46 protein-coding genes (2 of these 46 only partly in view) are annotated in these 57,671 nt (G+C 51.5%); 29 read left to right on the forward strand and 17 right to left on the reverse strand.

Annotation, left to right across the window (positions count from 1 at the left end; all coding sequences use genetic code 11):
• Both B5D63_RS04415 and B5D63_RS04420 read right to left on the reverse strand, forming a co-directional pair.
• Window positions 1–3,406 carry the 5' portion of a CusA/CzcA family heavy metal efflux RND transporter gene (locus B5D63_RS04415; protein ID WP_078667533.1) on the reverse strand. The gene continues 959 nt to the left of window position 1, outside the view, so 3,406 of the gene's 4,365 nt are visible here — the first part of the coding sequence; its start codon is at window positions 3,404–3,406; its stop codon lies beyond the left edge, outside the window.
• Window positions 3,407–3,588: 182 nt separating this feature from the next.
• Window positions 3,589–3,987 (reverse strand): hypothetical protein, encoded by a 399-nt coding sequence (locus B5D63_RS04420; protein ID WP_143312760.1) that lies wholly within the window; start codon window positions 3,985–3,987, stop codon window positions 3,589–3,591.
• Between the two features lie 238 nt (window positions 3,988–4,225).
• On the opposite strand from B5D63_RS04420, the gene B5D63_RS04425 reads away from it, so the two are divergent.
• Window positions 4,226–4,915: a VIT1/CCC1 transporter family protein gene (locus B5D63_RS04425; RefSeq protein ID WP_078667535.1), complete on the forward strand. Its 690-nt coding sequence runs from the start codon at window positions 4,226–4,228 to the stop codon at window positions 4,913–4,915.
• 2 nt (window positions 4,916–4,917) lie between these two features.
• Here B5D63_RS04425 and B5D63_RS04430 read toward each other — a convergent pair whose 3' ends face one another.
• Window positions 4,918–6,423: an ADP-ribosylglycohydrolase family protein gene (locus tag B5D63_RS04430; protein WP_078667536.1), complete on the reverse strand. Its 1,506-nt coding sequence runs from the start codon at window positions 6,421–6,423 to the stop codon at window positions 4,918–4,920.
• A 158-nt stretch (window positions 6,424–6,581) separates the two neighbouring features.
• Between B5D63_RS04430 and zwf the strand changes: the two genes are divergently transcribed.
• A complete protein-coding gene (zwf, locus tag B5D63_RS04435) occupies window positions 6,582–8,102 on the forward strand; it encodes a glucose-6-phosphate dehydrogenase (protein ID WP_078668539.1) in 1,521 nt (506 codons plus the stop codon).
• Window positions 8,103–8,104: 2 nt separating this feature from the next.
• Here zwf and B5D63_RS04440 read toward each other — a convergent pair whose 3' ends face one another.
• Window positions 8,105–9,160, reverse strand: a complete 1,056-nt coding sequence (locus tag B5D63_RS04440) for a serine hydrolase domain-containing protein (protein WP_159455882.1) — start codon at window positions 9,158–9,160, stop codon at window positions 8,105–8,107.
• A gap of 246 nt (window positions 9,161–9,406) precedes the next feature.
• On the opposite strand from B5D63_RS04440, the gene B5D63_RS04445 reads away from it, so the two are divergent.
• From B5D63_RS04445 to B5D63_RS04455, 3 genes are all read left to right on the forward strand, one after another.
• Window positions 9,407–11,551 carry an Ig-like domain-containing protein gene (locus tag B5D63_RS04445; RefSeq protein WP_078667538.1) on the forward strand — a complete coding sequence of 715 codons (2,145 nt, stop codon included), beginning with the start codon at window positions 9,407–9,409 and terminating at the stop codon, window positions 11,549–11,551.
• Between the two features lie 144 nt (window positions 11,552–11,695).
• Window positions 11,696–14,224 (forward strand): excinuclease ABC subunit UvrA, encoded by a 2,529-nt coding sequence (uvrA, locus tag B5D63_RS04450; RefSeq protein ID WP_078667539.1) that lies wholly within the window; start codon window positions 11,696–11,698, stop codon window positions 14,222–14,224.
• Between the two features lie 58 nt (window positions 14,225–14,282).
• A complete protein-coding gene (locus tag B5D63_RS04455; protein WP_078667540.1) occupies window positions 14,283–15,596 on the forward strand; it encodes a sulfatase-like hydrolase/transferase in 1,314 nt (437 codons plus the stop codon).
• A 194-nt stretch (window positions 15,597–15,790) separates the two neighbouring features.
• Here the strand turns inward: B5D63_RS04455 and B5D63_RS04460 are convergent, their stop codons facing one another.
• The gene (locus B5D63_RS04460) at window positions 15,791–16,453 is read right to left on the reverse strand and encodes a Crp/Fnr family transcriptional regulator (protein WP_159455883.1); all 663 of its coding nucleotides are present in this window, start codon (window positions 16,451–16,453) and stop codon (window positions 15,791–15,793) included.
• A 55-nt stretch (window positions 16,454–16,508) separates the two neighbouring features.
• Between B5D63_RS04460 and B5D63_RS04465 the strand changes: the two genes are divergently transcribed.
• From B5D63_RS04465 to B5D63_RS04485, 5 genes are all read left to right on the forward strand, one after another.
• Entirely contained in the window at window positions 16,509–17,201 is a 693-nt protein-coding gene (locus tag B5D63_RS04465) for an HAD family hydrolase (protein WP_078668540.1), read from the forward strand.
• The gene (locus B5D63_RS04470; protein WP_078667542.1) at window positions 17,198–17,821 is read left to right on the forward strand and encodes a chloramphenicol acetyltransferase; all 624 of its coding nucleotides are present in this window, start codon (window positions 17,198–17,200) and stop codon (window positions 17,819–17,821) included. Before B5D63_RS04465 ends, B5D63_RS04470 begins: the two co-directional genes overlap by 4 nt.
• 128 nt (window positions 17,822–17,949) lie before the next feature.
• Window positions 17,950–18,738, forward strand: a complete 789-nt coding sequence (locus B5D63_RS04475) for a LytTR family DNA-binding domain-containing protein (protein ID WP_200816912.1) — start codon at window positions 17,950–17,952, stop codon at window positions 18,736–18,738.
• 206 nt (window positions 18,739–18,944) lie between these two features.
• On the forward strand, window positions 18,945–19,457 hold the full coding sequence (locus B5D63_RS04480; RefSeq protein WP_200816913.1) for a dioxygenase family protein: 513 nt from the start codon (window positions 18,945–18,947) through the stop codon (window positions 19,455–19,457).
• 190 nt (window positions 19,458–19,647) lie between these two features.
• Window positions 19,648–22,617: an endopygalactorunase gene (locus B5D63_RS04485; RefSeq protein WP_078667544.1), complete on the forward strand. Its 2,970-nt coding sequence runs from the start codon at window positions 19,648–19,650 to the stop codon at window positions 22,615–22,617.
• Window positions 22,618–22,622: 5 nt separating this feature from the next.
• Here the strand turns inward: B5D63_RS04485 and B5D63_RS04490 are convergent, their stop codons facing one another.
• Complete coding sequence (locus tag B5D63_RS04490; RefSeq protein ID WP_078667545.1) at window positions 22,623–23,006, reverse strand: hypothetical protein; 384 nt, start codon at window positions 23,004–23,006, stop codon at window positions 22,623–22,625.
• Between the two features lie 129 nt (window positions 23,007–23,135).
• On the opposite strand from B5D63_RS04490, the gene B5D63_RS04495 reads away from it, so the two are divergent.
• Window positions 23,136–24,911 (forward strand): ATP-binding response regulator, encoded by a 1,776-nt coding sequence (locus tag B5D63_RS04495; RefSeq protein WP_078667546.1) that lies wholly within the window; start codon window positions 23,136–23,138, stop codon window positions 24,909–24,911.
• On the opposite strand, the gene B5D63_RS04500 is transcribed toward B5D63_RS04495, so the two are convergent.
• A complete protein-coding gene (locus B5D63_RS04500) occupies window positions 24,886–25,881 on the reverse strand; it encodes a terpene synthase family protein (protein ID WP_078667547.1) in 996 nt (331 codons plus the stop codon). The two genes, B5D63_RS04495 and B5D63_RS04500, sit on opposite strands and share 26 nt — an antisense overlap.
• Window positions 25,882–26,286: 405 nt before the next feature.
• Here B5D63_RS04500 and B5D63_RS04505 point away from each other — a divergent pair, with 405 nt between their 5' ends.
• From B5D63_RS04505 to B5D63_RS04515, 3 genes are all read left to right on the forward strand, one after another.
• On the forward strand, window positions 26,287–27,087 hold the full coding sequence (locus B5D63_RS04505) for a CRISPR-associated endoribonuclease Cas6 (RefSeq protein WP_159455884.1): 801 nt from the start codon (window positions 26,287–26,289) through the stop codon (window positions 27,085–27,087).
• A gap of 71 nt (window positions 27,088–27,158) precedes the next feature.
• Entirely contained in the window at window positions 27,159–27,629 is a 471-nt protein-coding gene (locus B5D63_RS35385; RefSeq protein ID WP_235021459.1) for a hypothetical protein, read from the forward strand.
• Window positions 27,630–27,633: 4 nt separating this feature from the next.
• Entirely contained in the window at window positions 27,634–27,816 is a 183-nt protein-coding gene (locus B5D63_RS04515) for a hypothetical protein (protein ID WP_078667550.1), read from the forward strand.
• 138 nt (window positions 27,817–27,954) lie between these two features.
• On the opposite strand, the gene B5D63_RS04520 is transcribed toward B5D63_RS04515, so the two are convergent.
• Window positions 27,955–30,771, reverse strand: coding sequence for an FAD-binding and (Fe-S)-binding domain-containing protein (locus B5D63_RS04520; RefSeq protein ID WP_078667551.1), 2,817 nt, complete (start codon window positions 30,769–30,771; stop codon window positions 27,955–27,957).
• Between the two features lie 117 nt (window positions 30,772–30,888).
• Here B5D63_RS04520 and B5D63_RS04525 point away from each other — a divergent pair, with 117 nt between their 5' ends.
• The 8 genes from B5D63_RS04525 (at window position 30,889) to B5D63_RS04560 (ending at window position 40,335) form a co-directional block, all read left to right on the forward strand.
• Window positions 30,889–33,111, forward strand: coding sequence for an outer membrane beta-barrel protein (locus B5D63_RS04525; protein WP_078667552.1), 2,223 nt, complete (start codon window positions 30,889–30,891; stop codon window positions 33,109–33,111).
• Between the two features lie 332 nt (window positions 33,112–33,443).
• Window positions 33,444–34,055 (forward strand): TetR/AcrR family transcriptional regulator, encoded by a 612-nt coding sequence (locus B5D63_RS04530; RefSeq protein WP_078667553.1) that lies wholly within the window; start codon window positions 33,444–33,446, stop codon window positions 34,053–34,055.
• A 137-nt stretch (window positions 34,056–34,192) separates the two neighbouring features.
• Complete coding sequence (locus tag B5D63_RS04535) at window positions 34,193–35,464, forward strand: TolC family protein (RefSeq protein WP_235021460.1); 1,272 nt, start codon at window positions 34,193–34,195, stop codon at window positions 35,462–35,464.
• A 15-nt stretch (window positions 35,465–35,479) separates the two neighbouring features.
• On the forward strand, window positions 35,480–36,424 hold the full coding sequence (locus B5D63_RS04540) for an HlyD family secretion protein (RefSeq protein WP_078667554.1): 945 nt from the start codon (window positions 35,480–35,482) through the stop codon (window positions 36,422–36,424).
• A gap of 4 nt (window positions 36,425–36,428) precedes the next feature.
• Window positions 36,429–37,358: an ABC transporter ATP-binding protein gene (locus B5D63_RS04545; RefSeq protein ID WP_078667555.1), complete on the forward strand. Its 930-nt coding sequence runs from the start codon at window positions 36,429–36,431 to the stop codon at window positions 37,356–37,358.
• 2 nt (window positions 37,359–37,360) lie between these two features.
• On the forward strand, window positions 37,361–38,104 hold the full coding sequence (locus tag B5D63_RS04550; RefSeq protein ID WP_078667556.1) for an ABC transporter ATP-binding protein: 744 nt from the start codon (window positions 37,361–37,363) through the stop codon (window positions 38,102–38,104).
• A gap of 9 nt (window positions 38,105–38,113) precedes the next feature.
• Window positions 38,114–39,220 carry an ABC transporter permease gene (locus tag B5D63_RS04555; RefSeq protein ID WP_078667557.1) on the forward strand — a complete coding sequence of 369 codons (1,107 nt, stop codon included), beginning with the start codon at window positions 38,114–38,116 and terminating at the stop codon, window positions 39,218–39,220.
• Window positions 39,217–40,335 (forward strand): ABC transporter permease, encoded by a 1,119-nt coding sequence (locus B5D63_RS04560; protein WP_078667558.1) that lies wholly within the window; start codon window positions 39,217–39,219, stop codon window positions 40,333–40,335. The genes B5D63_RS04555 and B5D63_RS04560 overlap by 4 nt, the downstream gene beginning before the upstream one ends.
• Here B5D63_RS04560 and B5D63_RS04565 read toward each other — a convergent pair.
• Complete coding sequence (locus tag B5D63_RS04565; RefSeq protein WP_078667559.1) at window positions 40,332–40,592, reverse strand: Ada metal-binding domain-containing protein; 261 nt, start codon at window positions 40,590–40,592, stop codon at window positions 40,332–40,334. The two genes, B5D63_RS04560 and B5D63_RS04565, sit on opposite strands and share 4 nt — an antisense overlap.
• A gap of 6 nt (window positions 40,593–40,598) precedes the next feature.
• The gene (locus B5D63_RS04570) at window positions 40,599–41,312 is read right to left on the reverse strand and encodes a 2OG-Fe(II) oxygenase (protein WP_078667560.1); all 714 of its coding nucleotides are present in this window, start codon (window positions 41,310–41,312) and stop codon (window positions 40,599–40,601) included.
• Between the two features lie 185 nt (window positions 41,313–41,497).
• Between B5D63_RS04570 and B5D63_RS04575 the strand changes: the two genes are divergently transcribed.
• The 3 genes from B5D63_RS04575 to B5D63_RS04585 are packed head-to-tail and all read left to right on the forward strand — an operon-like array spanning window position 41,498 to window position 43,878.
• Window positions 41,498–42,493 carry a c-type cytochrome gene (locus B5D63_RS04575; protein WP_078667561.1) on the forward strand — a complete coding sequence of 332 codons (996 nt, stop codon included), beginning with the start codon at window positions 41,498–41,500 and terminating at the stop codon, window positions 42,491–42,493.
• A 9-nt stretch (window positions 42,494–42,502) separates the two neighbouring features.
• On the forward strand, window positions 42,503–42,964 hold the full coding sequence (locus B5D63_RS04580) for a DsrE family protein (RefSeq protein ID WP_078667562.1): 462 nt from the start codon (window positions 42,503–42,505) through the stop codon (window positions 42,962–42,964).
• 5 nt (window positions 42,965–42,969) lie between these two features.
• The gene (locus B5D63_RS04585) at window positions 42,970–43,878 is read left to right on the forward strand and encodes a molybdate ABC transporter substrate-binding protein (RefSeq protein WP_078667563.1); all 909 of its coding nucleotides are present in this window, start codon (window positions 42,970–42,972) and stop codon (window positions 43,876–43,878) included.
• Between the two features lie 112 nt (window positions 43,879–43,990).
• On the opposite strand, the gene B5D63_RS04590 is transcribed toward B5D63_RS04585, so the two are convergent.
• On the reverse strand, window positions 43,991–44,749 hold the full coding sequence (locus B5D63_RS04590; RefSeq protein WP_078667564.1) for a class I SAM-dependent methyltransferase: 759 nt from the start codon (window positions 44,747–44,749) through the stop codon (window positions 43,991–43,993).
• 60 nt (window positions 44,750–44,809) lie between these two features.
• Entirely contained in the window at window positions 44,810–45,685 is an 876-nt protein-coding gene (locus B5D63_RS04595) for an NAD(P)-dependent oxidoreductase (RefSeq protein ID WP_078667565.1), read from the reverse strand.
• Between the two features lie 344 nt (window positions 45,686–46,029).
• Between B5D63_RS04595 and B5D63_RS04600 the strand changes: the two genes are divergently transcribed.
• From B5D63_RS04600 to B5D63_RS04610, 3 genes are read left to right on the forward strand one after another with little or no spacing between them, the layout of a single operon-like run.
• The gene (locus B5D63_RS04600) at window positions 46,030–48,399 is read left to right on the forward strand and encodes a TonB-dependent receptor (RefSeq protein WP_078667566.1); all 2,370 of its coding nucleotides are present in this window, start codon (window positions 46,030–46,032) and stop codon (window positions 48,397–48,399) included.
• 26 nt (window positions 48,400–48,425) lie between these two features.
• Window positions 48,426–49,667, forward strand: a complete 1,242-nt coding sequence (locus tag B5D63_RS04605; RefSeq protein ID WP_078667567.1) for a DUF4374 domain-containing protein — start codon at window positions 48,426–48,428, stop codon at window positions 49,665–49,667.
• 9 nt (window positions 49,668–49,676) lie between these two features.
• Entirely contained in the window at window positions 49,677–50,882 is a 1,206-nt protein-coding gene (locus B5D63_RS04610) for a PepSY-associated TM helix domain-containing protein (RefSeq protein ID WP_078667568.1), read from the forward strand.
• A 152-nt stretch (window positions 50,883–51,034) separates the two neighbouring features.
• Here the strand turns inward: B5D63_RS04610 and B5D63_RS04615 are convergent, their stop codons facing one another.
• Window positions 51,035–52,126 carry a LamG domain-containing protein gene (locus B5D63_RS04615; protein ID WP_078667569.1) on the reverse strand — a complete coding sequence of 364 codons (1,092 nt, stop codon included), beginning with the start codon at window positions 52,124–52,126 and terminating at the stop codon, window positions 51,035–51,037.
• Window positions 52,127–52,251: 125 nt separating this feature from the next.
• Here B5D63_RS04615 and B5D63_RS04620 point away from each other — a divergent pair, with 125 nt between their 5' ends.
• Window positions 52,252–53,604 carry a hypothetical protein gene (locus B5D63_RS04620; protein WP_078667570.1) on the forward strand — a complete coding sequence of 451 codons (1,353 nt, stop codon included), beginning with the start codon at window positions 52,252–52,254 and terminating at the stop codon, window positions 53,602–53,604.
• Window positions 53,605–53,701: 97 nt separating this feature from the next.
• Here B5D63_RS04620 and B5D63_RS04625 read toward each other — a convergent pair whose 3' ends face one another.
• The 4 genes in view from B5D63_RS04625 to B5D63_RS04640 are tightly spaced (at most 31 nt apart) and all read right to left on the reverse strand, a layout consistent with a single transcriptional unit that may run on beyond the window.
• On the reverse strand, window positions 53,702–54,832 hold the full coding sequence (locus B5D63_RS04625) for a DUF4855 domain-containing protein (RefSeq protein WP_078667571.1): 1,131 nt from the start codon (window positions 54,830–54,832) through the stop codon (window positions 53,702–53,704).
• Window positions 54,833–54,862: 30 nt separating this feature from the next.
• A complete protein-coding gene (locus B5D63_RS04630; protein WP_078667572.1) occupies window positions 54,863–55,540 on the reverse strand; it encodes a DUF4998 domain-containing protein in 678 nt (225 codons plus the stop codon).
• Between the two features lie 18 nt (window positions 55,541–55,558).
• A complete protein-coding gene (locus tag B5D63_RS04635; protein WP_159455885.1) occupies window positions 55,559–56,764 on the reverse strand; it encodes a DUF5000 domain-containing lipoprotein in 1,206 nt (401 codons plus the stop codon).
• 31 nt (window positions 56,765–56,795) lie between these two features.
• Window positions 56,796–57,671, reverse strand: partial view of a RagB/SusD family nutrient uptake outer membrane protein gene (locus B5D63_RS04640; RefSeq protein WP_078667574.1) — the final stretch only. 1,050 nt of this gene lie beyond the right edge of the window; 876 of the gene's 1,926 nt are visible here — the last part of the coding sequence; its start codon lies off the right edge, out of view; its stop codon occupies window positions 56,796–56,798.

Here is a 57,671-nt window from a genome sequence, read left to right on the forward strand (position 1 = left end):
TGTAGACAGTGGGGAATGAGAAGCCTTGCGACAGGGTGAATTTATGATCGAAAGCGGCGCTGTTTACACTGCCAAACTCTGCTGCCAGTGAGGTTTTGGGCAGATCGGTGCTGCTGCGGGTGATGGCTTCGTAGTAGGCTGCCTGTTGGTGGTTGAGCTTCAGTTGCAGGTTTTGTTGCTGTGCGGTCTGAAGGGCCTGCTGTAACGTCAGCGGGCGGGCCGCCTGTGCCTTCAACAGGGATGGCGCGGCGATGAGCAGGAGTATCATCAGGGCGGCGGGCTTCGGTTTTTTCCATCCTTCTTCAAATAATAAAAAGAGTGCGGGAAGCACCACCAGTGTGAGCAGCGTAGCGGTGATCAGTCCGCCGATCACAACGGTGGCCAGCGGGCGTTGCACTTCAGCGCCGGCGCCGTTGCTCAGCGCCATGGGCAGGAATCCGAGAGAGGCCACGGTGGCGGTCATCAGTACGGGCCTTAACCGGTCGTGAGTAGCCTGTATGATGATTTGCCGGATGTTGGTCATACCACTGTTTTTTAACTGGTTCATTTCTCCGATTAACACGATCCCGTTTAATACTGCCACGCCGAACAGGGCGATAAAACCGATGCCGGCGGAGATGCTGAATGGCATGCCGCGCAGCCACAGCGTGAATACGCCGCCAATGGCCGACAAGGGAATGGCGGAGAATATCAGCAGGCAGTATTTCATTTTGCGGAAGGCGAAAAACAGCATGAGGAATATCAGCAGCAGGGCAACGGGCAGGGCTATACTGAGCCTTTTGGTAGCGTGCTGCAGGTTCTCATACTGTCCGCCGTAGGTGATATAATAACCGGCAGGCAGTTTGATCTGTTTGCCTACTTTGGCCTGCAGTTCTTTTACGATGCTCTGTACATCGCGGCCGCGTACGTTGAAGCCGACGGTGATCCTGCGGCGGGCGTCTTCGCGTTGTATCTGGTAAGGGCCGTCTTTTATGCTGATATCTGCGAGTACATGCAGGGGCACCTGTTCCCCGTTGGGCAGTCCTATCTGGAGATTGTTCATTTCGTCCAGGTCTTTTTTCTGTTCGTCGTTCATGCGTACCACCAGGTCGTAGCGCCGGTCGTTTTCGAATACCAGTCCCGCAGAGGCGCCGGCATAGGCGGCCTGGATGGTGTTGTTCACATCACTGACGGAGGCGCCGTAGCGTGCGATGGCTTCCCGGTTGTAGTTGACCACCAGTTGCGGGATACCGGTCACGGTTTCCACATAGAGGTCTTTCGCCCCTTTGACGGTGTTGATGACCGCCCCGATTTTATCTGCATAAGCCGCCAGGGAATCGAGGTCGTCACCGAATATTTTGCAGACCACGTCCTGGCGGGCGCCGGTCATCAGTTCGTTGAAGCGCATTTGTACGGGGAACTGGAAGCCGGTGGTGATACCTGGTATTTCTTCCAGGGCTTTGCTCATTTTGCCTGCCAGTTCCGGGAAGGACGATGCGCTGGTCCACTGGTGTTTGGGTTTGAGGATCACCATGAGGTCGGCCGCTTCCATCGGCATAGGGTCGGTGGGTATCTCGCCTGAGCCTATTTTAATCACGACTTTCTCCACTTCGGGAAAATTTCTGCGCAGCACCTGTGCCGCCTGGCTGGTGCCTTTGATGGTGGTCGTCAGTGAGGACCCTGTCAGCATCCGGGTGTCGACCGCAAAGTCTCCTTCTTCCAGCTGCGGGATAAATTCGCCGCCCATGCGGGAAAGGATAAACGCTGCCACGAGCAGCAGCAGTGCTGCTATGCCTACGACCAGTTTGGGAATGCCCAGCGCTTTTTGCAGCAGGGGATCGTACAGGCGTTTGATGCGTTCCATCATTTTGTCCGCGAAACTCTCTTTATGGCTGAGTTTTTTGTTAAGGAACAGGGCGCCCATCATGGGCACGTAGGTGAGTGACAGGATGCAGGCGCCGAGGATGGCGAAGGATACGGTTTCGGCCATGGGGCGGAACATTTTTCCTTCGATGCCCTGGAGGGATAGGATGGGCAGGTATACGATGAGGATGATCACCTGACCGAATGCCGCGCTGCTCATCATGGTTTTGGCGGAGGATTCCACTTCGTCGTCCATTTGTTCCTGCGTGAGTTGTCTGACGCCGCTGAGCGTGGCGCCCCGCGTGAGTTTATGCATCACCGCTTCGATGATGATGACGGCGCCGTCTACCAGCAGGCCGAAGTCCAGCGCCCCAAGGCTCATCAGGTTGCCGCTTACGCCGAACAGGTTCATCATAATGAGGGCGAACATCATGGACAGCGGTATGACGGAGGCTACGATCAGGCCTGCGCGGATATTGCCCATGAAGATGACCAGCACGAGGATCACGATGGCGGCGCCTTCCAGCAGGTTACGTTCCACCGTGGAGATGGCGTTGTCCACCATTTTGGTCCGGTCGAGGAAAGCTTCTATGGCTACGCCTTCCGGTAGTGTTTTTTCGATGGCTGCGATCTTCTCTTTGATATTGGAGATGACTTTATTGCTGTTTTCTCCTTTCAGCATCATGACCACCGCGCCGGCTACTTCGCTTTCGCCGTTGAGTACCACGGCGCCGTAGCGGATGGCGGTGCCGATTTTTACGGCGGCTACGTCGCGGACCAGGACAGGGATGCCATTGTCGATCCTTTTAACGGCGATGTTGCCGATGTCTTCCTGGTTCTGAACGAGGCCTTCGCTGCGGATAAACAACACGTTTGGCCCTTTTTCGATGTAGGCGCCGCCGGTGTTCTGGTTGTTTCCCTGCAGGGCGCGGAATACATCGGAGATGGTGATCTGATAGCTTTTCAGTTTGTCGGGGTTGACCGCCACTTCATATTGTTTGACAGTACCGCCGAAAGAGCTGACATCGGCCACGCCTTCGGTGCCCAGCAGCTGGCGTCTGACGGTCCAGTCCTGTATGTCACGCAGCGTGGTGAGGTCGTATTTGCCTTCATAACCGGGCTTAGGTTTTACCACATACTGGAATATCTCGCCCAGGCCGGTGGTCACAGGGCCCAGCTCCGGTTCCGTCATGCCCGGCGGTATTTGCTGGCGTACCTGTACCAGCCGCTCGCTTACCTGTTGCCTGGCCCAGTAAACATCTGTCCGGTCGTTGAAGACGATGGTTACCAGGCTTAGTCCGAAACGGGAGAAGCTGCGTTGTTCTATAATACCGGGGATATTACGGGTGGCCTGTTCGATAGGCACGGTAATAAATCGCTCTACGTCGGGCGCTCCCAGGCTGGGAGCGGAGGAAATGACCAGCACCTGGTTATTGGTGATGTCGGGCACCGCGTCGATGGGCAGCTGGGTAACGGAATAGCTTCCCCATCCAATCAGTGCCAGTATAAACAGGCCGATGATGAGCTTGTTTTTAATGGAAAAACGGATAATGCTGTTTAACAAAACGTACACTTTAAAGAATTGACGAATGCAGAATGATGCGCTTTTCCGCAACACCATTACAGTGCTGTACTCCCGGTTTTTAACCCGGGGAGGACAGAAAAGGTTCAGGCAGGAGGAAAAAAGGCGTTCCCGCAGCGCATAGCGCTGCAGCGGGGCCTGGTAGCCTGCATCATTCAGTTATATCAGGACAAGGACGCTGATAAGGATTTGGGAGGCTGGAAAACGTTGTCCGGCAGCCGGCAGGGAGGAGGTCCGTCATTAATGATCAGGTAATCCTCCCGGGGCAGTTCTATCACGGGAGTAAACAGGGTGACCGGCGTTGGAGGTATTACGGTATGAAGGGTCATGCAGATAATGTCCGGTGTTTTGAACGGCAGCTGCATGTCCTGCTGATAATCATCGTCAAAAGGCTGCTCATCCACATAGTGCAGTTTCAGGAACGTCAGCAGGGTCATCTGAACGTTCTCCTGCTTATGTTTTTTGAAATGCTCCACCAGCAAAGGGAACTTGAGTAACTGGCCGGCATCGGTACTGCCAAACAGGTACACCAACAAGAGGATTATTGCAGTGGCCTTTTTCATAAATGAGATATCGGGACCAAAGATAAACATATTTGGAAATTGATGCCGGATAAAAAATCAGGCGGCGGGGGATTGTCCCTGAACGACGGGATACTTTTAAGTGTAAGGCGTGTACAGATGGTATACAACGGAGGAAAGTACATGCCTGCATTTCAAATTTACTGTAAATAATTAGGGCGGACAATTTATTTTTGCGCTATATCTCCCTATTTACAGCACCTTCAAACAGCGTCATTTTATGACACATCAGGAAAAACATTTTACCGGCTCCGAGCTGTTACGTGATATTGTGATCGGCATGTCCGACGGCCTCACTGTACCCTTTGCCCTCGCGGCAGGTCTCAGCGGCACCGTAAAGGACGTGAACCTCATCGTGATCGCCGGACTGGCGGAAATAGCGGCGGGCTCCATCGCTATGGGGCTGGGAGGCTACCTGGCCGGAAAAACGGAGCAGGACCATTACAACAGTGAACTGAAACGGGAATACGAAGAAATAGAAACGGTGCCGGAGCGGGAGCGGGAAGAGGTGGAGACGTTCTTTGCGGAGCTGGGCCTGAGCCGGGAGCTACAGCAGAAGGCAGCTGCGGAGCTGATCACGGACAAAGACCGCTGGGCGGATTTTATGATGAAGTATGAGCTGGGGCTGGAAAAACCGGATGCCCGCAGGGCAACGAAAAGTGCGCTTAATATCGGCATTTCCTATATCATCGGCGGACTGATACCGCTGATGCCTTATTTCTTCGTAGACGACGGGATAGAAGGACTGAAGATATCTGCCATGATCACCATCGTGTGTCTCTTCGCCTTCGGCTATTTTAAAAGCCGCCTCACAGGGTTGAATCCTCTGCTCGGCGGCATTCGTGTAGCCGTTATCGGTACTATTGCCGCGGGGTGTGCGTTTGCCATCGCCCGGTTAATCGGCGGGTAAGTTTATTTTCTGCGGAAGGTAACGTAGTAGCCTGTACGTAGTTCATAATCGGGATGCGGATTGATGACCTGCACTTTGATCAGATGTTTGCCCGCCGGGAGGTCCAGCCGGTGGCAGATTTCGTCTTTGCGCACCAGGTAGTTGGTCGGCATCCTGATGGTGTCTGTCACCTGACCGTCAATGCTGACAGTGGCGATAATGACGTGATCGGCCACCTCCCTCTTTTTGGCTGCATGACCGCTCAGTACAAACCCGTTGCCTTCAAAAGAAAGGCTGATGTCGTTCCCGTTCACATAAAACTCTTTTTTATGAATCGGCAGGAGGCCCGGAAAACTCTCTTCAAAGGCCACCGGCTCCGGTATTTGCAGGGGGAGGACCACTTTATCGCCCTGCTCTCTCCCTCCATGCCGTTTGATGTTTTCCAGCGCATGGCGATAGCTGATGTCGTAGGCTTTGTTGAGGGAGATACTGGTATACTTAAAATTGATGTCTTCTGATCCTGCCAGTCCGTCTTTCCATTTTTGCGGAATTTTATCGTATCCCAGCATGGTGCCGAGGATACCGCCGGCGGTGGAAGGGTTGCAGTCAGCATCCTGGCCGGCGCGGGTGGAGATCTCCAGCGTTTTGGCATAGTCGCCGTTGCCATACAGCAGTCCCATGATCACGTAAGCACAGTTAATGGTGGCATCGATATTCAGCGGGTCGAAGACGGCGCTGGGGCAGCTGATATCCGACGACCATTTCTTCTGCAGTTCAAACCAGGTACGGTGCCAATCGTCCGGGAACTGCTGATGCCAGCGGATCACGTCGGTCATGCACCGATGGAATTGCGTATGGGCGGGAATCACACGCAGCGCATCGCGTACGATCCGTTGCATATCATTGGATACGAAGGCGAGTGAGTACATGGCGCCGACATACACGCCGCCATACCAGCCGTTGCCATAGTTCATGATGTGCCCGATTTTGTGGCTGATCTGTGATGCGGCATTAGGCATGCCGGGGCTCATCAGGCCGGCGTAATCAGCTTCTATCTGGTAGTCGATACAATCGGCGTGCATGTTGTGCTGCCAGTGGCCGGAAGCAGGCGGGCGGAGGCCGTTGAGGATGTTGTAACGGGCGGCCTGGTTGGCATGCCACAACACATAACCCGCATGGGCAAACGCCTGTGCAAAGGAGTCTGCCGGTGCGTCGAGGCCGTGGCGCTCCATGACGTCCACGAAGGTGAGGTCCATGTACAGGTCATCATACAGCCCGGGAAAACTGTCCATCACTTCTTTTACATATCCTTTATGCCATTCCAGCGGCTGATAGTCCTGGATGTAAGTGCCGTTGAACCGGAACTCATAGGGACCGCCAAAGGTTACCCCGATGGTTTGCCCGGCCCAGCCGCCTTTGATCTTGTCCTGTAATGTCTTTTTCGATAAGGTGGATGTGTTGGATGGCTGCGCTGTCAGGGCCAGACTGCCCAGCAGATATGCCATTAACAGAATAACGCGTGTTTTCATGAGCGGGAAAGTTGTTATGGACACATAAGATAGTGTTTAATTTTAAAATTATTTAATAAATAAGCTGTCAATTAGAATATTTTTTTATAAATAAAATGATAACCTGCCCGCTGTAAAACTGTTGCACCGGTTAACTGAAATTGGGTTATTTTCAGGATATGAAACCTAAAAAAGCATATCCAGCCGCGATAACGATTTTCGGTGCCCGGGGAGATCTTACCCGCCGTAAGCTGATACCCGCACTGTATAATCTGTTTATAGAAAACCACCTGCCCGCTTTATTCGAGATCTTCTGTGTCGACTTTCAGACGGTAGATGAAGCTGCATTTAAAAACGATCTGCTGTCCGGTGTGAATGAATTCAGCCGTAACGGCAAGGCGGAACCGTCAAAATGGGCCGGATTCGCCGCACGTATCAGTTATCTGCAAGGAGACTTTACCAAAAAGGAGACCTACATCTCCCTGAAAACAAAAGTGGAGGACTTTGAGAAGAGCAGTAAACAACGGGGCAACCGCATGTTTTATTTCGCTGTGGCGCCACGGTTCATAGAGGTGATCGCAGAAGCGCTGTCTACCCGCAAGTTGTGCAGCAACAAAACGCATGACCGTATTGTGGTGGAGAAACCTTTTGGCACTGATCTGGCCACCGCCAGGAAGCTGAACCACTTTCTCACCAAACGTTTTTCAGAGAAACAGGTATATCGTATTGATCATTACCTGGGTAAGGAAACGGTGCAGAACATCATGGCTTTCCGCTTTGCCAACTTCGTATTTGAACCATTGTGGAATAAAAACTACATCGATCATATACAAATCAGTGTAGCCGAACAGGTGAGTGTGGGCAAACGCGGCGGTTACTACGACGCCAGCGGCGCCCTGCGCGATATGATCCAGAACCACCTGCTGCAGTTGTTGTGCATTGTGGCCATGGAATGCCCCGGCGCCTATAAGGCAGAAGCCATCCGCGACGCCAAAACCAAAGTGCTGAAAAGTATCCGGCCGTTTACCACCCAACAGGTGTTTAAGAATGTGGTGAGAGCGCAGTATACGGCTGGTGAAGTAGATGATGTACAACGGATCGCTTACCGTCAGGAAGAACAGGTATCGCCTGAATCCAATACAGAAACATTCGTCGCCCTGAAGATGCTGATCGACAACCCGCGCTGGGAAGGTGTTCCCTTTTTCCTCCGTACCGGCAAATCCATGACGCGGCAGTCTTCCGTGATCGTAGTGCAGTTCAAAGACTCACCGCATAAAATCTTCAAAGACGATATCGTTCCCAACAGGCTGATCATCAGCATACAGCCGGAGCTGGAAATCAGCCTGTTGTTTGAAAGCAAGGTGCCCGGGCTGCAGATGAAACTGGTACCGGTAGAGATGGACTTCACTTACCAGGAAGCCTATACGGAATCCCTGCCGGAAGCTTACGAAGCACTGCTGCTGGACGTGTTGCACGGTGATGCCACCCTTTTCATGCGCGCCGACCAGGTGGAGGCAGCCTGGAAAGTGGTGATGCCTATTCTCGACGCCTGGAAAAAATCGCCCTCCAAACAATTACAGTTCTACGAATCCGGTACCTGGGGACCGGCAGCCGGTAGCAATCTGCTGAAGCCATACGCCAAAGAGTGGTACAGGCTACCCTCCCGTGAAACAGTCAAGAAACTGGCCGTTAACAAGTAATATCACGGCACAATACTTCTCACTGCGTTCCTCACTTTTAAACAGGTGGGGGCCGTCGTGAGATAACCTTCCTGTGCAATAAAGGTAAAAATGATGCCGGTAGTTTTTTTCGGGTAGTTGATCCACGGATGACTGCCGAAAGCGCCGGGGCTGCTGCTTTCGATGACCATGTCGCCGGCGCCGGTGTTGTCGCGCCAGTTGCCGATACCGTAAAAATCGGACGTGTTAAGCCATGCCAGCGGATAAGGCGTGTAGCCTACGGTTGTACCGCTTATCTGGCCCCCTTCCATCGCGGCAACTGCCGCTTCGCTGAGCACACGCGTGCCATTTGGCGTAACGCCCTTGTTGACCAGCATATCCAGAAATTTCATATAGTCATTCGGGGTGCTGCGGGCGCCGCCTGCAATAAGGGGATTTGCTGTGAGACCGAAATCCGTGCTGGTCATCCCGCAGGGGGTGAAAATTTTGTCGGCGGATATTTCCTTCCAGCTTTTACTACTGACTATTTCGCAGATACGTCCTGCTACCTGCATACTTACGCCACCATAATAAAACACTTTCCCCGGAGGATAAAGCAACGGAACATTCCGGCCGATGGCATCCACCGCCGCTTCCAGCGTCAGCAGCGGATTAGATTCATATCCCTGGCTGGAATTGCCGGGAAAGCCGGAAGTATGGGAAAACAGCTGCGCGATGGTGATGCTGCCTTTCCCGTTGGCCGTGAACACCGGCAGAAACTTACCTACGGTATCAGACAGTTTTAGTTTACCTTCATCTACAAGGCTCATCAACACGGCGCCAGACAACCATTTGGAACAGGAGGCGATCAATTGACGGGTATTACCGTCATAACCACCGTAACTTCTGTTGTACACTTCCCGTCCGTTAACATGAATGACCGCGTAACCTTTTCCATTGAAACGCACTGGAACGGAATCATCCAGTATTTTATCAATCACATTATAACCCGATGCATGTTGCATTCCGGTAGTTTCTTTTTTACAGGCCGCCGTAATGATGCATAACAGTGGCAGGATCAGCAGGGGATAAGCTCTCATGACAGTTTTTTGATGATAACACTGCAATATAAACAGGATAAGATCAATGTTTATTATATGAACATGTGATTTTTTTATGGTAAGCGTCATGTTTAAACCTCCTTTCCTTGCTGCACTGCGGTCTTATTTGTAGCCGGTGTGGGTATTTTCATTATTGGTAGGTACTGTTAAGCTAAAGCCCTGTTCTGATATATCCGTGAAAACGCGTTTATTCCTCTTTTTATAACCCTCTAACGTTTAACCATTATGCTATCCGAATTTTACACTTTTAAAAAACTATTGTACCTCAGCCTTTTCTTCATCTGCTTATTTGCTTATAGCGCCAGGGCGCAGACTTACGCCAACAGCCAGACCAATGGCGTGACCGGCTTGTGCCTGTTGTGTGGGGTCTCCAATCCGGACAATGCGGTGAACGGTAACCTGAACGATTATTCCACTTTCAACATCAGCGTGGGGTTGCTGGGCGTTTCTGTACACCAGACACTCAATTTCCCGGCTGGCGGTACTGCCGGCTGCGATTCACTGGTGATTGGCGTTGGCAGTGGTAATGGCATCCTGTCGTTAAACCTGGTAGGAGGTGTTACCGTTGCGACCCTGAATGGCGTCGTTCCCAATAACGACGGACATGTGGTGGACAGCAGCAATTTCAGGCCATGGGGCAACAATCGGGGGGAAATCATCTTAAAGCCTGCCGCGTCTTTCGACCGGGTAAAGGTCTCTTTGTCCAGCAGCCTCATAGGACTGCTGAATGCTTTCCAGGTGTATTATGCCTATCGTAAGCCTGCGCTACTGTCTCCGTTATTGCCCGACACTGTTAATCTCTGTAGCGGTGATACTGCATCCCTCGCGGCTGTGGCGCCGGCCGGAACGACAGTGCGATGGTATAATACGCCCGCGGGTGGGGCGCCGCTTTATACCGGCGCTACCTATAAAGTAAGTCCCGTTACAACGACAGACTACTATGCCGAAGCCGCGCTGAACGGATGTACCAGCACACGTAAAAAGGTAACCGTGATCGTACATCCGAAGCCTGCTAACCCGGTGTTCTCCGTAACGCCGAGTATTGTCTGCAATACAACAGGCGTAGGAATCGACAACTATACGCCGGATGTTTATTATAACGTACGTACCGTATATACGGGGATCGACGGGCTATTGCTGGATTCATCCTATACCGTGATGAATGGAGATACGGTGGTTGTCCGGGACCTGAACGCTTACCTGAATGTTACCGTCAACCTTTACATACAGGCTGTCAACAAAATCACAGGATGCCGGTCAGATACGGTGATGCAGACAATGATTCTGGGTGCGCACGGCACCTACGCGGATGCAGTACCGGTGAATGTGACTATTTGTAAAGGAGACAGCGTTACGCTCTATGCCTATGGCCATGGGCAGGAAACCAATCCCCTCCTGAATATACGATGGTATAGTGTGCCCACGGGCGGAGTGGAGTTGCACAGAGGAAAATATTTCAAGGTAGGGCCGCTGGACACGACTCATTATTATGTAGTGCCCGGCTACCATTGCGAATACCTGCAACGTACTAAAGTAACGGTGAATGTACGCAAGCTGCCGGACCCCGTTTACACCGTACCACAGGGCATGACCTGTGGCGCTACTAAATTAAAAGTACAGAATTATCAACCTGGGTACAGTTACCGGGTGAGGGTGAAGTTCAGGTATACCACGCAGCTGTTGCTGGATACTGCTTACTTTGTTCCGCACACGGACACCTTTTTTATTCCGGGATACCCGACACCTATACCCGCAGCAATAGATATATGGGTACAGGCAGTCGATTCCGTAACAGGATGCAGGTCTGATTCTGTTTACCGCCGTATGAATACAGACGGCTATGCTGCCCAGCCCAGGGTAACGACAGACACCGTGTTCGTTTGCAGTGGCGACAGCGTGGTACTGCATGCATTTGACCCGATTTATACACAGTCCCGTATCCGCTGGTATAACGTGCCTTCCGGCGGAAGCAGGTTGTATACCGGCAGCGATTATAAGGTGAGCCCGCAAACTACGACCGTGTATTATGCCGCGGGAGGTTATGGGTGTGAATACCCTGTACGTACGCCCGTGACCGTGATTGTGAACCAGTGTACGGAGCAGGCGCAGACGCTGCAGAAAACGCCGCTAAGACATACACTGGAATTATTCCCCAATCCCAGTGCTGGTATGGTAAGGTTAAATATTGACAAATTGCTTCCCGGAAGCGTGCTTATTCTCAGGAATGTTCATGGTGTGGAAGTGCAGCGGGAAGTATTGACGGGTAACAATTTTTCGATTTCTCCGCGGCTCTCTGACGGGATCTATTTTATTGAGATCAGAAACAATAGAAATGAAGTCCATACAGGGAGGGTAGTACTGAAGCGATAATGGTGTTTATTTAAAGAGAGGGCATCCCGGAACAGGGATGCCCTTTTTATGAGTGCTCTTGCGGGATATAAATATTTGAAATTTATTTAGTGTGTATTTTTTGTTGAATAGCAACGGCGGGCACAGTCTTTGTGCGCCGAAAGCATGCAAAAAACAACAGGGAACCCTGTCTCACCAGAACACAAAGGATTTTTGCGTGTGCGCGGGGCACGCGAGCATAACCTCAAAAATGTAGACCTTGATATTCCAAGAGATGCACTGGTAGTATTCACCGGCGTATCGGGATCCGGCAAATCGTCGCTGGCCTTTGGAACGCTTTACGCGGAAGCACAGCGCCGTTACCTGGAATCGGTATCACCCTATGCGCGCCGGCTGTTTCACCAGATGTCGGTACCGGAGGTAGACGAAATCACCGGGCTGCCGCCGGCGGTGGCGCTGCAGCAGCAACGGGGACTTCCTACCACACGGTCGTCCGTAGGGAGTGTGACCACATTGTCTAACCTGTTGCGTATGCTGTATTCCCGTGCGGGCCATTACCCCAAGGGGCAGCCTCACCTGGAAGCAGAGGCATTCTCGCCCAACACGCCGGCAGGAGCCTGTCCGCAATGCTACGGCCTGGGCAGGGTGTATGAGGTCACAGAGCGCTCTATGGTGCCGGACGATACGCTTACCATCCGGGAGCGTGCTATCGCCTCCTGGCCTACCGCCTGGTATGGCCAGAACCTGCGGGACATCCTCATCACCCTCGGCTACGACGTGGACAGGCCGTGGAAAGAGCTGCCTCAAAAAGACCGCGACTGGATACTGTTCACAGAAGAACAACCTGTGGTGCCGGTATATCCGGGTTTCACGCACGCGGAAGTAAAACAGGCTATCAAACAGAAAGTAGAACCTTCCTATATGGGCACCTTCTCCGGCGCCCGCCGCTATGTATTGCACACCTTTGCCAATACGGAAAGCGCTTCCATGAAGAAGCGGGTATCCCAATACATGGAAAGCGCGGAATGTCCTACCTGTCATGGTAAACGGCTGCAGCCCGCCTCTTTGTCGGTCACCTTTGCCGGCCTGGACATCGGCGAGATCGCCCGCCTGCCGCTCTCGCGCCTTACGGAGCTGATGCGGCCCTATGCAGAGGGAAAAGTGAATCACCATACAGACCATCCCGAAAGGGCGATCGTAGCCCGGCGTATTGCCGCCGACCTGGTAGGCCGGCTGGAAGTACTGCTGGACCTCGGGCTGGGATACCTGCTACTGGAGCGGAGCACACCTACCTTATCGCCTGGTGAGCTGCAGCGTCTGAGGCTGGCCACACAGGTACGTTCCAACCTGTTCGGCGTGGTGTATGTGCTGGACGAACCTTCTGCCGGTCTGCATCCGGCAGATACCGCAGCGCTGCTCCGCGCACTCGAAAGGCTGAAAGCTTCGGGCAACTCCCTCTTTGTAGTAGAGCATGACCTGGACGTGATCCGTCATGCCGACTGGATCGTGGACGTAGGACCCGCTGCCGGCGAGCACGGAGGGCATATCCTGTATAGCGGCCCCACCGCCGGCCTGGCGGCGGTAAAAGCTTCCCGCACCCGGGAGTTTCTCTTTGCGGAAGCACCCGTAAAACCCCGCCAGCCCCGTAAGCCCACCCGGTGGCTGCAACTGGAAGGGGTGACCCGGAACAATCTACATCAGCTCGATGCCACGTTTCCGCTGGGCTGTATGACAACGGTGACCGGCATTTCCGGCTCCGGTAAATCCAGTCTCGTCAGCCAGGTGCTGGTGGAACTGGTAGCGGCGCAACTGGGGATGGAGCTGCCCACCGAAGGGGAAGAGGGAGAAGGACTGGAACAGCCGGCCCCCGCCACGCTGGACGGCCGCATTACGGCCGGGATGGAACATATCAAAAGGCTGGTGCAGGTTGACCAGAAGCCGATAGGCCGTACCCCCCGCTCTAACCTCGCCACCTATACGGGATTGTTTGATCATGTACGGAAACTGTTTGCCGACACCAAAGCCGCCCGTGCCCGGAAATATGACGCCGGCCGGTTTTCTTTCAATGTCGCCAAAGGACGCTGTGAAACATGCCAGGGCGAAGGTTTTGTGATGGTGGAACTGTTATTCCTGCCCAGTGTATATGCCCCCTGTCCCACCTGTCATGGTGCGCGGTACAATGCCAAAACACTGGAGATCACCTATAAGGAGAAGAACATCGCGGAAGTGCTGGAGCTGACGGTGGATGCGGCTTACGGCTTCTTTGCAGATGATCCGAAAATACATCGCTCGCTGAGTGTGCTGCGGGAAGTGGGACTGGGCTATCTGCGGCTCGGCCAACCGGCCACGCAGCTGTCAGGAGGTGAAGCGCAGCGTATTAAACTGGCCACAGAGCTGCAGCGGATGGGGCGTGGCGATACCCTGTATGTGCTTGACGAGCCTACCACGGGGCTGCATCCATCGGATACGGAGAAACTGGTGGCCCAGCTGGAAGGACTGGTGGTCGCCGGCAATACTGTCATCGTGGTGGAGCATGAAATGCGGGTGGTCTCCGCCAGTGACTGGGTGATAGATATCGGTCCCGGCGCGGGCGAGGAGGGCGGTCATATTGTGGCTGCCGGCACGCCTGCTGCCGTGGCCAAAGCGAAAGGCAGCCGTACCGCGCCTTACCTGGCCAGTTTCCTCCGTGGATAATTTCTTCGAAAATTCCATCGTAAAATTTGTAATTCGCAGTACGAAACAGTCAACAACAATGAAGAAAAATCTTTTATGGCTGCTGCCTGCGTTGCTGTCCTTACAGCTCAGTGCGCAGCAGCGCAAGCCGAATGTGATCTTTATCCTCGCCGATGATATGGGGTATGGTGATCTCAGCTGCTACGGCAGCCCACAGATCCGTACCCCGCAGCTGGACCGCCTGGCGAAAGAAGGGTTCCACAGTACCGGATTCATGGTGTCTGCGCCTTCCTGTACGCCCAGCAGGGCGTCGCTGCTTACCGGCCGATATCCCGATAAAGTGAACATGCCCTATGCCGTGGCGCCCGGCGACCGTCACGCGCTGGCAGACAGTATTTTTACCCTCGCCAAAATGTTTAAGGCCAACCACTATCAGACGATGATGATCGGTAAATGGCATCTTGGTGACAAAGCCAATAGCCGGCCGCTGTCGCATGGCTTCGATCATTTCTTCGGAATGCTGTACAGCCACGATTATCAGTCGCCTTTTGTCAACACAGATACTACGCTGGCTGTCTTCCATGATAATACCCGTGTCATTGAAAAGCCGGACTACAGTAAGCTGATGGGCTGGTATACCGATAGCGCGCTGGCTTATATTCAACGCGCCAGCCGCAGCAATCAGCCGTTTTTCCTGTATCTGCCTTTCCCGATGCCGCATGCACCGCTGGCGGTTCCCCGGGAGTGGGCCGGCAAATCACGGGCTGGGTTATACGGAGATGTCATTGAACAGCAGGATGCCTGCATCGGAAAAATCATCGCTTTACTACGCACGCTGAAACTGGATAAAAACACCATTGTGATGTTCACCAGCGATAACGGACCATGGAATGCCATGCCCGACCGCATGTTGCAGCGTGATATTGTAAAACCGTGGGACCACGGTTCCACCGGGCCTTTCCGCGGGGGCAAGGCCAATACCTACGAAGGGGGGCACCGTATGCCGTTTATTGCCTGGGCGCCAGGCCGTATCCCTGCCGCTACCGAAGGAGACCAGCCTTTTATCATCAATGATATCTTACCGACGCTGGCTACCGCTACCGGCTATACGCAGCCGCTGCCGGCCAACCTCGAAGGCGTCAATTGCTGGGGACACATTACCGGCCGCCAGCCCCGGCTGCCAGAAAGGCCGCTGTTTTACCTGAGTGCGGTCGGGAAACTGGAAGGGGTGCGACAGGGTGATTGGAAACTGCGTATCGCCACTGTAGAAAAAGACAAAACACCGGAAGTGGAATTGTATAACCTGACACTGGACAACAGCGAAAAACATAACGTGGCAGGGAAGTATCCCGAAATAGTATCAACATTGAAACAGCTGATGGATAAATACTGACACCTTTGTTGGGATAGCCTTTCGCGGTTTTGCCGGACATGCCCTCCAGCACTTTCTGAAAACTGATATCCCGTTATAATCAGTGTTTCGCCCCGGGGAATACCCGGGGTTTTTTATGTTGGCTTCCCGGGCTTACACCCGGCGCTGCGGTGTCAGCGTCTGCCGGTATTTCAAGGCTGTTAAAGAAAGTTATGCTACTCCCCGTATTCCCGCATTAACCGCTCAAATACATCCCGGTCAATATACAGATCGAAACTATCGGGATGGACGATACTTCTTTCCCGCAGTTGCTTAAGGGAACGGTTAAAACTTCTCACCGATACCCCCAGGTAGTCTGCCAGGTCTTTCTTGGCAAAATTGGTTTGCTGTGTAGCGAGGACAGATAATAACTTCAGTATAGCGTACTCAGCAGGGTAGACCTGCTGATAGGAGGCCCGGGCGGAGGTCTGATTCAGCCGGTGCGCGAGGGACAGTAACAGGAGCCGGTTCAGCTCCGCGTTATGCGTGATGAGGTAAGCAAAATAATCCGTGGTGATACACCATGCGGTCACCTCCGTCAGGGCAGTCACCGTGGTCAGGTTAAGTGTCTTCTGAATGACTTCTATCTCTCCCAGCAGTTCCCCTTCGCCCAAAAACTGGACGATAAAATCTTTCCCGTTGTCTTCCGTGATATGCACTTTGGAAAGCCCCGTCTGTTGCACAAAGACATATTTATTCCCCTGCCCCTGTTTGAGCAGGTGGCCGCCCGCGGGCCAGGTCTGCAGAAATACCCGGTCCTTCTTTTCGGTTTCCGTCAGCTGGTTTTCAATGAATGTTAAAATAGCGCGATTGGTATGTATCATGGTGAGCTGGGACAAATGTCCCGTTTTTTCGCAGTTGAAGCTATTAATTTTACAGAAATTTTCAGAATTTATGAGAGGCATACAAACCATCGCCTTCGATGCGGATGATACATTATGGGTCAATGAACCCTATTTCAGGGAGGTAGAAAACAAATTCTGCGGTCTCCTGGAAGACTATTTGCCCCATCATACCGTGGCGCAGGAATTATTTAAAACAGAGATGCAGAACCTGCCGCTGTACGGTTACGGCGTAAAAGCGTTCATGCTGGCCATGATAGAAACTATTCTGCGAGTGACGGAAAACAACGCCAGTCCCGCGCTGATCGCCAAAGTGCTGGAATACGGCAAGGAGCAGCTGGCCAAAGACATCGAACTGCTGGACGGTGTAAAGGAAGTACTTGATACCCTCAAAGGCAAATACCGGCTGGTGGTCGCTACTAAAGGCGATCTGCTGGACCAGGAGCGGAAACTCAACAAGTCCGGCCTGGCTCACTATTTCCATCATATCGAAATTATGAGCGATAAACAGGAAAAAGACTACCGTAAACTGCTGCGGCATCTGGATTGCTCACCGGAAGCATTTCTCATGATCGGCAACTCCATCAAATCGGATATATTGCCGGTACTGGCGATTGGCGGCCACGCTATTCATATTCCTTATCATACCGTATGGGCGCATGAAGTGGTGGAAGGAGAGGTGAAAGACGAAAGATTTTATTCATTTGAAAACATTTCGGCGATCCTGCCGAGGCTATTGTCATGAAACAGCTGCTGGACATTAATACCTGGGCCAGAAAAGACCATTATCATTTTTTTAGCCAGTTCGAGGAGCCTTTTTTCGGCGTATGCGTAAATGTGGATTGTACCCGGGCTTACTACGTATCCAAGGCGCGTGGATATTCCTTTTTCTTATACTACCTGCATAAGGCCATGGTAGCGATGAACCTTACGGAACCTTTTCGTTACCGTATCATCGACAAACAGGTATGGGTATACGACCATATTGATCCTTCTCCGACCATCAACCGGCCGGACGGCACTTTTGGTTTTGCTTACTTCCCTTACCATGCGGATTTTGAAACCTTCGCAGCGACAGCGCGCGTGGAAACAGAGAAGGTGCAAAGCAGCAGCGGTCTTATACCCGCCGTATCCGGTGAAAACGTAGTGCATTGTTCTTCCATGCCCTGGATCAATTTTACCGGGTTGTCCCATGCCCGCAGCTTTACTTTCCCGGACAGCTGCCCGAAGATCTCCTTCGGTAAGATGACCGATAACGACGGTAAAATGACGATGCCGGTATCGCTACATGTGCATCATGCGCTGATGGATGGCTATCATGTGGGGCTGTTCCTGGAGGAGTTCCAGCGACAGCTGGATGTATAGTTACGCCAGGTAGTTGCTCACTTCAATCAGGTTCCCGTCCGGGTCCCGGAAGTAAATGGAGATAACCAAAATATCACACATTGACAATTCAATACGCATATCAGAATTTACGCAATAAACAGCGGTTAATGTTTGCCGTCTCCATCTGTACGTTGGGGATGATCGTCGCGAATGTGTTGTTGGACTATTGGTATTCCTGGTACCTGGAGCGTGCCTTTTACATGTCGGAATCGCTGTTGTTCAGCGTCTACTGGGTGATGTTTTTGCCTTTGTTGCCGGCGTTGTGGTGGCTGATAGAAAGAACGGAAAAGGTGGGATTGAAATTTGCCTTTACAGGCGGCGCCATTGCTTTTCACCTGTTGGCCTACCCGGCACTGGTGTGGGTACTGTCAAAAATGTTCTACTACCACACTTTTTCCTTTGGGCAGACTTTTCAATTCGGACTGTCTGCTTATTTCCTGAAATCGGTCATTGTCTATGGGTTTTTGCTGTTGATGTTAACGATACTACGTAAAAAAGTGGTTTCCCCGCCAACTGTCCGGGAGGCAGCCAGCAGCACAAGTTACCTTCATGCGCTTATCGTGGCGGACCATCATCATCAGAAACAGGTACTGGCGGTCAACGATATTTTTTGTTTTACGGCCTGTTCCCCTTATGTAACCATCCATCATTTATCCGGTAACTACCTGTATGCGGAAACACTGAAGTCCCTGGAAAGCCGGTTGGATGAAATACAGTTTGTGAGAATACATAAATCTCATATTGTTAACCTTCAGAAGATAACTTCCTATCAATCCCGGCAAAACGGAGATTATGATGTCTTCCTTTCCGATGGTGCTGTGGTAAGGGCAAGCCGCAATTATGCGAAGGCCTTTAAATCAAAGTTGGAAAGATGGACTCAGCATACGGTAAAATAAACTCAGCTTACCATATTAGGTTTGAAAATCAGAGGTTTGTCTGGTAATCTTTGTGAAAAAGTTCAAAGATGGAAAGATCCTTTTTTTGCAAAGTTACTTTGATTGGCTGCGCGCTCTTCATGAGTTGCAATGGGCAGACAAATGACCGGCCGGTACAAAAAATCGTCGGTGGGGGCTGTGATGGTTGTGAATTGATGTATATCGGCATGCCCCAAAAAATAAATGCTGTTGATACAAGCCCCGGTTGGAATGAAGAAGGGCAGCAGCTGATGGTGACCGGGACGGTCTTTCAGCAGGACGGAAGAACGCCGGCAAAAGATGTCGTTATCTACTATTGGCATACCGACAATGATGGATATTATTCTCCCGCTCCGGGAATGGATGAACGGGTGAAACGCCACGGGCATATCCGCGGATGGGTAAAAACCGGCCCGGATGGAAAATACGCTATCAAAACGATCCGGCCAGCCCCTTACCCGAAGGATATGTTGCCAGCGCATATTCATTTATCTGTCAAAGAGCCTGCTGTTGCTAATGAGTATTACACCGATGAAATTAATTTCGAAGGGGATACGTTGCTGGTAGCTCATTTCAGGAAATATCCTCCTGAAAACCGCGGTGGCAGTGGCGTCGTAAAGGTGCAGCTGAAAGACGGCCGGCAGGTAGCAGAACATAATATTGTTCTCGGTCTGAATATTCCGTATTATCCTAAAAAGTAGATGGCTGGGATTTCAGGACGATAATAGCAATCGCTTCACCGTTCAGGATAACGAAAGATAACCGGGGCCGTTGAGAGAGGGGCGTACCCGGTGTTGGAAACACGCTTCAGGGTTGGCCCAACAACAAATTTTTCACCGGACTATAATAATTTCAATCGATTGCGTAATTTAAGCCTTATTCCCTTCCGTTATGAAAAACATATTCATCCTGTTACTGGTCATCTTACTTGCAGGAACGGCGAAAGCGTTGCCCGCCGGGCTGCCGGTAAAAATTCCGGCTTCCGCCATGAGGGCCATTCCCTTACCGCTGCCGCGTGCGCAGGCCGGGCCGGCATCCCCGCATATCGCCTCCATCGTTGCAGACACGATCAAAGTAGTCACAGGCAGCACTGTTGCCTATACGGTAGATACCAAAGCAGATGAAGGCCTGGTCAGTACAGCCACCACGGTAGCGCACCTGTTGGCCGAACTGCAAACCAATGTAGCGGTGCAGCGCCGCCAGGTGACGACTGCAGACGGCAACCCCAAAGATACGGGCGTTATCCAGGCAGGGGATCGTCTTATCCTCACTAATCCAAGGGGTAGCACCATCTACTACCTGCTCCCGGAGCAACGCGCCCTCACGGGGAAACTGGAGCTGTTGCGACCGGTGGTCACGGCACAGGTGAAAAATACCATTACGCTTCACTACACCGCCGGCCAGCGGAGCCCGGATGCTACTGTAACGATACATTTCCCGGCAGGCATCACGATCACCCCGGAAAATACAACGGTCAACGTGATCGGCCGCGGCGCCGTGCTGCTCAGGGACCTGCCCGGCCAGTCCATCGGCCGCACAGGTACCCGCTACTCCTATAAGCGTGTGGGCGAAGCCGTTATTGAAAAGGCCGCAGATGGAAGCACCACGCTTACCTTGCGTCACCTGGACCTGCGCCCGGCCAATGGGCCCGACCTGGTGCTGGTGATACAGGATGTTATGCTGAACGACAGCGGAAGATATTTTATAAACGCTACCAGCACCACCTCGCAGCCGGCGGTGCTGGCCAGCTCGGGGCTGGCAGGGGAAACTGCGGACCTCTGGGTGACCAACACCATTGCAGATTTTAAAAGGGTAGTGGTAAAAGATAAACCGTATCATGAATTACCCCATGACTATACGCAGGTGCAGTTCCGCTGGACGCCGGTCACCGCCGGCAAGGTGACTATGGAATACTCTACAGACACCGGCAGGCACTGGTCAGCCGCCAAAGCGAGCATAGACGCAGCGCATGGCACGGCGTTCATCACCGGTCTGCGCCGTGACAAGCTATATCATTTCCGGCTGCTGGTGAAAGACGGCGTCCATCGCGGCAGCTCCAACATCGCCGGTGATTATACCGGCATGCTCGATGTACGGATGTTTGGCGTACACGGTAATGACACCGCCGATCATACCGCCGGTATCAATGAAGCGATCCGTTTTATGCACAACATCGGCGGCGGCACTTTATTATTCAGCGAAGGCGTCTACAACGTACGCACCGTACACCTGCTAAGCAACGTATACCTATATATCAGCAAAGAGGCCGTTATCCGTGCGGGGAAAGGTGCCGACGCCCCGGAAACCACCTGGTTCAGCGACAGGGCCTATCGCTCCGGCCTTTCACCAACAGATCGCGGTCCTTACGAAGACCCGGAAAACTACCTCACCAAGCAGGACGTAGGGCATCACTACTTCCACAACGCCATGTTCTTCGGAGAACGGCTCGATAACATTAAAATTATCGGCAACGGACGCATTACGGGCAACGGCCACCTCGTTACCAGTGACAAGGTGATGAACAACGCTCCCGACAAACGGGCAGATAAGATGTTTTCGCTGAAACTATGCACCAACGTGGAAATCGGTGGTCTCCACCGGGACCATGACCTCTGGTATGATTCCGTGAAAGACGTCCCTTATTATGTGGATAAAGGTGGTCTGCCCTCGTATGATGACAGCAACATGTTGCAGATAGATCGTGCAGGTCATTTTGTGCTGCTGGCCACGGGCACGGATACACTTTTTGTACATGACACTTACTTTGGCAAAATGGACCAGGCCAACGTGCGGGATATTTATGATTTTATGGCGTGTAACCAGGTAACGGTGCGGAATATTTATTCCCGCGTCAGTTCAGACGATATCGTGAAACCGGGATCTGACTGCTCACTGGGATTTACCCGTCCGGCGCGGCATTACCGGGTGCGCAACGTGATCGGGGATACCAACTGTAACCTTTTCCAGATAGGCTCCGAAACGGCGGACGACATCATGGACATCTGTGTGGACAACATTTATGTCCTGGGCGCCAATAAGGCTGGGTTTTCTATTTCCACCAACGACGGCGGACGGGTGAAAGATATTCATCTCAACTGCGGACATACCGGTCCGGTGAACCAGCGGTCCCGCATGATGCGCACCACGGCGCCTTTCTTTATCTCCATTTCCAACAGGGGCCGCGTGCTGGGGGCAACGGTGGGGCAATATACTTTCGTGGAAGAGGGCCGGAAGCGGACGGAGTTGCTGGTGCAAAATGTGAATATCGGACAGGTGGAAAACATCGTGATCAACAGCATTGATATTTCAGAAGTTTACGGGGGCAGCTCTTTTGGTAATGGTAGCCGCTGGAAGCCATTCGACGGATCGCAGCACCGCGCCACTTCCATCATCGCCGGTTATGCGCTGCCCGCGGCGGGGGCGGTGGAAGGCGGACTGGATTTTACGCTGCCGGATGGCCGTCATACCGGCTATATCCGCAATGTGGTGTTTAACGATGTGCATATCACGGACAAAGGCGGGCATCCCCTGGCCGATACGGCGCAGCGGCCGCCGGAACTGGGAGTAGGGCAGTATAATGTGTCTAACCTCAAAGTACAGCCTTCGTACGGACTATGGGCCCGTCATGTGGAAGGGCTTACCATTTCGGAAAGTTCGTTCAGATTTGAGCAGCCCGACAGCCGTTACGCTTTGTTCCTGGATGATGTGCAGGGCGCCGCGCTCTTTGGCATTAAAACCGTCAGGGCCGCCGGTGACAGCGAATGGCTCCGTTACATCCGGTCTTCCGGCGTTCGTTGGAAGAATATCCTGTTTTACCAGGAAGCGTGGGGCAAATCGCCGGTATCGGCCGGCAGCCGTTAGGATGGCTATTGGGCCCGGGTAGCCATGGTAATCGAAAACTCCAGTTTTTGGGCATTGATTTCTTTCAGCGGAATTTCCTTTTCATTATCAAGGCCACGGGTGAAATATACCGTGGTTTTTAGCGTTTGCCCCTTGTCCAGCCCATCTTCGAAAAGGGCTACGCCATATAGTTCTTTGTCCCCGGTAGATGTTGCTGAAATACGCAGAACGCCGATATTGTACTGGCCGTTGTTCTTCACCGTGATGATACCGTTCTGGTAGGTGTAAGTGATCCCTTTGATGGTGGCCAGGTATGTTTTGTTGGTACTTGTCGGGGCCTTGTACGTCTGGCATTTTGCCATGAACGGAGAAAGTGCTAAAAACAGCGAAAAAATCAGTAATTTATTCATCGAAAGATAAAAATATATTGCAAAAATACATTTTATCTTTATACGGCGAATTGTGGTTAATTTCGTAACAGTATTAATCAAGGATGTGATGTTTACCGTGGAGAATGTTCTCAGCAAACCAATATCCCAATGACCTATTTCAGACTATTCCACCCCGTGCTGCTCGCGCGGGAGATCATACATACGGGGACTGCCCAGCTGGAAGGAGAGGAGAAGAAACGAGTCAGTATCATCAACACCCTCAGTCTTGCATCTATTGCGCTTTGTTTGATTTTCGGTACCGTTATCTACTATCTTACCGGTAATCTGGAGATCCTGCTACCCGCTTACGCAGAAGCCCTTTTGTTTGTGGTGGTGCTTATGCTCAACCATTTCCGTTGGCATAATACGGCAGCCATCCTGACCGCCTTTGTGCATAATCTTTCCATCGTTTACTTCAGCGCCTTGCTGGGCATGGTAACGGAAGTGTACCTGCTTTTCTTTTTCCTTTTAGGTGCTGCGCTGATGGTATTTCATGGCAAGCCTTTGCTGATAAAGTTCAGTATTGCTATCTCGGTGATCTGCCTGGTATTGTGTGAGCTGAATTACTATTATTATTTTATAGAACCGCTGGAGCTCTCGCATTACGAACAGTTCCTCATTCGCTGGGTGACCATCCCGGCCATCCTGGTGCTGGACGTGCTTACTTTTGCCTTGTATGTACGTACGCTGCGCCGTAAAAACGCCCAGCTGGAGCGGAAAGCTACCGCGCTGGAAATGGCGGACAAAGCCACCCGGCGGCAGGCGATGGAAACGTCCCATGAAATGAGAAATCCGTTTAACGCGGTGTATGGCATTTCACAGGACCTGCTGATGCAGGTACAGAAAAGTGACCTGTATCCCGCGGAACTGAAAGCGTCTATAGAGCATTTGTATTCCGCCTCGCATAATGTGTTGCAGATCCTGAACAACAACCTGGAGCATTTCCGCCAGCAGGAAGGCGTGGCGCCGCAGCTGGAGTCAGGCGCATTTAATGTGCGGGACTGGGCCGGCGAGGCGACGGCCATCTACCAGTATATCGCGAATGTAAGAGATGTCAGTATTGCTTTGGAGATAGACCCGAAGATGCCTGCGCGGCTGGAGGGAGATAAGATCAAACTGACCCAGATACTCAATAACCTGTTGTTCAATGCTATCAAATTCACCCATGCGAACAGCACCGTAACTGTGCAGATCAGGCCTGATGGCCGGCAATGGCAGTTGCTGGTAAAAGACAGCGGAGACGGTATTCCGCCGGAGCGTCTGTCCACTATTTTTTCGCCCTATGTGTCCGAACAACATGCTTTCGGAGGGACTGGGCTGGGGCTGCCTATTGTGCAGCGTTTCGTGGAACTGATGGGCGGTACTATCGCTGTGACCAGCAAAACCGGAGAAGGCTCTGTGTTTACGGTCAACCTACCGCTGACAGCCGTAGAGGAGGCGCCGGCCCCGGAGGCTCCTGCGAATAAGAACATCACGCTGCAGGCTTTCCCTGGTGTGAAAGCGCTGGTGGTAGATGATAACCAGATGAGCAATATGATCCTGTGCCGTTTCCTCGAACGGATGGAGTGCAGTACTTCCGCTGCTTTGGGCGGAGAAGAGGGGCTGGAGAAAGCCATTGCCACGCAACCGGACATTATTTTCCTGGACTCCCATATGCCGGGTATGGACGGTAAAGCCACGCTGGCAGCGTTACAGGACAATCCTGCAACGCATAATGCCATCGTGATTATTGTTTCCGGCGACGCGGCCGAGGCATCCATTGCAGAGATGCTCGCAGCCGGCGCCGATGATTTTATGACCAAACCCATTGATCTGAAAAGCCTCAACGAGTTAATGATCAGATTTGAAGCTCGTCTTACTACAAATTCTCAGCGTAATCCGTGATTCGCAGGTCCTGGTTGGCGATACCGTAGCGGCTGGTATCTTTTGTGCTCCAGGAAATATTTCCTTCCATCATATGTTCCAGCATAAGGATATAGCTGTCCAGCAGCGGATAATCCTGTCCTGAGCTGAGTGACAGCAGTATTTCAGCGGTATGCAGGAACTGCCTGATTTCATCGTCGTGAACAGCGGCAGCTTCGTGGACGGCTTTTTCGAGGGGCAGCTGTCTTTTGTTTTTGATCATCATGACAAGGTTCAGCTCGTCGCCCTGTTCCAGCTCCTTGGTATAGGAAAACAGGTCGTTGGCCCAGCAGATGGTCCGGCTGCAAAGCAGGCCGAGGTCTTTGATCAGCGGGTCGGCATACCAGGATGCCGGCAGATGAATGCCTTCCATGATTTCTGCGAGGTCGAGGAAGAAGTTGGCGCCGCCGATCCCCGGGCGGTGCAGCATATAATCTTCCAGCGAGATGCTGCCGATAGCAGTCACATGTTGCATGCGCCAGCTGTTGGACATAAAAGCCGCCTGGAGGCTGGTGGTGAACCGCTGCTGCCAGTCGGCCGGCCCTATCTGTACCATACGCCGCCAGATGTCCTGCATGGCGAGCAGCAGGGGAGGGTCTTGCAGCGGCTCCGCCTGGTACCTGCCTCTCAGAATACCGATCATTTTACCGGCGAGGGCTTCAAAGCTGGTGCCGGGATCGTTGAGGGTGATACGGTCTATCTCATCGTCCCAAAGGAACAGGAGGGTGTTGAAGTCCGCAGCGATGGCGAGGCGGAAGAGATCGGCGTTGGGGAACATGCGGGCCACCATCCAGGTGAATTTCTGTTCCTGGTACAGCTGCCATTGACCGTCGTTGTTGTCCAGCCCGAATTTCCGGACCCAGGCGGCCGTATGGCGGTCTGCTTTTTCCACCAAAGGATTGAGTTTTCCCGGGAAGGGGCAGTACAGCCCCGGAAGTGTTGTTGTTTCCATAAACTAATATTTAAGTGTTTAAAAAGCGTAGGCGGGCGTTCTTCGGGTGCTTTGATCACCTGTACCAGTAGTATAGTCTTCACGGATCCATCTGCTCGGTCGTTGGCTGTTGAATAAGGCCGGGATAGCTGGCAGGGCAAAACAGGACGCACCTAAAATTAAGATTGTGGCGTTAATTAGCCGCGCCATTTCCGCAGTTTAACAGGCGCAGGGGAACAATACGGGGAGAAATGCGCCCGTTGGAGGGGTGAAATGCCGGTATTTGACTGGCGTAGGTTGCCCGTTTTAATAATTTTTTCGTTTTGAGATAGTACTTATTTGAAGGGAGGGCGTTACTAATTCAGTAGTCTGATTGTATTGTTCATGCTGTTGTCATCAACAGCCATCATTTTATTCATAGTAAACATGCGTTTCAGAATTAAACTAAAAGCCACGCAACCGGCAGCCGTCATTCCCATTAACTATCCGTATGCCTTATCGGCAGTAATTTCCAGAATATTACACCAGGCTGATGAAGACTATGCGTCTTTCCTGCATGAGAAAGGTTGTGCAAAGGCTGGTTCTCTTAAAGTATTTAAACACTTTTCTTTTTCAGAGATCCGAACTGCCTTTCGGATAGAAGGAGACCGTTTCCGTTTTCTTTCCGACGAGGCCATGTTTATGATCTCATTCCATCTGCCACAGGCTGCGGAAAGCTTTATTCAGGGGCTGTTTCTGGGAGAGACCATAGAAATTGCCGATCGCCGCAGCCAGGCGGCCTTCACGATCACTGAGGTGCTCCCGACACCGACACCGCTGGAAGATATTCCGGATACAGCCATCACGGAAGTGATACTGCAACCGTTTTCACCGCTGGTTTGCGGCACTAAGAATGACAGGGGATACTATGATTTCCTCTCGCCCCAGCATCCGGATTTTGTAAAACAACTGGTACATACCTGGCGGGAGAAATTTATCACCATGTATGGTGAAGAAGAAGTGGATACCATATTCGATCCCGTGAGCGTGGAAGTGGTGATGATGGAAAGACCGCCCAAATCACGGCTGGTGACCATCAAAGCGGATACGCCGCAGGAAACGAAAATCCGCGGCTACACGAATTTCAGGCTGAAAGTAAAAGGCGTGGGACAGGCACTGAAATTACTGGCCGATGCCGGCGCCGGTGTATACAACAGCGCCGGAATGGGAAGCTTACACATTTTATAAAGATATTTTTTGCGTGCCCATGGTTTCAATGGTCGCTTGTTGAGTCGATTTATCTAAAGTAAAGTACCATTGTGAATCGTTCACTTCTCCGCAATAGAAGTGGAATAGTGTTTACGACATCGTCGATCACCGGAGGGGGATCGACGATTTTTTTGAGAAGGCCGTGGTTGTCAAAAAAAATTACTATCTCCGCATTTTCCCGTGAAGTATATAAGTTGACAATTGTAAATAATATTACAATAATTCAAGGGTTGGTTAGTTTGGAGGTGAAAAGTGATCATATTTATATGCATTTGGTAGAAAGTGCTCCCTTCAATAAAGGAAAGATGAAAGTTTATGCCGGTGTTCCTGGTAATCTTGTCGCATTTGTGTGTCGGGTCTCTTTCAGAAGAGGGTTTGATGGTACAGTTTCCTTTCTTTCAAAGACACAATTAATTGATCATTATATTGAAAGTTTGGGCGCTATTCACATTGGCGGGCAACGTATGATTATCGAAACGAAAGCCGCACTAAAATTGATTGATAAATACTTTAAAAACTAGGTAAATGAAACATCGTAAGGTAGAATTGGACGTTGATTGTATTGGTGGGGTGAGGCCTTTAACCAAGGAAGATGAAAAAGTAATCAGTGAGTTTATCAAGGAAAGGAAAGACGCTAAAGGAAAAACCGGATCAGCTGCGATAGCTGGTAGAGATCGTAAAACCGTTAGAGTAAAGACTAAGTCATAGTTGCTTTCTTTCGTGATAAATAGCTCGCTAGGACCACTTTTTATTTCTTAGGCTGATGATTTGAAATTTAATCTCATTTAACCAATAACATTAAAAAGACCTGCATCTCTGCAGGTCCTGTTTATAAAAAATAATTTCTTACAACCCCTCGTCCACCAGATACAGCACCGATTCGTAATTTTTCTTCACCGCTGCAGACATCGCAATTTCACAGGTTTTGGTAGAAGAATAATAGCCGTCATGCTCGTTACATTTTACCTCCAGCGACTCAGGACGTGTAGCCGATGCCGTTAGTTCCGGGAATAAGAACCCGCGATCACCGGCCATGCCGCAGCAACCGGCATATTTGGGAACTACCACCTCTTCTGCAAAGAACTGTGCCACCTTTACGAACTTAGGCCCTGTCTTCATTTTCTCCAGGGAGCACACGGGGTGCAGCGCAATACTTTTTTTCTTGTTGATGGCTGTGACCTTCGGCAGTACGAAGTCGTGCAGGAAATCCACGGCGTCGAGGATACGGAGCTGGTCGAACTTTTCTTTGTTGGCGGCGTTGAGCGCAGGGCGCACATGATGCAGCGTATAGGCGCAGGAACTCACGTCGATGACTACCGGCAGCGCACCCTGGCGACTGTCATGCCACAGCTTTTCTATAATGTGGTTGGCCGTATGTTCGTAGGCGTCTTTATACCCCTTGGAAGAAAAGATCTGGCTGCAACAGGTGCCGCTGAGATTATCGGGAACGACTACACTGATACCGGTTTTCCGGCAGACGCTCATGAATGTCTCCATCAGGTTTTTGGATTTGCCTTCGTAAGTGCCGAGCATACGGGAGATACAGGCCGGGAAGTAGACGATGGAAGCATCGGCAGACTGCTGCGGTTTAAGAATACCAAGGCCTGGCGCCGGCTGCAGCTGTTCAGACCATAAGGGTACAGCAGGAATGATGCTGCGGATACCTTTGGTGATACTGGTCATGGCATGTTTGCCAAACACCCGGTTGATGCCGGTACCCACCTGGATCGCAGTCCTGGCGGCCCATTCCACCGTCCTGAAATGTCTGGCTACCTGTAGGGCGAGTTTATTGGCCGTAGGGGAGTGGTTTTCGCGGCGGAGCCGCTTCACCAGATCGCCGGTGTTGATGTCCACAGGGCAGGCGGTGGCACAGAGACCGTCAACAGCGCAGGTTTCCAGCACATCGTACTGGTATTGGTCGAGGAGCACTTTGTAGTGGGCTTTGTCGCCGTTTTTTTGCAGTTGTTTGAGCGCTCGCCGGATCACGATCCTTCGGCGGGGTGTGGTGGTGATATCGCGGCTCGGGCATTTATGTTCGCAGTAACCGCATTCGATACAGCGGTCCACCTCCTCTTCTACGGTAGGCAGTTCCTTCAGGTGTTTGAGGTGGGCGCGGGCGTCGGGGTTGATGATGACGCCGGGATTGAGCAGGTTATGCGGGTCGGCGGCCTCCTTGACCTTCTTCATAATGTCGTAGGCATCGCCACCCCATTCTGTTTCCACGAAAGGCGCCATGTTGCGGCCGGTGCCATGTTCGGCTTTGAGCGTGCCATCGTATTTGTTGACAACGAGAGCCACCACGTCCTGCATGAAAAGTTCGTAGCGGGTCACCTCATCAGGTGTATTAAACGATTGGGTGACCACAAAGTGGATATTACCGTCTTTCGCATGACCGAAAATAATAGCATTGAGATAATGATACTGTGCGAAGAGTTGTTGCAGGTCGAGAATAGCGTCACCGAGTTTATCTACCGGGAAGGCAATGTCTTCCAGGATAACGGTGGTGCCGCTGGCACGAACGGCGCCCACAGCGGGGAACAGCCCTTTACGGATTTTCCAGAAGAAGGATTGTTCCGCCGGATCGATGGTGAACACCGGTGGTTCGGACATATCGAGGCTGGCGGCGGAGGCCATGAAGCCGTTGACACGGGCGTCGAGGGCAGCCTGACTTTCTTCCTGGAATTCTATCAGCAGCGCGGCGGCTGTTTCCGGCAACGTCTTCACAATAGATGGCATGCCGTCCATGTCTTCCACGGCATGCAGCGAGGCGCGGTCCATCAGTTCCACCATCAGAGCGCCTGCGTTGGTCAGCGGCACGATGGCCTGACACGCGGCATAGATGGTCGGAAAATACAGCAGCGCGGTAGATTTGTAGGCATAGTCCGGCACGGTGTCCATCACCGCTTCGGCGATGAACGCCAGCGTGCCTTCGGCGCCTATCAACAGGTGGGCCATGATGTCCAGCGGATGATGATAATCGATGAAAGCATTCAGGGCGTAGCCTACGGTATTTTTAGTCTGGTATTTATGGCGGATGCGATCGTGTAAAGCGCGATTAGCGGCGATCAGGTCGCGGCAGTCGGCAAGGCTCACAAACAGCGGCGCACATTCCATTTCAAAACGGGCGTAATCTTTTTTATGCTCCGTGCTGAAAGTATTGCCGTCGGGCAGGATAAACCGGATGTGCCGGGTGGTATGATAGGAGTTGAGCGCTACGCCGCAACACATGCCGCTGGAGTTGTTGGACAGGATGCCGCCCATCATGGCGGAGTTGATGCTGGACGGATCAGGACCGATTTTACGGGCGTGCTTTTTCAGGTACGTGTTCACCATTGCGCCGGTGATGCCGGGCTGCACCCGCACGGCCTGCCCTTTTTCTTCTATCTGTATCTTATTCCAGTACTGGCTCAGGTCTACCAGGATACCATCGGTAATGGACTGGCCGGAAAGGCTGGTGCCTCCCGTACGGAATACCAGCGGAATACGGAACTGCTGCGAGAAACGGAACAAAGCAACGATCTCCGCTTCACCGATCGGTTGCACAACTGCCTGTGGTACCAGGTGGTAGAAGCCCGCGTCTGAGGCATATGAGATAAGATCTATATACCTGGACTTGATACGATTTTCAGGTAAGATTTTCTTGAGTTCGTGTGCAATGTTCATGGCGACTGTCCTTATTCCTTGACTGGTTGAAGTTCACATTATGGATAGCAAGTTATATAATTTTACATCTTTTTATATCTTTAGCCACCGCTTTCTTAAATAACCCGTATTTCAACCATGCTCAGATGTAACAACCTATTGCCCGTTTTGCTGTTGGCTGATCTCTTCCTGATAACACCGTTACTGACCCATGCGCAACAGCCTGCGGGCGATACCCTGCCGGCACCGAAAGTACGCCAGCTGTCAGAGATCTCCATTATACAACAAAAGGCATTGGTGGAAAGAAGGACAGACCGGCTGATCTATAACGTTACCAGCAGCGTTGGGGCCGCCGGCGCCAACGGACTGGAGGTGATGGCCCGGGTGCCGGGCTTACGGGTGACGGACAACCTGATCGCTATCGCCGGCAAAGGGGCTGTAAAGGTAATGGTCAACGGAAGGATCATCCCGCTGGCGGGAGAAGACCTGCAGCGATACCTGAAGTCTATGTCAGCAGGGGAAATCGCCCGCGTGGAGGTGATCACCAATCCATCCGCTGCTTATGATGCTGACGGTAATGCCGGTCTGATCAATATCGTGACACGGCGTGACAGAAATCAGGGCTTCAGCGGGGAGATACAGGCCAGTGGCAAACTGTCGGACTACGGTTTCAAAAAGCTGTACGGCGTTTCCAACTACGGTACCATGTCCGCCGGCGGTAACTTCAGCTATAATACCCGCAGGTGGTCACTGTATGGTAACCTGAACTATGAACACGGTCGCTTTCTTGAAGGTTTCGGCATTGACCTGCAATATCCGAACCGGTTCTGGTCTCAGACAGACACCGGCAACTATAAGATCCGCAACCTCAACCTGGTACTGGGCACAGACTACAAGATAAGTAACCGCAGCACCATCGGGTTTAATTACAGTGGCGCCCGCACCGCTTATATTGGCGACGATCATGTGAACAACCCGGTATTTAATACCGGCGGCCTATTGGATTCACTGCTGCGTACTTTCGCTACTTATCAGCCGGTAGCATGGAGCACGGGACTAAACCTGCACCTGGTGACAAAGCTGGACTCCAGCGGAAGACAGTTTTCCGTAGATGCGGACTATTTTAATTATTACCGTACCGATAAATCAGATTTCATCAGCCAGCGCTATGACAGAAAGGGAGAGGCTATCGCCAACGGTACCACCAAATATTTTGATACCAACAAACAGGCGATCAATATCTATACCCTGAAAGCGGATTTACAGTGGCCTACCACCTTTGCCAATTACGCCTTCGGCGGAAAGCTGAGCTTTATCAATAACTACAGCAACGTATTTTACTTCAGGAACCTGCAGGGTGAAATGGAGTACGATAAAAACCTTAGTAACGAATACGACTATACGGAAAATACCCAGGCAGTATATGCTACCGCGTCCAAAGAGGCCGGTAGGTGGAAACTCAATGCCGGCCTGCGTATGGAAGCCACCCAGACAAAAGGGGTGTCTCATGTGCAGGACAACGCAATGGGCAACAACTATGTGAAATTGTTCCCGTCGTTCTCTGCTGACTGGAACTATCATAACGACAATCACCTGGCTTTTACCTTCGGGAAACGTATCAACAGGCCGGTGTTCTGGGACCTGAACCCTTACAAGTCGCTGACTACGGCCTACAGCTACCTCGAAGGCAATCCTTACCTGCAGCCGGAATATAACAGCAACTTCGAGTTGTCGCACCACTGGCAGCACCGCTTTACAGCCGCTGCTTTCCTGAATATCACCAATAATGGCTTCAATCGTATTACCGTAGCAACACCCAATAATAACACTGTTTATACCACGCCGGAGAACTTCCTGAAGATATACCGCTACGGACTGTCTGCCAGCGCCACGCTACAGCCGCTACCCTGGCTGGAGAGCGTTAACCAGTTGAGCGGTTATCATACCGATGCCCGCAGCGCCCTGCCCAATATTCCTGATATCAACGGCATGAGCGTATACCTGGCTACCAACAATAATATCACGTTGAACCAAGACAAAACCCTGATGGCGGTACTCAACTTTTGGTGCCAGTTTCCCGAAGTGGACCATAACGGGAAGTCCAATACCTATTATAATATGGACCTCGGCCTTAAAGCGGTCTGCCTGCAAAACCGCATGAGCATTGCGCTCAACGGCGCGGACCTGTTCCGCTCCAGCGCCAGCATCGTACGGTCCACGGTGAATAATATTCCGCAGACGTTCACCCATTTCCAGGTGAACAGGCAGATACGTCTTTCTGTGAGTTACAAGCTGGGACAATCTACCCGTAAGCGGGAGGTGAGGGGTACGGGTAGTGAGGAGGAACGTAAAAGGACTTAGTTGTAACGTTACTGGAAACGTGCCGGGCCACCTGGCTCTAAGGCGCAGGCGCCGGGCTGAAAAATGCGATTAATTCTTTTGCAATTTTCTCCGGGCTGTTGTCGTTATCAGCGCCGGTGGTATACTACTCTAAGAAGGTTATTGCTGCGCTGTGTTTATCATCTAAAATACGACAAAGTTATGTCCTTCCCTAATGCTCATTATCTCTGACTTTGGTGCTGGAGCGCATCCGGATCTTTATCCATGGCCTGTTTTCGATAAAATTGAACAGTTGTTTAAAAAAGTTGTTCAATTTCAAAATATTGTTTTACCTTCGGTTTAAAATCAGGCATATGGCAGTAAAAAAGGAACAGGACGCCAGCACAGAAGAAAGGATACTGGCAGCAGCGCGGATCGTATTTACCCGTAAAGGATTTGCGGCCACCAAGGTACGTGATATTGCTGCCGAGGCAGACATAAACCTGTCACTGGTCAACTATTACTTCCGCAGCAAGGAAAAACTGTTTGAAGTTGTAATGGCGGAAGCGGTACAGAAGCTGGTGTTTGAGATTGCCACCATTTTTAACGATACGCAACTGGGTATCCCGGAGAAGATCACCAGGGCGGTCAACTATTATATAGACCTGCTGCTGGAGAACCCGGATTTCCCGCTGTTTCTGGTCAATGAGATTATTACCGGGGATGATATGTTTACCCGTTTTGCGCAACAGAACACTTTGTTCCAGTCGGACCTGATCCGGCAGTTATTTGCCATGAAGGAAGAAGGTAAACTGTCCGTTCATCCGGTGCATGTCATGATGAACGTGATAGGGCTGGTGGTGATGCCATTTCTGGCCAGGCCGATACTGGAGCGGAATGCACTGGTGAAGGACGGGGAGTTTGTGAAGCTGATGAATGAGCGAAGGACACTGATCCCGTTGTGGCTGAAAGGTATGCTGGGGTAGTAACGGAAGGTGGGAGCTGGTGAGTAGGCACTCCCTCCGGGTTGATGGCTGAAAGGTATGCCGGGGGTAATAACCCCTTTTTTTGAGGTTGGATTGAACAATTTTTTAAAACAATATTTCAAACCGAATCATGCATCATGAAAGTATGTAAACTACTGGGTTGTATCATGATGTTGGCCGGGCTTACAGCGGAGGCGCAGCAGCAAGCGCTGACCCTGGAAACCTGTTACGCCCTCGCCAGACAGAATTATCCGTTGATCAAACAGTACGATCTGATAGCGCGCACCAGCCGCTACACCGTGGCCAACGCCGGCAAGCTGTATCTGCCACAGCTGACGGTATCCGGGCAGGCTACTTATCAGTCGGAGGTCGTCAACTTCGCTGAAGTGCTGCCGCCCATTCCCGGCCTGAACCCGCCACAGCTCAGTAAAGACCAGTACCGCCTGCAGGCGGAGGTATCCCAACAAATCTACGATGGCGGCGTCACGCGCTACCAGCAGGAAGCCAGCCGCGCCAACGAAAAAGTGCAGCAGCAAAGCCTGGAAGTGAGCCTCTATGCTGTCCGCGAAAGGGTGACCCAGTTGTATTTCGCTGTACTGCTCATGGATGCTCAGCTCCGGCAGAACGCCCTTCGGCGCGACAACCTGCAGAGCACTACTGATAAAATGAAAGCTGCCCTGGCTAACGGTGTCGCCTATAGGAGCAACGTGGCAGAGCTGCAGGCCGAAATCGTGAATGCTGACATGGCCACCACGGAATTCCGTGCTAACCGTAAAGCCTATCTGAAAATGTTGGCCACCTTCATTCATCAGCCGCTGAGCGACAGTACCGTACTGGCTTATCCGGAAACGACACGCCCCGCCGAAGGGATTCATCGCCCGGAACTGGCGCTGTACGACTATCAGCAGAATACCTACGATGTGCAGGAACGGCAGCTGAAAGCCGCTTATCTCCCTAAACTGAATGCTTTCCTGCAAGGCGGCTACGGACGGCCTACCCTTAATATCGTCAGCAATGAATTTGGCAGCTGGTGGATGGGAGGACTGCGGCTCAACTGGTCCATCGGCAGCCTATACTCCCTGAAAAACAACCGCCGCCTGCTGGACATCCAGCGCAGCAATGTGGACGTAAGCCAGGAGGCCTTCCTGCTGAACACAACCCTCACCATGCAGCAGCAGCATCAGGATGTGGATAAATATGCAGCCCTGATGACACAGGATGAAGAGGCTATCCGCCTGCGGGCAGCCGTGTTGCAATCTGCTAAAGCGCAACTGGACAACGGCGTTATTACCGTTCATGAATATATCTCGCAGGTGAACGCGGAAAATCTGGCCAAACAGACGCGTATCCTGCATGAAATACAGCTGCTACAGGCGCAATACAATTATAAAAACACTTCCGGGAACTGATTAATTTCTTGTAACATGAAATACCATCTCATTTGGATGACAGCCGCCGTGATGATGACAAGTGCCTGCGGGGACGGCAAACCGGGCTACGACGCCTCCGGCAACTTTGAAGCCGATGAAGTGATCGTGTCCGCACAACAGAACGGCGAACTGTTATCCTTCCCCATAAACGAAGGGGACAAACTCAATGTTGGCCAGGTAGTGGGCCAGATCGATGTGACCATTCCGGCGCTGCAACAGCAACAGGTGCAGGCCTCCATACATGCCCTCCGGGAGAAAACCAACAATCCGCAGCCACAGGCCCAGCTGGTGGAACGGCAACTGGTGGTGCAGGAAGCGCAGCTGCAACAGCTGTACCGCGAACGCAAAAGAACGGAGAACCTCGTGAAAAGCGACGCTGCCACCCAGAAACAGCTGGATGATATGAATGCACAGGTAGACCAGCTCGAAAAACAGCTGAACGTCACCCGGCAGCAACGCAACCTCTATAATTCCAATATCGCCACACAGAACCGCTCTATCCTCAGCGAACAGGCGCCGCTGGAAAAATCGATGGCGCAGTTTGCAGAGCAGGTACGCAGAGGACAGATCGTGAACCCCATCACCGGCGTCGTGCTCTCCCGTTACGCACTGAAAGGAGAGATGGCGGCAACAGGCAAACCGCTGTATAAAATCGCCAATATCGACACCCTCTTCCTGAAAGCCTATGTGACCGGCGTTACCCTGCCGAAAATAAAGCTGGGACAGGAAGTGCAGGTGCGCATCGACCAGGGGAGAAAAGAATACAAAGCTTATCCCGGCACCATCACCTGGATCTCAGATAAATCAGAATTCACCCCCAAGACCATCCAGACAAAAAATGAAAGGGCCAATCTCGTATATGCGATCAAGGTAAGAGTGAAAAACGACGGCTATCTGAAAATAGGGATGTACGGAGAAATGCTGATCCCGCAAAAATAAGCTCATGAACGCAGTGGTGCTGGACCATATTACCAAAACGTACGATGCCGGCAAAGTGCTGGCGGTAGACGATGTGTCGCTGGAAGTGGCTGCCGGAGAACTGTTCGGCCTTATCGGCCCGGATGGCGCGGGCAAAACTTCTCTTTTCCGCATCCTCACCACGCTGCTGCTACCGGATAAAGGCACAGCGTCTGTCAACGGAAAGGACTGTGTAAAAGATTATAAAGCCATCCGTCGCAGTGTAGGCTATATGCCCGGCAGATTTTCTTTGTACCAGGACCTCACCGTGGCTGAAAATCTCCACTTCTTCGCCACGCTCTTTGGCACTACCATCGATGCGAACTACGATCTTATCCGTGATATTTACGAACAGATCAAACCTTTCAGCGACCGGCGTGCCGGTAAACTGTCCGGTGGCATGAAACAGAAGCTGGCGCTGTGCTGCGCGCTGGTACATAAACCGGAAGTGCTGTTCCTCGATGAGCCCACCACCGGTGTGGATGCAGTGTCCCGCAAGGAATTCTGGGAGATGCTGCGCACCCTCAAACAACAGGGTATCACCATTGTGGTATCCACGCCCTATATGGATGAAGCAATGCTCTGTGAGCGCATTGCGCTTATACAGGAAGGCAAGATCATGTCTGTCGATACGCCGGCCAATGTGATCGCCACCTTCCCGGTAAAACTTTATGCTGTAAAGACGGACAATATCTACCGGCTGCTGACGTCCCTGCGGGAAGATGCCGCTGTAGACAGTTGTTATGCATTCGGAGAATATGTCCACGTAACTTTCCGGGACGACGCAGCCCCCGACCTGCGCGCATGGCAGCAATCCCTCGCTGCAAAAGGACATGGGCGCATAGAGGTGAAGGCCATCTCACCTACGATAGAAGACAGTTTTATCCGTCTCATGAATGAAAAACAAAACGTATAGCCATGAGTGATAAGGTGATCATATGCGAAGCGCTGACGAAACAATTCGGTGACTTTGTGGCCGTCAACCACATATCCTTTGATGTTGGCAAAGGAGAGATCTTTGGTTTCCTCGGCGCTAACGGCGCGGGTAAAACCACCGCTATGCGCATCCTGTGCGGGCTGTCCTATCCCAGCTCCGGGAAGGCCACCGTGGCTGGTTTTGATGTCTACAAACAACAGGAGTCCATTAAAAAAAATATCGGCTATATGAGCCAGAAGTTCTCCCTGTATGAAAATCTTACCGTACTGGAGAATATTGAATTTTTCGGTGGCGTGTATGGATTGTCATCGGCAGAGATCCGCCGGCGCAGCGACCGGCTGGTAAATAAACTGGGATTGACACAGGAAGCGAAAAAACTCGTAGGGGCGCTCCCGTTAGGATGGAAACAGAAGCTGGCCTTTTCGGTCGCTATCTTCCACGACCCGCAGATCGTATTCCTGGATGAACCTACCGGTGGCGTAGACCCCATCACACGACGGCAGTTCTGGGATATGATCTACGAAGCCGCTGCCGCAGGTATCACGGTATTTGTCACCACCCATTACATGGATGAAGCAGAATACTGCAACCGCATCACCGTGATGGTGGACGGGAAAGTGGAAGCGCTGGACACCCCCGGCCATCTGAAGGCGAAGTTCGGCGTAGGTTCTATGGACGAAGTATTTTATCAACTGGCCCGTGGCGCTAAACGGTCGGCCGACTAAAAGAAGGATATGAAACAGTTGTTAGTATTCATCAGGAAAGAATTTTTTCACGTCTTCAGGGACAAACGTACCCTGCTGATCATGTTTGGCCTGCCGGTAGTACAGATCGTGCTTTTCGGTTTCGCGCTCACCAGTGAGGTGAAAAATATCACCCTGACCGTGATTGATCAGGCGCGTGACGTGAATGCTACTCAAATTATCAACAAGATAAAATCATCTTCCTATTTTATTGTGGACGAATCGGCGGTCAATTATGATGAGGTGACCACCGCATTTAAAAAGGGGACTGCCAAGTGCGCCCTGATTTTTCCCACCGGATTTGGGAACGATCTGCAACATGCCGGCCAGGCACAGGTGCAGATCCTGACTGATGGCTCCGATCCTAACATGGCCAAGACGGTGGTCAACTACCTGACGGCTATCCTGACAGCCTACCAGCAGGAGATCAGTCCCGGAACACAGCTGCCTTACCGGATCATCCCGGAGCAGCGTATGTTGTATAACGAAGAGGGGAACGGCTCGCTGAATTTTATCCCCGGCGTAATGGCGCTGGTGCTGATGCTGGTATGTACGGCGCTCACTTCCGTAGCGGTCGTGCGAGAAAAGGAGCTGGGCACCATGGAGATCCTGCTGGTATCTCCTTTTAAGCCGCTGCTGGTATTGCTGGCCAAAGCGGTGCCTTACCTGGTACTGTCGCTGGCCAATTTTACGCTGATACTGCTGCTGGCCGTTTTTGTGCTGGATGTGGACGTGAAAGGCAGTATCCTGCTGCTCTTCCTGGTCAGCACATTGTTTATCATCGCCTGTTTATCCATCGGGTTGATGATCTCCAACACCACGAACTCGCAGCAAACGGCCCTGCTCTTATCGATGATGGGGATGATGATACCCACTCTGATATTCACCGGGTTTATGTTTCCGCTGGAAAATATGCCCTGGATATTCCAGTGGATCTCTTACGTGGTGCCGTCACGGTGGTACTTCCTGATCATTAAAGCCGTTATGCTGAAAGGACTGGGCTTCTCCTATATCTGGAAAGAGACGCTGGTATTGCTGGGTATGACGGTGGTTGCGCTGGCCGTTGCATTGAAGAACTTTAAAATCCGCCTGTCATGAAAGTGCTGCGTTTCATCCTGAAGAAAGAGTTCCGCCAGATTTTTCGTGACAAGACCATCCTTGCCATGATGCTGGTGATGCCTACCGTGCAGCTGATCATCCTGCCACTGGCCATGAACTTTGACGTGAAGAATGTGAATGTGGCGGTGGTGGACAACGATCACAGTACGTTGTCGCAGCAGCTGATCAACAAAGTCGGCGCTTCCGGTTATTTCCGGATTATCACGGCGTCGCCTTCCTTCCACGAGGCGCTGGGCTATATCGAAAGAGAGCAGGCGGATGTAGTACTGGAGATCCCGCCTGGGTTTGAGCGCAACCTTGTGCGGGAGGGAGCCCAGCACGTGGGCGTGTCCATTGATGCGATCAACGGAACAAAAGCCGCTTTGGGCGGCAGCTATCTGCTGAATGTGATCGCCGATTATAACCAGCATATCCGGCTGAATGAGCGCGGGAAATATGTTCCGGGTAAAGGCGTGAACATCGATATCACTTATTCCAACTGGTACAATCCTTTGGCCGAATATCGGTTTTATGTGGTGCCCGCGGTGATGGTACTGCTGCTGACGCTGATCGCCGGATTTCTGTCCGCCCTGAACATTGTGCGGGAGAAAGAGATGGGCACTATTGAACAAATTAATGTGACGCCCATCAAAAAATGGCAGTTCATCCTCGGCAAGCTGATTCCTTTCTGGGTAGTGGGCCTGGTAGTGTTTACGCTGGCGCTGATGGTGGCGCGGGTGGTATACGGTATATGGCCGGTAGGCAGTTTCGCCCTGCTATACCTGTTTGCCGCGGTGTACCTGGTGGCGATGCTGGGCTTCGGTCTGCTGGTATCTACCTATACCGACAACCAGTTGCAGGCCATGTTTGTTGCTTTCTTTTTTGTGATGATATTTATGCTGATGAGCGGGCTGTTTACTGCGGTAGACAGTATGCCCCGCTGGGCCCAGGGCATTGCAGCGCTGACGCCGGTAACCCATTTTGTGAAAGTAGTGCGCATGATCGTACTCAAAGGCAGTGGTTTTGCTGACGTACAAAAAGAGCTTCTGTACCTGGTGGTGTTTGCTATTGTGCTCAACAGCTGGGCCATCTGGAATTACCGGAAGACCAGTTAACCCCGTATTTTCCACCTGCGGTAGGCTTCCGGCATACAATGGCCGCAGGGCCTGTATCCATGGGCAATAGCCTCCGTTTCCCCGGAGAAAAACACCCGGTTCTCCGTCAGCATTCTTTTGCCGGAGCGGCAGGAGAGCAGTCCGTATATTTTCAGCCGCCGGTTGCCGCCCAGCGTCAGCCGTCCTTCCTGCCTGAGCCGGCATATCTGCCGGTTACGCGCGATCGCGCTTGTTCCCATTGCTGCATGATCATACATAACGGCTCAACTTAAAGCGTCGTGGAAAATGATGCCCAGCGTATGCCTGTTACCGTTATGGACAGGGCTGACGCCATGTTTCATATTCACCCGGTAGTAGCCTTTGGTGCCTTTTACAGGCCTGAAGTTGGTGGTGAAGATGAGCATGCTGCCCCGCCCGGGTTGTAGTACATTGGCTTTGGACTGTGCCCGGGGAATCTGTTCTGTGAGTACAAATTCGCCGCCGTTATAGTCTTCTCCCGGTTCATTCAGAAAGAGTACTATCTGCATGGGAAAGTAAATATCGCCATAGAGGTCCTGGTGCAGCGTGTTGAAGCCGCCCGCACCGTATTTCAGGATGAGTACAGTAGGCTTGTCCTGCCCGGCAGCCTTGCATTGCAGCTGCAGCTCCTCGTGGGTGGCGGGGAAAGTGGTGTTGATGTGTAATACCTCCATCCATTTGTTGGCCACCGGTGCAATATAGCTGTATACCGTCTGCCGCAGGGCGGTGATCAGGGAAGATAAAGGATATTTAAAGTATTTGTATTCGCCGCTGCCAAAACGATAGCGCTCCATCGCGATGGTTTTTCGGTAGAGATCGGGGGAGGTGTAGTTATGGATCAGCTGTTTGCATTCTTCCGCCGATAACACATTGTCTACCACGCAAAATCCTTTGTCGTGCAACGTTTCGGTGATGCCGGCCCAGTCTCTGGATACCAGCCTGTCGATGATGTTCTTCATGTGTCTTTATTATATCGATACAAAAGTAGGATAACTACCATCCATGTAAAACCCGTTTCTTGCGGTTTTGAAAATCGTAATCGGTTTTATAACTTTCGGTTATGGATGATAATCAATAGTGATGATAACAACTTGGAGGCTGCTATTATCTTTGAGCTATTGAATTGTAAGGAAACTATAGTACAATGAAAAAAGACTGGATTCCCGTTTTGCTCTTTGCCACTACCGGCCTCGTAGTAGCAAAGGAATGCATCAGCGCCCGTCGTCAGAAAAAAAAGGATGACGAGGCTTTCGCCGCCTGGCTTACGACCCACCAGCCGGAAAATGTTTGGAGTGGCTTGAGCAGCAGCCAGATACCCAACTCCACGGAGCGTGGCCGCCTGATAGAATATGGCCACGACCTGATCGCTAAGACAGCGCAGTACCTGGGACCGCAGGGATCTGTTGCGCAGATCTCCAATGGCATGAACTGCCAGAACTGCCATCTGCAGGCAGGGACAGTGCCTTATGGCAACAACTTCGGTAAGGTGTACGCTACGTATCCGTTGTTCCGCGCCCGTAATAACGGTGTGCAGACCATCTATGACCGTGTGAAAGACTGTTTCGAAAGAAGCCTCAATGGTCATGCACCGGACACCGGCAGCCGTGAAATGCAGGCGATCTACGCCTACATCCGGTGGCTGGGCGAGGATGTGCCCAAAGGCACCAAACCGAAAGGCACCAGTATTATGAAGCTGCCCTATCTTGGCAGGAGTGCCAACCCTGCCGCCGGTATGCTGGTGTATAAGGAGAAATGCAGCAGCTGCCATGGTAAAGAAGGAGAAGGGCAACCTAGTCCGGTAGGACCGGGGTACAGTTATCCGCCCTTATGGGGACCTCACAGTTATAACGATGGGGCCGGACTTTACCGCTTAAGTAATTTTGCCGGCTTCGTGTATAATAACATGCCGTTGGGGACAAACTATCATCAGCCGCAACTGTCAGAAGAGGAAGCATGGGATGTAGCGGCGTTTGTCAACAGCCGGCCGCGGCCACATCTCAACCAGGATGGCGACTGGAAGCTGACGGCCAAAAAGCCGGTAGACTTTCCTTTTAAACCATATGCAGATACTTTTTCCGAGCAGCAGCATAAATTTGGTCCTTACCAACCGATAAGGGAAGCACAACAAATCACAAAATAAAACCCAGATATGAAGAAATTCCTTGTAGTTCCACTGATGTTGATGATGTATACCGGTTACGCACAAACGACGGATGCGCAGCTGCGCAAAAACCGCGCATATACTGGCGCCGTAGCTAAACAGAAACAGTATCATGCTATCTATCAGCTTGATAAAAATGATCCTAAAGTTATTCAGAAAGCTATCCGGAATATCAATAATGCCTTGAACGATCCCCGCCTCAAGGGGAAATTACAGATAGAGCTGGTGGCTTTTTCGGCCGGTACAGATGCTTATCTCAAAGGCAGTGAATATGAAGAGGCGCTGAAAGCGCTGGTGGGCCGTGGTGTGATCGTGGCGCAATGCCAGAACACCCTCGAAGAGAGAAAGATACCGAAAGAACAGCTCTACGACTTCATTGCGCTGGTGCCCAGCGGTAATGGAGAATTGATCATCCGTCAGGCTGAAGGCTGGTCTGTCGTTAAACCATAATAGCTATGAAGAGATTATTTTTTCCTGTGCTGCTGCTGGCTGCACTGACCCATAGCGCCTATGCGCAGGACCACCGCTTCGATCCGCCGTGGAACAAACCGCCCGAAAGTAAGGTCATGTTTACCGTGCCTGGTGTGGATAACGTACCGGACTTATATGGTGATATCAATGATCCGCAGCTGGTGGTGTTCTTTGCCGGTAACCAGTTTATGTGCATCGACGAGCTGCTGGACGCTTTTAAACAGCAATACCCTGCTTATCAGCGGGTGTTTGCGGAAACGCTGCCGCCGGGCATCCTGGCGCAACAGATAGCGGGTGGCACTCTCACGCTGGGCAATATGCGCATTACGCTGAAGCCGGATGTGTATACCGCTGGTAAAACAAGGATCACCGCGATGGCGGACCGCTTTACCCGCACGGAAGTGTATGCCTATAATAAACTGGCGCTGATGGTGCCTAAAGGAAATCCCGCGAAAGTGAACAACCTGCGCGATCTGGCGAAGCCGGGCGTGCGGGTGGCTATGCCTAATCCCGCGTGGGAAGGCATCGGCAAGAGAATCGAAGAAGCCTATGTGAAGGCCGGCGGCGAAGAGCTAAAGCACCAGATCATGGACACGAAGGTAAAAGACAGTACTACTTTCCTCACGCAGATCCATCACCGGCAGTCTCCCATGCGGATACTGTACCGCCAGAGCGACGCCGCGCCGGTATGGTACTCCGAAGCCTGGTATCAGCAGATGATCGGTCACCCGGTGTCGCTGGTCACCATCCCGGACAAACACAATATAACGGCCACGTATATGGCAGGACAGCTGAAGAACGCACCCCACCAACAGGCGGCGGCGGATTTTATGGACTTCCTCGTCAGCGACAAGGTTAAGGCTATTTACCGTAAGTATGGCTTTGATATTTAGAGATTTTTTGATTTACGATTTTTTGATTTCTGGGATGGAAAAATCGAAAGGAATCGCTTCGGTCTTCGTTCTTATAATTCCCGAAATCAAAAAATCGTAAATCGAAAAATCCCTACATGATCCGGCCCCAGTACATCCGCGTAGCATAATGAATGGTGATATGGCCGTCTTCCTGGAACTGATCGAACAACTGTTTTAAATCAGCTGCCATCGCGGGGTAGCGGGCATCATCCCGGGTGGGCATATACGAAGAAGAGAGCAGGCGTCCTTCCAGTCCGCTGTAATCGAACACCTGTTTGTTGGCAAACTCGGTGAGGGTTACGCCGGCCGGGTGAAAGAACTGTTCGATGACCGCGATATCGATATTACGGTGATTCAGTTCCTTGTACTGGTTGCCGTATTGCGCGATTAATTGCTCGTACGCTTTTTCAAACGGGGAGCCTGTCATCCGTTCATTCCAGACGAGGATAACGTATCCTTCCGGTTTTAAGATGCGCGTGAATTCAGCGCGGGCCGCTTCCTGGTTGAACCAGTGAAATGCCTGACCGGCAATGATCACATCGATACAATGTTTCTCCAGGGTAGTATGTTCTGCGGTACCATCTACTGCAAAAAATTTCGGATAATCTTTCAACAGTACTTCACTTTTCTCTCTCATTTCCCGGTTGGGTTCCACGCCCAGTACGGCACAACCTTTCTGCAGGAACAATTCAGCAGAGATGCCGGTGCCTGACCCGATATCGGCCAGCAACATACCGGGTTGCAATACGGACTGCTGTTCCAGGAAAGCGATCATCGCTGCCGGATAGTGTGGCCTGTATTTAACGTAATCTTCCACACGGTTACTAAAGCGACTGGTATTGTTTTGCATGTTACAATATTAACAATATTTTACCGCCCGGTGAAACGTGTGGAAGACTCCGTTTGACTGTTAGTAGGTTTTGTAGGCGGCGGCTACGTGTTCGTCGCCATAACCTGCATCCTGGGCGCGTTTGAAGATACCTTTGATAAAGGAAGGTACTTCCGCGGAGATATTCACATCTTTAGCCTGTTCAATAAACAAATCCATCGCGCCGGCGCACAGGTTCAGTGAACTATGGCGCTGGTGATAGTCGCCGGCTTCAATAATATCTCCCTGGTGTTTGAGCATTTCTCCCAGTGCCGGCGCCAGTTGAAGGATCATATTGCCCAGTGCGGTGGGCGGTAGTCCTTCTGACTCGAAAAGTTTAGTGGCATGGAAGTAGCCACCGATGGCGCCGAAGAGCACGGAGAGAAAGCCCATGTCCCAGGTGGAAGCCGCACCCGGGTCTTCACCCATGTACTGCAGTCCGGCGGCAACGATTTTGAGTGCAGCCTCACTTTGCGTATAGGCGTCTTTGTTACCAGACATAAAAAATACGGTATCCGGACGGCCTACCTGGTCGGGCATGGCCATAATGGCGCCGTCGATGTAGGTAATACCTTCTGCGGTGGCCCATGCGTCGAAGTCGCGTGCTTCTTTGGGGGTACCGGAGCTGAGTTGCACGAATACTTTCCCTTTTAAAGCCGCTGTTGCTCCCGGTGTTTGTAATATAGTGCGGCTGATCTTATAATCGGTCACGCAGAAGATGATGATATCTCCGGCGGTAATGGCTGCTGCCGCGCTGTCAGCCAAAACGGCGCCGGCTTGTTGCAGCGGCGCTGCTTTGGTAGCACTTCGGTTCCATACGGTTACGGTATGTCCTTCCCTGAGATAAGTGCGTACCAATGCTGCTCCCATATCTCCCAATCCTATAACGGTAATTTTGTTTTTTGTTTCTTTCGTCATCGTTGTATGTTTTATATGATGACACAAATGTCAAATGATTTCCGGTGCCGGACAATACAGGCAAAAATGTTCAGATACGGATTTTTTTTTCCGGGTATTTACCGCTTTGTTCGCAATGCGGAAAAAAAACGACGTATAATTTTTCCTGATATCGAAAATGATTTCATTTTTCACGGGGTACTTTTGCATCCGGTCAATTACCTATAACACATTGTACATTTCTTTCCGGATATGTAGCTCCGGATACTGACCAAACAATCAGGTATCGTCAAAAACCAGCGGCGGAATACGCCCGGCATCGCATTGCCTATACCCAACGGAAACGAACTAACAACATATAAACAATGCATATCAAAAAGATTCTACTGACAGGCATTTTGAGTATTTTATCCCAATTCCTCTATGCGCAAAGCAGCATCAGCGGCCACCTGAAAGACGCTGCCGGTACTCCCGTTCCCGGAGTGTCCATCAAAGTGCAGCATGGTACCGCTTATGCTGTTTCCAACACGGAAGGTTTTTATCATATTAAAAATATTCGTCCGGGTAAACATACCCTCCTGATATCTGCCGTGGGCTTTAAAAGCGAGCAGAAAGAACTAACCCTGAAAGAAAATGAACAACTGCAGTTAAATATCCGGCTGGAAAACGCTATCAGCGAAATCAACACCGTATCTGTGATCGGCCGCTCGGCCAGTCAGGAAGTAAACCGGCAGGCTTTTAACGTGACTGCTATTGATGCAAAAAAATTATATAACTCCACCCTCGATCTGTCACACGCGCTGGACCGCGTTTCCGGCGTAAGAGTGCGGGAAACCGGCGGCCTCGGCTCCCGGATGAACTTCTCTCTCAACGGTTTTACCGGCCGGCAGGTGAAATTTTTCCTGGATGGCGTGCCCATGGATAACTTCGGCTCTTCTTTCCAGTTGAACAACATCCCCATCAACCTGGCGGAAAGAGTAGAAGTGTATAAGGGGGTAGTACCCATCTGGCTGGGAGCGGATGCACTGGGCGGCGCTATCAATATCGTTACCAATACCAACCGCAACACCTATGTGGACGTATCTTATTCCTTCGGTTCCTTTAATACTCATCGCTCCACGCTGAATGCCGGCTACACTTCCAAAAGCGGTTTCACCGTGCAGCTCAATGCTTTCCAGAACTATTCAGATAATAACTATAAAGTATGGGTGAACGTAGCCGATATCAATACCGGCGATTATTACCCTAAACAACATATCAAACGTTTTCACGATACTTACCACAACGAAACCGTGATTGCCAACGTAGGCGTGGTGGGTAAAAAGTATGCTGACAAACTGCTGGTAGGCATCACCCTGGGGAAAAACTACTCCGAAATACAGACCGGCGCCCGCATGGTGAGCGTGTTCGGTGACTGGCACCGCAGAGGGGACATCGTTATGCCCAGCATTAAGTACGCCGTAAAAGATCTGTTCGTAAAAGGACTGAACCTCAACCTTACCGGTAACTACAACTTCGGTTACGAACAGAACATCGACACCGTCTACCGCCGCTACAACTGGTTCCAGCAGTACAAAGCGTACAAAGGCAAAGGCAGCGAGCGTGAACGTTCCATGTATAAGTTCCGTAACAACAACGGCCTGGCTACCGCTAATCTCAGCTACCAGCTCAGCCCGCGCCACTCGTTTATCCTGAACAACGTGTTCAATACGTTTAGCCGTTCCGGTAAGGATGAACTGTTCCCCGATGATCAAAAATATGATCAACCCAAAAAGGTCCGTAAGAACATCACCGGACTGGGTTACAAATTCGACTACAGCGAAAAATGGAATACTTCCGTTTTTGTGAAGAACTACTCCCAGCAGAACAGGTACTCCCAAAGCTACAATCCTTCCGGTAACTGGGGGGACGTAGCTTATAAAAGCCAGGAAAGCAGCTTTAATAAAGTAGGCTATGGTCTTGCTTCTACCTACTTTATCAAACCTGCTTTACAAGTAAAAGGTTCCTACGAAAAAAGCTACCGTCTGCCCGAAACAGAAGAATTATTTGGTGACCTGATCAACCTGGAAGGCAACGTGAACCTGAAACCGGAGAGCAGCAACAACTACAACCTGGGTATCAGCTACCAGATGCAGATTCAGAAAGACCACCGTCTCAGCTTCGACGGCAACCTGCTGTACCGCGACGCCAAAGACTTTATCCGTCCCATGCTGAACCCTAACCAGACCAAACAAACCAACGGTAACCTCGCCGATGTGACCAATCTGGGTGTGGACGGCGAAATCCGTTATTCTTACAAACAACTATTTACCGCCGGTGTTAATATGACTTACCAGAACCTGCGTAACAATACCCGCTTTGAAGAAGGCCAGAAAGAAGAAAGTCCGTTGTACCGTGACCGTATTCCCAACATGCCGTATCTCTTTGGCAACGCAGATGCATCTCTCTTCTTCCATAACGTGCTGAGGAAAGGTAATACGCTGACACTGGGCTACAACTTTCTGTATGTACATGCTTACTACCTGTCATGGCCCAGCCAGGGCGATGAGAAGCTGGAGATCCCGCGTCAGTTCTGTCAGGACGTGAACCTGGTGTACAGCCTCGCCAACGGCAGATACAACGTTGCGCTGGAATGTAAGAACCTTGCGGACAACCGGTTATATGACAACTTCACCTTACAGAAACCCGGACGTGCTTTCTATGCCAAGGTGAGATACTTTTTCAATAAAAACTAACAAGGACAGCGGTTAAATAAACAGTCATGAAGAAAATCAGCAAATATTTGTTTCTGGCGGCAGGCATTGTATTTTTTATGTCTGCCTGTGATAAGGAAGATACACTCAGTACAGAAGACTTTCAGGAATACGAGCCACAGGGCCGTACCAAATATATCATCACGGCCACGCCTGTAGGTACCACGGGTATCGCCGATTACCTGCTTACCGCAGATAACGTCAGCAGCGGCTCCATTTCCACCGCCGGTAATGGTAAAGAGCAGGACGGCTCCTACCGTTATTACCTGACGCATAAAGGACGTTTCTTCAGTCTTCTTTACGGACAAGGTAATCCCGGTGACGTGACCACTTACCGCCTCACCCAGGAAGGTAAACTGGTGATGACCCGTTTTTTCCAGGCGGAAACCGTACAGGTACTGGCCAAAGTGCAGGATGAACTGCTGCTCATGAAGGTGCCCCGCTCCGGTAATGAGAACGCCTCTTTTTACAGGATAGACGCATTGAAATCCCGTGTGAATGGTGAGAAGCAGGTGAATATCGTGCAGCTGGCGGCCAACGGTGAACGTGCCCACTTTACCTGGGCAACGCAGGTCGGCAACAAAGTGTTTGCGCCATATATGAGCATCAAAGGATGCTGTGGTGACGCTTTCGGTACCGCTTACCCCGACAGCAGCTGGATCGCTGTGTTCTCTTATCCTGACCTTACCCTGGAAAAAGTGATCCGTGATAACCGCACCAGCTTTATCGGCAATTACTTCAACAACGGTCTGGCGGTAACAGAAAAAGGAGATGTGTACGGATATTCTCCGGCATCTGCCAAGAACGGCTCCAAATACACGTCCACCAAGCCTTCTGCGATTGTGCGCATACTGGCTGGCACTACCGGGTTCGACAAAACTTACTTCTTTAATGTACAGGAAAAATCCGGTGGTTATCATATCTCTTCCCAGATGTACCTGGCGAACAACAAAATGTTACTGATGATGTATGATAAACCCGGTGCTTTCAATGGTAACCTGAAACTGGCGATCGTGGATGTGGCCAATCAAACTTTTGAATGGGTGAAAGGCGCGCCGGCAGAAATTATCAGCACCTCTGCACCTTACAATAACAATACGCTGTCCGACGATGGCAAGACTGCTTTCATCGGTCTGAATACGCCTTCCGGCAACTGGATTTATAAGATTGACATTGCTTCCGGGACCTTTGCGCCGGGAATGAAAGTGGAAGGTGGCACTATCACCGCGATCACTAAAATGGTCTATTAATCCGCAGTTATGAAAAAAACGCCGAAAAAGAAACAGCACAAATCTTTGTTTTACCGGATCTCCGCCTGGCTGCATCTCTGGCTGGGACTCATCTCCGGTATTATCCTGGTGATCGTGTGCCTGACAGGCTGTATCTGGGTCTTCAACGAAGAGATCACCGGATGGATGCAACCGGAAACAAAGATCGCGCGGCAGGAAGCGCCGGTGATACTCCCGTCCCGCATCCTGGAGATAGCGGCGCGGGAGTACCCGGGTAAACCGGCCAGTTACGCCATCTACCGCGAGGACCGGGTGATAGAAGTCAATGTAGGCGGACGCCGTAGCGGCTCTACGCTCAAATTGAATCCTTACACCGGCGATGTGGTAGCGAAAGTGACCCGTAAAGACGGGGAGGTGGATTTTTTCCGCTGGATATTAAACGGGCACCGTTTTCTGTGGATGCCTTACAAGATAGGCCGGCCGATCGTCAACTACAGCACGCTCGTTTTTGTGATCACGCTGGTGACAGGAATGGTGCTGTGGTGGCCGAAGAAATGGAACAAAACCACCCGTGAGCAAAGCTTCAAAATCAAATGGGGCGCCAGCTTTAAGCGGGTCAACTACGATCTGCACAATGTGTTGGGCTTTTATTCACTGCTGATATTGTTTGCGATCGGAATGACGGGTATGGTATGGGGAATAGAATGGTACAGCAAAGGATTGTATTGGGTGACCGCTGGTGGAAAAGCTTTACCGGAGTATAGGGAGCTAAAGTCCGACAGTACGCAGGCGGCCAGCAACCGTCTCACCTTAGGACAGGCGATGGACAAGACCTGGCAGCAGGTGGCCGCTAAAAATCCCCGTGCCACCGGTTTCTATATGAGCTTCCCGGACACGGGCAAAGCGGCATCTGCTATCTCGATGATCGTATATCCCAGCAAGGGGCAATACTATAACAATGTGCGGTATACCTTTGACCGTCACACGCTGGCGGAGATAAAGGACAACAGCGTATACGGGCAACCGTATGAAGAAGCCGGTTTTGGTACCAAGCTGCGGCGCATGAACTATGATATTCACGTGGGCAGCATCATGGGCCTGCCGGGCAAGTTCCTGGCTTTCTTTGCCAGCCTTATCGGCGCTACTTTGCCCGTCACCGGTTTTCTGATCTGGTGGGGACGAAAAAAGAAAAAACCGCAGCCGGCGCCCGCCAGAAAGGCCGTAGCGGTTGTGTAGGGATTTGTGATTTAGGGATTTTTTGATTTACGGATTTACGGATTTACGGATTTTGCGAATAAAAAGCGAAGATCAAAGCACTATATTTAGTCCGCTTTGGTCTTCGCTTTTAGCTATATACGAAATCAGGAAATCCGTAAATCAAAAAATCCCTAAATTGTTAACCGGATATCATCGAGGTCGTCCATACGGGCAATGATGCCCCAGCCGTAGAAGTCATTGGCAACCCCGATGACCAATTCATTGGCGCCCGCTTTGAGCGGCAGGTAAAAAGATGTATTGTCGAGGGTGCAGCGGCCGGCGGGTACTTTGGCCAGCGGCGTGCCGTAGATATTTTTATCGAGGTAGACCGGCTGACCGTTGATGTATACCCATACGTCGTCGCTGAAGCCGAGGTGTATTTTTTTCATGCCGGCAGCCTGGGCGCGGATCGTTGTTTTCAGCCACACGATGCGGCGGGTGTGGCTCATGCCGAATTGCCGGGTGAGGTTGATCAGCCCCCGGCGCTCTGCGGCAATGGAATCCCAACGGACCTCTTTGGGAAAGCCGCGGAGCATATTCAGCTCCTGCGGCAGGCTGTCGGGTTGGCTGACGAGCCATTTGCGGAGGTAACGGGGATCATTAAACGTAGGATCGTTTCCCGGCACGGGAGAGAGTCCTTCTGTTGCACCGGGTTTGATCACCAGGTTGGCGATGTAGGCCTGTCCGTCGAAAGCGATGGCGCCGCGGTTGGTATTGCCTTCGAGGTAGGGGACCTGTAATACCGGCTGATGATTGACATAAGCTCTCATCTGTCTTCCCGAGATGACCAGTTTCACATGATTCCACCTGCCCTTGTCGAAAGGAGCGTTGCCCTGGAAATGATACAGCATATCCCAGAGGTTCACCCCGTCAATATAAGGCACGTACTGTACACCTTGCGGCGCATAGGGTTTGCCGGCGAACGGCGTCCGGAAATAGAAGCATTCTTTTTCCCTGGCATCGGCCCTTCTGAAGTAGAAGGCGGTGAAATCGTTGCCGAATGGCTCAATATCATATTCTATGGTACCATCTGTGAAGTCGGGGCCTTTCAGCAGTGCGTGACTGTCGGGGTCTGTCAGTTGCATCGCCGGCACATCGCGGTGGGTCAGGAACCGCACTTTGTCAGGTGCAAATTCCCATTTGCCGGCTTTTAAAGGTATTTGTTGCGCCATTGCCTGCATGTTTATAAACAGCAGTGCCATCCAGGTGATTTTTCTTGTCATGAGCTGTCGGTTTTAGGATTTGAAATTCACATGCGGCAAAAGTGAATAATGAGTAACTTAAAGGCGATTCAAAGCGTCAACAAGTTCGTTCAAGTGTGTGCAAGTTTCTAAGTTATTGTTTGTAAATGGAAAACAATATTGATAATTACTATATACGTTTGTGCCTGCAACAGGTGGAAACAAAGTTGAAACGGGGAGGTTCATCTGAATGGACCACGTACGACTTTGACAGGCTAAGTGTGGAAATACAGGAAGTAACGGGTGTATCGCTGAGCGTTACCACGCTGAAGCGGTTATGGGGAAAGCTTTCTTATCAGCATATGCCAGCCATGACTACGCTGAACACGATCGCCCGTTTTGCAGGGTATGAAGACTGGCGGGATTTTAAGCAACGGTCATCCGTCAGTGGCCAGCCGGCGTTATCTCCTCTTCCGGAAGAAGAACTGTTTCCCGGGAATCATCTCTCTACAGAAAATTCACCAACGGCTGGTCATCTCCCGGAAGAAAAGGCAAAGGGGGATCATCTGACCTTACAAGATAAAAAACGCAAGTGGTATGTGTTGTTCGCGGTACAACTACTGGTCATAGCTGGCGCGCTGTTTTTATGGGGCCGGCAGCCGGCCCGAAAGGTGAACGCAGCGGCCTATCAATTCAGCAGTAATAAAATGGTCAGCGAGGGCGTGCCCAATTCCGTGATCTTTCACTATGATGCATCTGCCGCCGGCGATGATACTGTATTTATCGCACAGACATGGGATGTAAGCCGTAAAGTGGCCGTGCCGAAGGACAAACACCAGTATTCCGCGATCTATTACGTTCCCGGTTACTTTAAAGCCAAGCTGATGGCAGGCGCGCAGATCGTGAAAACGCATGACCTGCTCATTACTTCCGGAGGCTGGGTAGCGTTGTCAGAAGGTGATGCGCCGGTGCCGGTATACTTTAAAAAAGATGCCTTTCAAAAGGATAGCATCTTGTCGGTGGACGTGCCGCTGCTGCAGCAAAACTTTCTCTACGACCGCCCAACACCGGCTAAGATCCGTTTTGTGAACGTGCGGGAGATGGACTCGCTGCAAAACGATCATTTTGTTTTTGAAACGATGGTCAGCAACCCGAAGAACGATAAAAGCGCCGCATGTCAACGGGTGGAGGTGCTGTTATTATGCAAGGACGATGTGATCATGGTGCCGTTATGCCCCAAAGGTTGCGTGGGCGATCTGCAGCTGTATGGCAGAGGTAGCGGGGTTTCAAGTAAAGATGCAGATCTTTCCGGCTTCGGCTGCGATCTTGACAACTGGGTGCCGCTGCGGGTGGAAGGGAATGGCCGGCAGCTACAGTTTTGGGTAAACGGAAAACTCGCTTACGAACTGGACTGTCCCAATGCGCCGGCAGGAATCATAGGCCTGCAATACCGTTTCTTTGGCCCCGGCGCCATAAAAAACACCCGGTTCATACAGGACGATAAAATTTGGTCATTTTGATATTTTGGTATTTGGATATTTATCGATTCCTTATGTAATCAGCACACTTAAGTAACCTGTAAATATCCAAATACCAAAATAACCAAATATCTAAATATTACTGGTCGGCCGCTTTTTGCCGGGTGACAATAATATCTGACAGCCGTTTCACCAACCCTTTTATTTCCGGATCGGTGCTGAGTGACATTTTCAGCCATGCGCCACCGCCTTCATAGTAAGCGACGGGCAGGTTGGCCCATGCTCCGGCTTTATCAAATTCATTGATATAATCTGTGTACTTCTGGCGATAGCCGGCCTGCGTCATCAGGCGGTCGTCGAATTCCATTTCAAGCGCCATCTTATTGGTCTTGGCAAAATTGATGGCGCCGGTGAGGATAGAATAAGGAGACGACAGGTCGAAGAAATAATTCGGTTGCTGATAGGCGATATCGAAACCCATTGTTTTCCAGTTGGCGGCTCCTGCGGCGCCATAGTAGGGTATCCAGTAAAAACGCTGTTGTTTGTTATGCAGGATGTTGGCCACTGCCGGCAGGATCTCCACGGCGCCGGTATTTTGTTCTGCTACCCAGTAAAAGCCGGACAGTTCGATGTGTTTAAAGTTCGCAGCCTGGAATCTGGCCATGGCTGTTTCTATGAACCAGTTACAGGCAGCCACCCTGTCAGCGCTGTCAGCGAAGTTGAGGTTTTTGCCATTCAGCTCGCCCCAGTTGCTCAGGCTGCGGATTGGCTCCGGCAGGGTAAGCACCACTTTCCTTTTTCGTACAGGCTTTATATTTAGTTGCGCCAGGCTGTCCAGCACATCGTCCAGGGCGTGCAGCGCTTTGCCGCTTTCGAAGTTGCGGTCCAACAGCCATTGCCATTCTGTTTTGCCGGCAGGTGTTGGCTCGTATCCTTCTGCATATTCGTGGCCCATACCATCTGTGAATTCTATGAAAAGAAAACCGTCGAACAGCCACTCTATGCCGCCGGTGGCTGCCGGGCGGTAGATGTAGGGCGTCAGCTGGTCTTTGGTCCAGGGCAGCCGGTGGCTGCCTCCCTGGTAAATGAGCGCCAGGTCGGAAATATACCACACCGGTGCCGGCTTCGGTTTGGGTTTCGCATTGACGGTGGCGGTGTTTTCTTTTTCGTCCGGACCGTTTGCCAGCTGTGCTTTCTGGCAGGAGGTGGTGATGGAAGCCGTAGATACCATAAAGGCGAGGCTTGTCACGAGTAATGATAGTTTTAACATGATAATACCGTTTTAAAACGTGAACGATGGTTATTGAGGTGTCCGGGTGACAGCGGTTGTATAGAACGTGTCTATGCAAAGCGTATCCGGACGGAATAAGGTGCGGTAACTGAAACTGCTGCCGGGCTTGTAGTCCGTCAGCGTAGTGCTGGTGGCGGCACGCGGCGCTTTCACCTGGATGGTGGCGCCCGCGTTGCTGGTGTAGGTCACTTCCATACCGGTGACGGTTTCTTCTGCCAGTCCCCAGCTGAGAACAACGTTGCCATCGGAGATGACAGCATCGGTGAGCGCGCGGTTCAGCAGGCTGTTTTTGTAGATGCTGCCATAGGACCGGCCGGTGATATAAGCAGGTACTGAGCGGGAGCCGTTGTTATTCCACGTATATACTTCAAAGCTGTAAGTGCCTTCGGGCATGTTGCTGAAGAGGTGGTACATGGAATCCACGCCCTGACTTCTTTTGACAGGCATGACCACAGAATCCTTTTTACTGTTATAGTAGATCGTGACGCCCGTGATTTTGGGATCGGAGATCAGCAGCCAGGTGAGCTCCAGGCGGCCGTCGCCGGGCAATACCTTCAGGGAGTCCACGCGGCCGGTATAGGCGATTTCCTCCCGGCCTGCGATGTCGAGATAGGCGTCCATTTTAGAGCAACTGACAAAGATCATCATCCCCATGAACAGATATAATAACAGCGATTTATTTTTCATGTCGTATATGTTTGATCGTTATTGGGTATCTCCCCAGAAAGTGATTTCGGAAAAAGACATGTTACCGTTGCCCATCCAGTTTTCCAGGCATTTGATACGGATATACCGGAAGGCTGGCAGCCCGTCGGGGAAGTTGGCCATATCACCACGCAGCCATACTTCCGCATCTGCGTCGTTGTATTGTTCGCCCTGCAGGCCGGAAGGTTTCTCCTGTTCGTAGTACAATATTTTGGTCCAGTTGTCCCAGCTGCCGTCGGCAGATGGATTATTGCTGCCCCACAGTTCGTACTTGCGCAGGCCTTTGTTAATGAAACGATAGTAGTGATTAAGACGGAAGCGGCTGATATGTGCGGTCTGTCCCAGGTCGATGGTGACATGAATGGGCCTGCCATCAGTAGGACCGTTGGTAGAGAGGTTGAGCCAGTTGTTGCCGTTACCGTCATACGGACTGTTGAAAGTGGAGGAATACCGGCCGTCCCAGATGAACGGATAGGCGATGTTCCATTCGGTGGTATACACCGGGCCGTCGCCGGGGAATTTGATCTCCCTGAATTTTGCTTTGTCCAGCATTTTTTCAAACAGCGGTGTAAGCTCCTGGAAAACGGTATCGGAGGTGTTGCCCCATTTATCGCGGATGAACACGCCGAAGCGGGCTTTGACGGCCGGCAGGCCACGGAAGGTATGATTGCCCTCTTTGGCGGCACTGAAATAGGTATCCAGCAGCGTGAGCGTTTTCTGTACGGAGTCGGGGCCGCAGAAACCTATTTCCAGTTCTGAACCGGTGGGGTTTTTGAATTTCAGGTTTACGCCGCCGAAATCGGCTACCATGACAAATGATTTGAACACGTCGGTAAAAGGTGGTTCCAACGGATGGATAGTAAAAGATACCGGAGTGGAACGTACTTCGCTTTTGTTGACAGAATAGAGTTTTACTTCATAGCGGGAAGTATCGCCCAACCCTTCTATCTGCAGGGTGTTGGTATAATAAGAGGCTTTGAACTGCCGTACTACGCCTTGTTTGGTGGTCACTTCCGCCAGCACGTACAGGAGGTTGCTGCTGGAAGGCAGCACATACGTGAGTTTGGAGCCACCGGGGATCGGCTGTTCTGTGATCTTTGTTACATTTTCAGGGGGCGTGGCATCGTCTTGTTTAGGTTTCATTATTTCGTCTTTGCAGGCAAAGAGCTCGCAGGCAACGAAGAGCAGAAGAATATATCGTTTCATAAATAACATGAATTGATGTTAAAGGAAAGGGTTACCAGCCGGGGTTCTGTACGAGGTTGGTGTTAACGGTAAGGTCGTATTCACGCAGTGGCCAGAGGTAGTCGCGCGGCGCCACGAATGTTTGCTGGAACAGAGTCCGCGGGCGGTAATATTCGCTGGCTACGCGCTGGTTCACATCCCATCCCAGTACCGGTTTATTTTGGTAGACCACTGCTTTTTTCCATCGTCTCAGGTCCCAGTTGCGGGAGCCCTCGAAGCACATTTCTATCATTCTTTCCTGGTGGATGATTTCCCGCAGTCCTTCTTTGGTAGAGAATTTACCGGGGCTGGTGGAGTAGTTGCTCCAGGAGTTGACCACGCCGTCGAGGCCGGCACGTTTACGGATTTTGTCCAGCCAGGTAATGGCGTCGTTGCCTTTGCCGGTTTCGTTCAGTGTTTCTGCGTAGAGCAGGTACAGATCGGCGAGGCGCATCTCCGGCCAGGGATAGCTTTCCGTGGTGTAACTGTTGTTGGTCTGGGTAAATTTCCAGTTCACCAGTTTCTTGGGCCAGTAGCCTGTTTCGGAGTAGAACTGGTCGGACACTTTGCCCTGTGGCTGTCCGAACTTGGCTTTGATGGTCCATGCGTTTTCGTCGGTGGCATTGCTTTGCATGAACCAGCGGCCGCCATCAAAGCCCAGGCAGGCATAGAAGCGGTTTTCCCGGTCGAAATTGAGCCTGGCGGTTGTATACCCTTCCTGTATGTCCAGTCGTTCTTCGTAGGTGCCTACCCGTTGCTCGTAGCGCCGGCCATAGTCCCACGTTTTATCTTCATTGATCGGTACGCCGTGTTTGCTGTAGAAGGTCTCCGCCATTTTGATGGTGGGCGCCATGTAGGAATTGAGATAGGTGGGATTGGGGAAGGAAGG

The sequence above is a fragment of the Chitinophaga eiseniae genome (assembly GCF_900167135.1).
Classification (GTDB): Bacteria; Bacteroidota; Bacteroidia; order Chitinophagales; family Chitinophagaceae; genus Chitinophaga; species Chitinophaga eiseniae.

Coding starts and splice junctions, on each gene's coding strand:
- B5D63_RS04465 (WP_078668540.1), top strand. CDS start 16,509: ATGAGAGGCATACAAACCATCGCCTTCGATGCGGATGATACATTATGG.
- B5D63_RS04515 (WP_078667550.1), top strand. CDS start 27,634: ATGAAACATCGTAAGGTAGAATTGGACGTTGATTGTATTGGTGGGGTG.
- B5D63_RS04490 (WP_078667545.1), bottom strand. CDS start 23,006: ATGAATAAATTACTGATTTTTTCGCTGTTTTTAGCACTTTCTCCGTTC.
- B5D63_RS04625 (WP_078667571.1), bottom strand. CDS start 54,832: ATGTTAAAACTATCATTACTCGTGACAAGCCTCGCCTTTATGGTATCT.
- B5D63_RS04615 (WP_078667569.1), bottom strand. CDS start 52,126: ATGACAAGAAAAATCACCTGGATGGCACTGCTGTTTATAAACATGCAG.
- B5D63_RS04535 (WP_235021460.1), top strand. CDS start 34,193: ATGAAAGTATGTAAACTACTGGGTTGTATCATGATGTTGGCCGGGCTT.
- zwf (WP_078668539.1), top strand. CDS start 6,582: ATGAAACCTAAAAAAGCATATCCAGCCGCGATAACGATTTTCGGTGCC.
- B5D63_RS04440 (WP_159455882.1), bottom strand. CDS start 9,160: ATGAGAGCTTATCCCCTGCTGATCCTGCCACTGTTATGCATCATTACG.
- B5D63_RS04505 (WP_159455884.1), top strand. CDS start 26,287: ATGCGTTTCAGAATTAAACTAAAAGCCACGCAACCGGCAGCCGTCATT.
- B5D63_RS04560 (WP_078667558.1), top strand. CDS start 39,217: ATGAAAGTGCTGCGTTTCATCCTGAAGAAAGAGTTCCGCCAGATTTTT.
- B5D63_RS04425 (WP_078667535.1), top strand. CDS start 4,226: ATGACACATCAGGAAAAACATTTTACCGGCTCCGAGCTGTTACGTGAT.
- B5D63_RS04590 (WP_078667564.1), bottom strand. CDS start 44,749: ATGCAAAACAATACCAGTCGCTTTAGTAACCGTGTGGAAGATTACGTT.
- B5D63_RS04520 (WP_078667551.1), bottom strand. CDS start 30,771: ATGAACATTGCACACGAACTCAAGAAAATCTTACCTGAAAATCGTATC.
- B5D63_RS04495 (WP_078667546.1), top strand. CDS start 23,136: ATGACCTATTTCAGACTATTCCACCCCGTGCTGCTCGCGCGGGAGATC.
- B5D63_RS04565 (WP_078667559.1), bottom strand. CDS start 40,592: ATGTATGATCATGCAGCAATGGGAACAAGCGCGATCGCGCGTAACCGG.
- B5D63_RS04470 (WP_078667542.1), top strand. CDS start 17,198: ATGAAACAGCTGCTGGACATTAATACCTGGGCCAGAAAAGACCATTAT.
- B5D63_RS04575 (WP_078667561.1), top strand. CDS start 41,498: ATGAAAAAAGACTGGATTCCCGTTTTGCTCTTTGCCACTACCGGCCTC.
- B5D63_RS04620 (WP_078667570.1), top strand. CDS start 52,252: ATGGAAAACAATATTGATAATTACTATATACGTTTGTGCCTGCAACAG.
- B5D63_RS04500 (WP_078667547.1), bottom strand. CDS start 25,881: ATGGAAACAACAACACTTCCGGGGCTGTACTGCCCCTTCCCGGGAAAA.
- B5D63_RS04485 (WP_078667544.1), top strand. CDS start 19,648: ATGAAAAACATATTCATCCTGTTACTGGTCATCTTACTTGCAGGAACG.
- B5D63_RS04420 (WP_143312760.1), bottom strand. CDS start 3,987: ATGAAAAAGGCCACTGCAATAATCCTCTTGTTGGTGTACCTGTTTGGC.
- B5D63_RS04585 (WP_078667563.1), top strand. CDS start 42,970: ATGAAGAGATTATTTTTTCCTGTGCTGCTGCTGGCTGCACTGACCCAT.
- B5D63_RS04475 (WP_200816912.1), top strand. CDS start 17,950: ATGTTTGCCGTCTCCATCTGTACGTTGGGGATGATCGTCGCGAATGTG.
- uvrA (WP_078667539.1), top strand. CDS start 11,696: ATGCAAAAAACAACAGGGAACCCTGTCTCACCAGAACACAAAGGATTT.
- B5D63_RS04570 (WP_078667560.1), bottom strand. CDS start 41,312: ATGAAGAACATCATCGACAGGCTGGTATCCAGAGACTGGGCCGGCATC.
- B5D63_RS04610 (WP_078667568.1), top strand. CDS start 49,677: ATGAAAAAAACGCCGAAAAAGAAACAGCACAAATCTTTGTTTTACCGG.
- B5D63_RS04530 (WP_078667553.1), top strand. CDS start 33,444: ATGGCAGTAAAAAAGGAACAGGACGCCAGCACAGAAGAAAGGATACTG.
- B5D63_RS04540 (WP_078667554.1), top strand. CDS start 35,480: ATGAAATACCATCTCATTTGGATGACAGCCGCCGTGATGATGACAAGT.
- B5D63_RS04445 (WP_078667538.1), top strand. CDS start 9,407: ATGCTATCCGAATTTTACACTTTTAAAAAACTATTGTACCTCAGCCTT.
- B5D63_RS04635 (WP_159455885.1), bottom strand. CDS start 56,764: ATGAAACGATATATTCTTCTGCTCTTCGTTGCCTGCGAGCTCTTTGCC.
- B5D63_RS04430 (WP_078667536.1), bottom strand. CDS start 6,423: ATGAAAACACGCGTTATTCTGTTAATGGCATATCTGCTGGGCAGTCTG.
- B5D63_RS04545 (WP_078667555.1), top strand. CDS start 36,429: ATGAACGCAGTGGTGCTGGACCATATTACCAAAACGTACGATGCCGGC.
- B5D63_RS04580 (WP_078667562.1), top strand. CDS start 42,503: ATGAAGAAATTCCTTGTAGTTCCACTGATGTTGATGATGTATACCGGT.
- B5D63_RS04605 (WP_078667567.1), top strand. CDS start 48,426: ATGAAGAAAATCAGCAAATATTTGTTTCTGGCGGCAGGCATTGTATTT.
- B5D63_RS04455 (WP_078667540.1), top strand. CDS start 14,283: ATGAAGAAAAATCTTTTATGGCTGCTGCCTGCGTTGCTGTCCTTACAG.
- B5D63_RS04480 (WP_200816913.1), top strand. CDS start 18,945: ATGCCCCAAAAAATAAATGCTGTTGATACAAGCCCCGGTTGGAATGAA.
- B5D63_RS04595 (WP_078667565.1), bottom strand. CDS start 45,685: ATGACGAAAGAAACAAAAAACAAAATTACCGTTATAGGATTGGGAGAT.
- B5D63_RS04555 (WP_078667557.1), top strand. CDS start 38,114: ATGAAACAGTTGTTAGTATTCATCAGGAAAGAATTTTTTCACGTCTTC.
- B5D63_RS04630 (WP_078667572.1), bottom strand. CDS start 55,540: ATGAAAAATAAATCGCTGTTATTATATCTGTTCATGGGGATGATGATC.
- B5D63_RS04550 (WP_078667556.1), top strand. CDS start 37,361: ATGAGTGATAAGGTGATCATATGCGAAGCGCTGACGAAACAATTCGGT.
- B5D63_RS04525 (WP_078667552.1), top strand. CDS start 30,889: ATGCTCAGATGTAACAACCTATTGCCCGTTTTGCTGTTGGCTGATCTC.
- B5D63_RS04600 (WP_078667566.1), top strand. CDS start 46,030: ATGCATATCAAAAAGATTCTACTGACAGGCATTTTGAGTATTTTATCC.